Origin of the sequence: Algoriphagus namhaensis, assembly GCF_042649705.1 — a bacterium.
GTDB classification, from domain to species: domain Bacteria; phylum Bacteroidota; class Bacteroidia; order Cytophagales; family Cyclobacteriaceae; genus Algoriphagus; species Algoriphagus namhaensis.
The window spans coordinates 1380403-1438073 of record NZ_JBHRZS010000007.1; the positions used below are offsets into that span (position 1 = coordinate 1380403).

Genomic DNA, 57671 nt, shown 5'->3' on the forward strand with positions numbered 1-57671 from the left:
GCGTGGCTTTGTAAAAGACATGCTAGAGCATATGCCTAATCCAAAACCAGCTTACAACACAGTTTCTACAATTGTGAGGATCCTAGAGCGCAAAGGTTTTGTGAGCCACAAGTCGTACGGAAAGAGCCATGAGTACTTTCCAATCGTGTCCAAGGATGAGTACAGAACTTTCATCATCAAAAAGATGCTTGACGGCTACTTCGACAGTTCATTCAAGAAACTTCACGAATTTTTCAAGAATGATGAGTCTTTAAACACCAAGGAATATCAGTAAGATTAAAAACCCAACACAAAAAAAGGCCCCAATTAATTCGGGCCTTTTTTATTTCTAAGTGCTGCTACTTTTGAGTTTCTTGAAGCAGTATTTCTATCGCCTTATTAAGCTGTTGATCTATTCCTGCGTCAATCTGACCAGGCATATTTTTAATCTGAATCTGTGGCTTGGTTTCATTGTTTTCTAGCCACTCCCCCGCTTTATTCTTTGCCGACACAGGAACGGTACCCCATCTAGATCCGTCAGGTAAGCTTTCCCATCCAGCAAAGGAACATGTGCCTGGTGTTGGCATTCCTAAGGTAATCCCAATTTCTAGATCAGTATATCCACAGGCAAAACAATGTCCATCAGAATAATTGCCTTCGTTAAACATCGCTAGTGTCGGCTTAGTCCAACGTGCAGTAGGTTCTATACCGACTTCTCGCTCTTCAGTCGCATAGGTTAGGAATTTTTCCCCAGTGAAAAACATAGCCAAATCTGCTACCAAGTCTCCACCACCATTAAATCTTGTATCCACGATCACAGCATCTGTATCGAAATACTTACCCATCATTTCTTCGTAAACATTTCTATAAGGGCCATCGCTCATCCCCGGGATATGCACATACCCCAGTTTTCCACCACTTTTCTCGGCAACTTCCTTTTGATTTTGTTTTACCCATCGCTTATACAGCAATTGGCTTTCTGCTCCTAGCGAAATTGGCTTAATCGTCACCTCCTCTTTCTTACCAGTCGATGGATCAAGAATCTCTAACAAAGTGAAATCTCCAGCTTTCCTGTTAAGAAGCTTCGCAAAGTCCATATCCGGACCAATGATCTCTCCATTGATTTTTTCGATTACCATTCCAGCTTTCACATCAAGACCTGCCTTTTCCAAGGGTCCTCCCGAGATCACTTCAGTGATTTTTATTCCATTTCCTTCATGTCCATAATCCCAGAAAATTCCCAAAGAAGCCGTTTGATCAGGCATGGATATACTTCTAGAATATCTGGCTCCTGTGTGTGAAGCATTCAACTCACCGAGAAGCTCAGAGAGCATCTCTGAAAATTCGTAGCTATTACCGATATGAGGAAGATATTTCGCATAATCTGCCTTCAAGGCATCCCAATCTACCCCATGCATCTCAGGAGTATAAAATATTCCATCTGTGCGGAGCCAAACATGCTCAAACATATATTCGAATTCCGCACGCTGATCATAGGCCATCTCTCCTGAGATCTTGACGGTTTCGCGCTTCATAGAACTTGGGTCAACTTTTGAGATGGATCCAGAATTCAAAATGTAGAAGTTTTTCTGCTCCTTATCCCACATCAAACCAGCATAGCCAGCATCTAATCCAATTTCTTGCTTGGTCTCTTTGGTTCGAAGATTAGTGCTCCAGAGATTATATCCTTTTTCAAAGGATGCGAGATAGTACAATTTCTCTCCGTCTTTCGACAAAATAGCATCAGCCAAGTCCGAACTATGAATGGTCAATTTGGCTTTTCTCTCCTCGATTCCCTCTAGATCAAACTTAAGGTCCTCAACCTTTTTTTCCTCCTCTTTTTTATCCTTGTCATCTTCCGGATCTTTCTTGTCTCCCTTTTTGGACTTTTCCAGCTCTTTCATCAAGTCAAATTCTTCTTTGGACAAATTAAACTTGTCCCATTCTTCCTGATCGAAAAACATGCTATATACGTCCATTTGGCTTTGCCCACTTGTAGCATAGCTACGAAGTCCATCTCGATTGGAAAACCAAAGCATTTGTTTGCCGCCATTTACCCAAACCGGTCCTGAGTCACTATAACCACTTTGCGTCAGCTTTTTCATCTTTTCTTTGCCGGAGGCATCTAAAAGAACTACTTCAGAATTGACCATTGTGGGCCTGTAGGTGGCTAGCAGCCACTTGCTATCAGGGCTCCAAGTAAAATACTGATCACCATCTCTCATGTGAAATAGCTCGTCTGAAGAAAGCAATCGCACGGAAGTCTTTGCCGTCAGGTCATAAACGACTAAATTTTTTCGGTCCTGAATGTAGGCCATTTTCTTCCCATCTGGTGAAATTTTCGGCAAATACGATTCTCCTTCTATTTCCAAAACAGGCGATTCCTTAATCAAAGTAGATGCAAAGAAAAACGGTTCTTCCTCTCGCTGAATTTCGGCTTTAAAAATTTGCCATCTGCCTTCTCGCTCACTGGCGTAGTAAATGGACTTTCCATCAGGTGCGAACTCAACAAATCGCTCCTGCTCAGCAGATTTTGAAATTTGCTTTGTCATCGCACCATCTACCGAAGTCACAAAAACCTCTCCCCTCGCCACAAAAGCAATCTCTTTACCATTTGGCGAAATGGACATCTCTCTCACTCCTCCATTGATGGACACAAAGCTATCCGAATTTGAAGCTTCCTGTCTTCTTATTGAGACTTCAATTTGTTTAGGTTCATTTCCTTTTTCCAAAGTGTACAATTGGCCGTCATAGCTAAAACTCATCAAACCAGCCTCTGAAATGGTCAAAAAACGAACAGGAAACCCTTTAAATTGGGTTAATTGTTCTGCTTCAGAATTTGGAGAAAAACCCTTTGCGAAAACATTAAAATCTCCATTTTGCTCACTTAGGTAATACATTTCTGTTTCATCTGGTGAGAAAACTGGGTTTCGATCTTCTCCATAAAAAGTGGTAAGCATGGTATGGGTATTACTCCCTGCGTCGAAAAGCCAAATATCTCTGGCTATGCTCGACTGATGATGCTTTCTCCACTCATTTTCGCCACCCTTCTTGTCATGATAGAGCATCTTTGTACCATCGGCATTCGGCTGAACATACTCTGCCGGAATAGTCCAAACCTGGTCTACACGGCCACCATGTTTTGAAACTTGATATAATTCAGGCATTGATCTGGAGGGAAACTGCCTGTGATCTACAGCATCCATTCGTACCGCGCCAAAAATTACAGATGAATTATCAGCCGAGAAACTAAACGGTTGCTCGTCTGTAGAGTGATAGGTCAATCGAGTGGCCGCTCCACCCAATGCCTCCATCACAAAAACATCGAAATTCCCATATCGATCGGAGGCAAAAGCCAGATGCTTACCATCCTTGCTCCATACGGGCATAAAATCATGTGCTTCGTGGAAAGTTAGCTGCTTGGCTTCTCCACCTTGGCTAGATACCAAATATAGATCTCCCATGTAAGTGAAGGCAATATGTGCTCCATCAGGGGAAATAGCGGGATGCCTAAGCCAAGAAGGCGATTGAGCAACAGTTACTGCCGAATGGGCAAATAGGAAAACAAAGGCAATCTTTGAAAGAAAATTTTTCATTAGTTAATCAGGGTTTTTCTATGAGGCTACGTCATCTAGCCAGTGGTCGAGCCAACTCTAAGGGTAGCCAGCTCCACAAAGCTTGAATTCATGGGTTTAAATTTAAATCCCCCAAAGAAAATCAAAAAAGGCAGAAGATTTACTAAGTCTTTTCATGAAAGGGTCTAATAATTAAATTCCGGTCAGAATCCTTCTTCAAATGATTTCAATTCCCAAAATACCCAAGCTATATTTGCAAGCTCATTACAAAAAGACGCAAAAAGAATGAATTCATTTATCGAAGAACTAAAGTGGAGAGGAATGCTCCAAGACATGACCCCAGGCATTGAAGAGCATCTTTCCAAAGGGATGGCTTCAGCTTATTTGGGTTTTGATCCCACAGCAGATTCTTTGCACATAGGTCATTTGGTAGGTGTGATGACATTACTACATTTTCAAAGAGCGGGTCACAGACCGTTTGCCTTGGTTGGTGGTGCCACAGGAATGATTGGAGATCCTTCTTTTAAATCTGCTGAGCGAAACCTCCTATCCAAAGAAACTCTCGATCACAACATCTCTTGTATAAAGAGCCAATTGGCAAAATTCCTTGATTTTTCAGCCAAAGAAGCCAATCAGGCAGTCCTAGTCAATAATTACGATTGGATGTCCAAATTCAGTTTCTTGGACTTTATCCGTGAGGTAGGCAAGCATATCACCGTCAATTATATGATGGGAAAAGACAGTGTCAAGCGTCGACTTGAGGATGGAAATGGGCTTTCTTTTACAGAGTTTTCATACCAGCTGATCCAAGGCTATGATTTCTATCATTTATGGAAAAATGAAAACTGCTCTGTCCAATTAGGTGGATCTGATCAGTGGGGAAACATCGTTACGGGAACAGAATTGATTCGCAGAATGGGCGGAGGATCAGCATTTGCACTTACAGTTCCCTTGATTACCAAGGCAGATGGAACAAAGTTTGGAAAGACCGAAAGCGGTTCAGTTTGGCTTGATCCTGAGAAAACCTCACCCTACGCGTTTTATCAGTTTTGGCTCAATGTCAGTGACGAGGATGCATCCAAGTATATCCGAATCTTTACCACACTTGATCAGGAAAGCGTTTTGACCTTGGAAGCCCAGCATGCTGAAGCTCCGCATTTAAGAATTCTACAAAAGGAATTGGGTAAGTCTATTACCACTATGGTACATGGCGCTAAAGAATTTGAAATAGCGGAAAAAGCATCACAAATTTTATTTGGTAAATCATCCACCGAAGATCTGGCAGCTTTAGATGAGCGCACCTTTTTACAAGTTTTTGATGGAGTCCCTCAGGTGAAAATCAGTACAGCTGAATTCCAAGAGCTTTCCACTAATCTAGATCTCTTTGGTGAAGTCACTCAAGGTGTTGTTTTCGCTTCCAAGGGAGAAGCCAGAAAGATGATCCAGGGCGGTGGAGTAAGCATCAACAAAGAGAAGCTTCAAGATCCGAATGCGGATTTGAGCGTTTCCCTCCTACAAGACAAGTATTTGCTTGTGCAAAAGGGCAAGAAAAACTATTTCATTATTGAGGTTGCTTAACCTTCGGTCAAATAAGTTTGGAAAACCTCGTTCGGATAGTACTCAATTGAAAAAGTACCTTGAATTTTAAAATCAAGGCTTAGCTATTTTGACCAAGGTTTAATATTTTTAAATCCTTTAATTTATTTCACTTTATGCCATCCGAGAAAAATAAGGAAAAGATCATTCTTGATGCCGCCACTGCGCTATTCACCACAAAGGGCTTCCAAGCAACACGCATGGAGGATGTAGCTAAGCAGGCAGGTATCAGCAAGGGCTTGACTTATTTCTATTTCAAGAATAAAGAGGATCTTTTTCTGGCTTTGACCAAGCGTGCCTTTGATGAATTTAAGGAGGTATTTAAAGAAGTAAAACGCATCAAGGGCAAATCAGGGCTGGACTTAATCTGTGAACTTTTTGTGCAAGTGAATGCATTTGCAGCGAAGAATCAAGTCTATTATGACTCGATCATCAGTTTTATGGATCTGATGAAAAAATATAATGATCCAAATACTCGCGAAGGTATCAGTCCTTTGATTTTGGAAAGTGAACATTTTCAAAAACTGTTGACCATGTATCATGACCCAGCCAAACTAGGTGTGATGATGATCAGTCAAGGTATCAAAGACGGAAGCATTCGTGCCGAACTGCAGCCAGAAATCACCTTCTATACCATCTGGAGTATGATCATCGGCTATGAAAAGATGAGAGGCCCCATCTCACAGGATGACAAAGACATCAAAATCAATCAAGAAAGTTGGGAGCATGGCTACGTAAAGCTAATGCGTGATATGCTCAAAGGAACCGTCCAGGCAAGCAAGCCTATCACTGTCCAAGGAAGTTTATTCTAAAAAAAAGCCCCGAAAAAATCGGGGCTTTTTGAATTAATGGACATTGCCCATCATTTTTCGAATGACTGGTTTGAGTAGGAAAAGCAATACCGCAGATCCAATCACAGTATAAACAATGAGCATATACTGGTCTGGCATTTGTGCCAGAGCCTCTTCTGTTCCACCACTGGCCTCACCAGCAATCAATCCAGCGATCAAGTTTCCAAGTGCAACTGACAAGAACCAAATACCCATCATTTGACCACCATAGGATTTGGGAGCAAGTTTGGTAACCAAAGAAAGCCCGACTGGAGAAAGACTCAATTCACCGAAGGTGTGAAGCATGTAAGTCAGGATCAACCAAGTTGGTGCCGCAAGGTCTCCAGAAGCAGCAATTTTCGCAGCGAAATACATCACAAAAAAGCCGATCCCCAAAAGCAAAAGCCCGAAAGTAAACTTCAAGGGAGAACTTGGCTCTAGGTTTCTTCTACCTAACCAGACCCACATTGCACCAAAAAATGGCGCAAAAATGATGATAAACATGGAATTGATCGACTGGAAATAGCCCGTAGGAATCTCCCATCCGAATACAGTTCGATCAGTAAATCGCTCAGCGAAAAGATTTAAGGTACTTCCTGCTTGTTCAAACCCTGACCAAAACATCGCAGAGAACAGAAACAGAATGGTAATGACACCTACTTTGTTCCGATCTGATTTATCCAAACCACCAAATGCCATTACATAACCCAAGTAGCCGAAAGCTACCACTGCGATCACATAACCCGACACTCCGGCAATAAATGAAGCATCAATAGAGATCCCACCAAAAAAGAGAAACGAAACGATCGCTACCATTATTAGCCCGATCCAAGTGACCATGGATTTTAGTTTTTTGGTGCTAGCTATTTCTTCAGGAGTTTCCACCACAGGTGCTTCTCCATATCCGTCCAAAGATTTGCCTGTGGCTTTGTACTGAATCAAACCCAGGACCATGCCTAATCCTGCCAATCCAAAGCCCAAATGCCAATCATAAGCCGCCAAGGTGCTACAAGCAATGGGTGCAATCAATGCTCCAATGTTAATCCCCATGTAGAAAATGGAAAAACCTGCATCTCTTTTCGAACTTCCAGGCGCATAAAGCTGCCCGACAATTGAGCTAATATTTGGCTTCAAAAGCCCTGTACCCAGAACAATCAGAATAAGGCCTAAATAAAATGAACTGGTATCTAAAGTAGTGAGGGCTGTTTTGGCTTCATGTCCTCCTGCTAATAAATTTTGTAGACCAGGAAGTGCCATGGTAAAATGCCCCAAAGCGATGATTATCCCACCGTACCAGACTGATTGCTTTAATCCAAAAAGTCGATCGGCTAGCCAGCCTCCTGGCAATGCGAGCAAATACACACCCATGGTGTAAAGTCCATAAATGGCTCCGGAGGTCTTATCGTCAAAACCTAAGCCACCATCAATGACCGCCGTGGTCATAAAAAGAATGAGAAGAGCTCGCATCCCGTAGTAGCTAAATCGCTCCCACATCTCGGTAAAGAAAAGGGTCATCAGTCCCTTTGGATGACCAAACATGGTGGGGCCATCAAATTCTACTGTCTGTTGATTTTCCAAGGAAATTAATTTTTGGGTAATGAAAGATTTACAATGATAACCGATTTTGGAGATTTAAGGCAAAAAGTTTTTGAAAGTTGGATGGATTCCATCCAAATTCCAGAAGAATCATTCTAGATTCTGGCAGGACAGAATAAAAATCCTGACCTATGACATATTTTCTACTGATTTTCTTCCGTAATCGATTACGCGCTAAAATAAAGCCTATTTTTTACTAGGAGGATTAGACCTTTTACGTACTTTTGTACTGACTATTTTCAGATCAAAACCCAAATATTTATGCAGAACGACGTTCTGGAATCCCAGATTTCGCCTTTGGACTACCTTAGATTTTCTACGAGCGAAAAACTCCATTACAACCTTTCTCCTGCGGAGCTGATTGAGCAATCCCTGGCAAGAGGAGAAGGTCATCTCACCTCAACTGGCGCCTTAATGGCTGATACCGGAACATTCACCGGCAGATCACCAAAGGACCGCTATATCGTACTGGATCAAAAAACAAAAGATTCCGTATGGTGGGGTGATATCAACATTCCTTTTGATTCAGAGCAGTTTGACAGTCTTTTGGTCAAAATGAAGGATCATTTAAGCGAGCAGGAGCTTTTCGTAAGGGATGCTTATGCTGGTGCAGACCCAGCCCACAGATTAAAGCTTCGAGTGGTTAATACTTGGGCTTGGCATAATTTATTTTGCCATAATATGTTTTTGCGTCCGGATGCAAGCGAATCAGAAGATTTCAACCCGGATTTCACCATTCTTTGCGCACCTGAGTTCAAGGCTGATCCAGCCCTTGACGGTACAAAAAATGAAAACTTCGCCATTCTGGATATGACACGCCGGATGATTATCATTGGGGGAACCGGTTATGCTGGAGAAATGAAAAAGGGGATCTTCTCCGTTTTAAACTTTCTTCTCCCTCATGAGAAGGGAATTCTTTCCATGCATTGCTCCGCAAATGTGGGTAAAAAGGGTGACACCGCAATATTTTTCGGGCTTTCCGGCACTGGCAAAACCACACTTTCTGCAGATCCTGATCGTGCACTGATTGGTGACGATGAGCATGGCTGGACCAAGGAAACCGTCTTTAATTTTGAAGGAGGCTGCTATGCAAAGGCTATCAATCTTTCGAAGGAAAATGAGCCCGAAATCTGGGATGCAATCCGCTTTGGTGCGATCGTGGAAAATACCCGATTTATACCTGGAACACGAATCGTAGATTACACCAATAAAAGTGTAACAGAAAATACACGAACCGCGTACCCAATCCACCATATTGATAATGCCATTGAGCCATCTGTAGCAGGTATTCCTAAGAATATTTTCTTCTTGACGGCAGATGCATTTGGAGTGATCCCTCCTATTTCAAAACTAAGTAAAAGTCAGGCCATGTACCATTTCATCTCTGGATACACTGCAAAAGTAGCTGGAACTGAAATGGGCGTAACAGAACCTAAACTTACTTTCTCTGCTTGTTTTGGAGAGGCTTTCTTGCCCTTACCTCCTACTGAGTATGCCAAGCTTTTTGGTGAAAAAATCGAATCCCAAGACGTAAACGTTTGGCTCATCAATACAGGATGGACGGGCGGCCCATATGGGGTAGGTTCACGAATGAAGTTGAAATACACCCGCGCCATGATCAGCGCAGCTCTAGAAAATCAATTAGATAATGTGGAATATAAAACCCATGCGGTATTTGGCTTTCAGGTACCCCAAACTTGTCCTGATGTGCCAAGTGATGTTTTAAATCCACGCAATACTTGGTCAATTGGAGAAGATTACGACGCACAGGCCAAAAAATTGGCAGAGGCATTTGTAAAGAACTTCCAAAAATTTGAAAGCCAAGCCTCGGATGACATCCTTCAGGGTGCCCCAAGAGTATAAACCCAAATAAAAGGAGCGACAATTCGCTCCTTTTTCTTTTGACGGTAAGGTAATATCCAAATCAAGGTTTATTATTGCACCACAAATTATTTTTAAACACTTTTTTGCGAAACGGCATGAAAACAGCAGAATTTATTACTTCCAAAGGCACGATGAAGGTGGAGTTTTATGAAAAAGACGCTCCAAACACGGTGAAAAACTTTACTGACCTTGCACAAAAGGGCTTTTATGATGGTCTTACCTTTCACCGGGTCATCCCAAATTTTGTCATTCAGGGAGGATGTCCAAATGGTACAGGCACCGGCGGCCCAGGTTACAAAATCGACTGTGAACTCACAGGAGAGAATCAATATCACGACCGTGGTGTACTTTCCATGGCTCATGCCGGTAGAAATACTGGAGGCTCTCAATTCTTCATCTGTCATAGCCGCGACAATACTGCACACCTAGATAGAAACCATACTTGCTTTGGCAAAGTCGTGGAAGGACTGGAAGTCATCGACGCAATACGCGCTGGCGATCTCATCGAAAAAATCACGATTTCTGAAAAATAAATTAAAGCTCCTGAATTGGAGCTTTTTTTATGACTAAAGGCCTGTGAAAATCTCTCTAAGATGAGCTTCAGTGCCTTTAGGCGAGTCGCCCCACTCTAACTATCACTGTGTTCATGTTTTTTACGACTTCAATCACCTTTGACATGAACTGAGTCACCTTTTATACGACTTCAGTCGCCTCTGACACGAGATAAGTCATCTTTTAGCCGAACTGAGCCGCTTTTTATATGAACCGAGTCATGTCTAAGGTACCTTCTACCCACCTCTGAAGTAACCCCTCTCTAGTTTTAAGTACCCTTTTTGGCTTATTGGTAAATGAATTATGAATTCAAGGAAAAGCGGAATCAATGCTTATAATTCTCTCAAAATATCGAGAATTGCTTGATAGATAGTTGGACCGGTTTCAGGCCCCAAGGAATTGATCTCACCATAGGGCCTGTTTTCATTTTGGTAAGTGAAAGGAGCCTCAACGTCCCACTGACTTTTCGGGATGATATACCCTACCATATCATTAGACATTCCCGCAAAAAACTTAACCTGTCCCGGGATTTGGCTTTGCAAAGCGGGAACTTCAATAGGAGCTATTCCAAAATCTGCTCCCTCAGGGGCATCAACACCTCCATGCAAGATTTCTGGATACAATTCTCCGGGAGCATGGACAAAAGTAGCTGGACCTATGGTCCAAGCCGAGACTTCGGAGCGAATATGTTTCCACTTCGTAAATCCACGATCAAAAATTCCCAAAAAAGCAGCGAGATGAAATAGTTGATTATCCATACGTAGCTCGAGGCTTTTGGCGCGCACATTCAGATTAGCATCCTCTACAAAAAGGGCATTACTATCTGCCAGGGTCTCAAGGGTGATTTTAGCCAAAGCCCTCCCTTGAGCCAGAAGTTTATCTTGGTCTTGAGTTTGAAAACCTTCCTTAGTAAGGGGATCTACCACTTCCATACTTGGATGTGTGGTCATCAGCCCGCCAATGGCTCCATTGAGAAAAATCGCTACTCCTCCCACTCCATCAATGACAGTACTATCGCCAAGGGTAAGTCCTTTCTCCACCATATTTCTCCATGGATCTGCAAAATCTGACGTGACGAGCGTATTTTCCAGCCAAAGCGTCTCGGGATGATTTCCCCAATTCATGATGGTTCCTAAGGTCTCCCCACTTTCCCGACTCAGCACCTGCATCAGTTTTAATGCTGGATCAAAAACCTGAGGATCACGAGTATCTCCCACCAAAGGCTTGAGTTTTTCATTTTCCTGTGTAAACTTAAAAACAGCCGATTCTCGCTTTTCAAAAGCCTCATTCACTGCTGATTCTATTCCCTTTTGCACTAGCTCCAAATATGCCGGATCTACTCCGCGCTCATAGTCGGATGCTCCCCACATCCCCATCAAATCCGGGGAAGAATGAACATGGGTACTTGCTACAATCACATAGTCAAGCTCAGAATTACTTTCCTCAATCATTTTTCGGGTCTGAATCACTTCATCATTCCCAAAACCAATCATATCAATCACACAAAGCGCGATCTGATGCTCTCCGTCGTCCAGCACCATTGCTCTAGCCCAAAGCGGGTCTAGAATGCCTTGTGCTGCCCGTCCATTATGAAATCCCGCAAGCCAAACCCCATCAAACTTTCCATTCCCATTGACATCCGTATAGGTATCCCCGTCCTCGGGATTGTATCTTGAATCCTTATTCGCATCCACCCAAGTGTCGGTGAGGGTTGGGCTAATATCCACTTTGGCAAAACCCGCCTTGACAGTAACTGGGGTGGAACTTTCTAACTTTAAATCCACCCAATACCCAGAATGCCGGTCACGAAATTGGTATACACCATAGCTAAAAATGACAGCAATCAGTAGCAAAACAAACACGAGCAAGCCAAGGAAGAATTTTTTCATGGGAGATTTTTGATTCTAAAATAACGGTTTCAGGTGTTAAAATTGGTAGGAAAACCATTGAAATGGTTTGGATCGGTAGATGCTAATGAAATAGCCCACGGTTTAAACCGTGGGCCAGGTTAGCTATGCCTCATGTCCGAGAATGGCTTCAGCCATTTTATACCTTAAACTACATCTATACTGCAAAATCTTTTAAAAATTTGGCTTCGTGAGCTTCTACATTTTTCACAATATCCCGAAACCAACGATAGGTGATCTCCTCCTTTTCCTCTGGAGATAAAAAATAGGATTCCGATCTGGATTCCTTGCTTTCTCGTGTCAGTTCGTACAGGCAAATCGCCGCAGAAACTGAAATATTGAAGCTTTCCGTGAAACCCAACATGGGAATATGAATTAATTCATCACATCGGCTGATAACTTCCTTACTAATCCCCTCATGTTCATTGCCAAATACCAGAGCCAACTTTTGACTTTTGTCCAAATCTTGAATTCGCTTTGAAGTGGCATCTGGTCTGGTACCCACGATGCGATATCCTTCCTTTTTCAACTGGTCAAAACACAAATCCACTGAGGATCCGTTAGGCGAATAATACTTATGCAAATCCACCCACTGCGCTGCACCACGTGTCACATAAGGATTTATCTTGTATTGACTGGTTTTTTCAATCACATGAACATCCTGAATTCCAAAACAATCACAGGTCCGTATTACCGCACTGGCATTATGAGGCTTATAAATATCCTCCAACACCACGGTGAATTGCCGTGTGCGTTGTGCCAATACTTTTTGGATCATCTGCTTTTTGTGATCCGTCACATACTGCGAAAGGTAATTTTTGAAAGCTTCTTTAAAAGCCTTTGAATTTAAAATGCTATGTGATTCTTCTTGGGTCAAAACAAGCCGAGCTGTTCGTCATCATCTTTGCGCTTGGGAGATAAATCAATGGTGGAGCCTATTTCTATGTCTTCATCCTTTGCCCCAGGCGCTGGCTTCTGATCCCCTTTCTCCTCTTTAGCTTCAGGCTTGGGTTCATCTGTTTTCGCCTTATTACTACCCTCGGAAGGGCTTGGCTCTGGTTTCTCCTGCTTTGCTTTAGTCGTAGGTTCTTCTTCCTCAGAATCATCCTCATTTCCTTGAGAACTTGTATTGGATGAAGGTTTTTGCTTGATCAATTCCAGCTTTTTCACTGGATAATTACTCAGCTTATTGCCAATTGCCTTCCAACCTTTCAGATCGATCAGCATATCCAAATCGTACTCCATTTCTACTTTTTCTTTGTTTTTCAACAAAGTGGCTTTCACCTGTGGCTGCTTTTCTGTAGAAGCTATCTCTAGTTTAGAGGACTTATGATCTGAAATAAAATTAAATCGCTTGTTGATCGTACTGGTCTCAATTTGGAAACGCTTAACAAAGTGGGTTTTGCTAGCCCCATCAAAGTAAATCGCAGAGATAACTTTCTCCGGATCAAATTTTTCGATCAGCAGAATATTCGCGGCATCGTAGCGATTAGTGAGTTCAAAAGTGGTAAGCTCATAATCCCCGTTTTTGTAAAGCGTAAGAATACGATCATCACCCAGGTAATTTCCAATCCATTCACCCCTCTCGTCTGTATTTAATCGACCCACTACTGGATCATAATAAATATCTAGCCCACCAAGCGTCGAAACTCCCTCCATCTTGAGGACGATCTTTCGTACTGGATATTTGGTCAAGATATTTCCTCCTGCTCCTCGACCCTTGATATCGATGGTAGCAAAATCAAAATCAAAGACCTTCACTCGCGCTTTGGCGCCTTGAGTTAGGGTAACAGTTACTATTTCGGCTTCCCCATTAGGATTAGCGGTTAAGTAGGTCACTTTAGAACCTTTCGTTCCCTTGGTAAGATTGTATTCTTTGTCTCGAGTCACAGCCAACACTTGGAATCTTTTAACCATGGACCTGCCTGAAGCACCGTCCAAATAGACCAAATTGTAAACCATTCGTTCGTCACCCTTACGGAAAACACCCACGAACAAAATATCCTTACCCATGAAGTTCTTTTCTTGGATTTTGGATACCATACAGACTCCATCACGTCTGATCACGATAATATCATCCAAGTCAGAGCATTCACAGACAAACTCATCCTTTTTCAGCCCAAAGCCTACAAAGCCGTCCTGTCTATTGACATAGAGTTTTGCATTATTTGCCGCCACGACATTGGCATTGATGGTGTCGAAAGCTTGAATTTCAGTCTTTCGCTCTCGGCCTTTGCCATACTTTGAAAGCAGGTTTTGATAGTAAGCGATGGCATATTCAGTCAGGTGATTCAGATCGTGATTGACTTGATCCAGTTCTTCCTGAAGCCGGCGCATCAGTTCGTCAGCTTTGAATGCATCGAATTTAGAGATTCGCTTTATCCGTATTTCGGTCAATCGGACCAAATCATCCTTAGTGATTTCGCGATAAAAATCTGGTTTGTAAGGTTCTAGACCTGCATCTATCGCCTCAAGAACTGCCTCCCAAGTAGTACACTCCTCGATATCTCGATAAATTCTATTTTCGATGAAAATCTTTTCCAGTGAAGAGAAAAGAAGCTTTTCCATCAATTCCGCCCGACGAATTTCCAGCTCTTGCTTCAGCAGATCCTTGGTTTGTTGAGTATTGTAAGCTAGAATTTCATTAACAGATAGAAAAACTGGTTTTTCATCTGCGATCACGCATGCATTGGGAGAAATCGAAACCTCACAATCTGTAAAAGCATACAAGGCATCAATAGTCACATCTGGTGAAACCCCAGGTGCCAATTGGATCATGATCTCTACGTCCTTGGCTGTATTGTCCACCACCTTTTTGATCTTGATTTTACCCTTGTCATTGGCCTTAAGGATTGAATCAATCAAGGAGTCTGTTGTAGTGGCGTAAGGAATTTCTTTGATAGCCAAGGTCTTGGAGTCCACTTCTTCTATCTTCGCTCGGACTTTTACCCGGCCACCTCTTTTGCCCTCATTGTACTCGGAAAAATCAGCTAAGCCACCTGTGGCAAAATCAGGGAATACTTTTGGCTTTCGACCTTTTAAAATCTGGATCGATGCCTCGATCAATTCTATGAAGTTATGGGGTAGGATTTTGGTTGATAAACCTACTGCAATTCCTTCTACACCCTGAGCGAGAAGTAACGGGAATTTTACTGGAAGCGTGATCGGTTCTCTTTTTCGACCGTCATAAGAAAGCTGCCACTTTGTGGTCTGAGGATTGAAAACCACATCTAGAGCAAACTTAGACAATCGAGCCTCAATATATCTCGCCGCCGCAGCGCTATCTCCGGTGCGGATATCTCCCCAGTTACCCTGCGTCTCGATAAGTAGATCTTTCTGTCCGAGGTTTACGATCGCATCGCCAATTGACGCATCACCATGTGGGTGATATTGCATGGACTGGCCGATGATATTAGCGACTTTATTAAATCGCCCATCGTCCATTTCTTTCATGGCATGCAGAATCCTTCGCTGTACAGGCTTGAGACCGTCTTCGATGGCTGGGACTGCACGTTCCAGAATCACATAGGATGCATAATCCAAAAACCAGTCCTTGTACATTCCAGAAACTGGATTGGAAGTTTGTAGGTTTTCGTCTTGATTGCCCAGTGGGCTATTCTCCTCACTCATGTAGTTCTTGTATTTTCAAAAGGCCTAGAGGCCAAGGGTAATTACTAATTATGCGGCTTCGGTCTCTTCTTCCTGCAAGTCCTTATCTGCTGCTCCGCCTAGGTCCAAATCCTTTTCTATTTTCAGATTATCGATGATAAAGTTTTGTCTATCAGGGGTGTTTTTTCCCATGTAAAACTTCAAAAGATCTGCGATTTTGGTCTCCTTATTCAAGATAATTGGCTCCAAACGAATGTCTTCACCGATAAAGCCACCAAACTCCTCTGGAGAAATCTCTCCCAAACCCTTAAAACGCGTGATTTCTGGTTTCGAACCTAACTTGTGAATGGCTCGCTGCCGTTCTTCGTCAGTGTAGCAATAGATAGTTTCCTTTTTATTTCTCACTCTAAACAGTGGAGTGTCCAAAATAAAAAGATGTCCATTACGAACCAAGTCAGGGAAAAACTGCAAGAAATAGGTCATAATCAGGAGTCGAATGTGCATTCCATCCACATCCGCATCGGTAGCGATTACGATCTTTCGGTATCTCAACCCTTCAATGCCATCTTCGATATTCAGTGCATGCTGAAGAAGGTTAAATTCCTCGTTTTCATACACCACCTTTTTGGTCATCCCATAGCAGTTTAAGGGTTTTCCCCGTAGGGAAAAAACTGCTTGCGTTTGCACATTTCTTGACTTGGTAATGGATCCAGAAGCTGAATCACCTTCGGTGATAAATAGCATCGTGCCATTTTTCAAATCATCATCCGCCTTTGGGTCATCGTAATGAATTCGACAATCGCGTAGCTTCTTATTATGCAAATTGGCCTTCTTTGCCCTTTCATTTGCCAATTTTTTGATACCTGAAATTTCCTTTCGCTCTCGTTCAGATTGCAAAATTCGCTTCAAAATGGCATCAGCCACCGCTGGATTTTTATGGAGATAATTATCAAGTTCTACTTTCAGAAAGTCATTGATAAATGTTCGGACCGTCGGACCATCTGGACCAACAGATTGCGAACCGAGTTTGGTTTTGGTCTGAGACTCAAAAACTGGCTCTTGTACTCTAATAGCTACTGCGGCAACAACACTTTGACGGATGTCAGAAGCATCGTAATCCTTCTTGTAAAAATCCCGAAGAGTTCGGACCAAACTTTCTCGGAAAGCCGCCAGATGAGTTCCTCCTTGCGTGGTATATTGACCATTCACAAAGGAGTAGTATTCTTCACCGTACTGATTGGTATGCGTAATGGCTACTTCGATATCATTGCCTTTCAGGTGAATAATAGGATACCTGCAGGCTTCCTCGTCTACCTTGTTTGAAAGCAAATCATATAATCCTCGATCAGAAAAGTACTTTTTGCCATTATAATTGATGGTTAAACCAGCATTCAGATAGGCATAATTCCAAATTTGATTCTCTAGATATTCTGGAATGAAGTGATAATTCTTAAAGACAGATCCGTCAGGAGAAAAGACGATTTTGGTGCCGTTTCTATCCGATGACTTGGTGACGGGCTGATCATTAACAAGCACGCCTTTTTCAAATTCGGCCACCTTGGTCTCTCCATCTCGATAAGATTGGACTTTGAAAAAATCAGAGAGGGCATTTACCGCTTTGGTACCTACCCCATTCAATCCAACAGACTTCTGGAAAGCACCCGAATCGTATTTACCACCCGTATTGATTTTGGAGACGCAATCGATCACCTTTCCAAGCGGAATTCCCCGTCCATAATCTCTCACTTCAACTTTATGCTCAGAAATTTTGACTTCGATCGTACGGCCATAGCCCATCATGTGTTCGTCAATCGAATTATCTAGGACTTCTTTGACCAAAACATAGATTCCATCATCTTGGGCACTTCCATCTCCAAGTTTTCCGATATACATCCCTGGACGAAGACGAATGTGCTCTCGCCAATCCAGAGATTTGATACTATCCTCGTTGTATTGTGTGTTTTCTGCCATAAATCGAGTGAGACTCTTAAGAGCCTAATCTTACTTGTTTGAATTTATTAAACAAAAGGACAAAAAGTGCTACTACCCAAATCGCCAGCAAAACTGGAATCAGGTAAAAGAAAAAGTTGAATTTCGAGGCTTGGATTTCATTTTGATTGTTGATCGCATGCACATAGAATACCATGATAAGCAAGCTTAAATTGATCACCGATCCAAATGAATAAAACCACGCCAAAATATAATCTCGGTAATTATCCCCAACAGGAAAAATGCGGTGAAGACCTTTATGAGTTTTGGTTTCAAGCATTTTAGGTGGAACCAAAACAATCATATTTACCACAGCGAAGAGCCCGATCATCGCATAAAAGAAGGTATCTCGCCCATTGTCCTGAATTCCGTCAGGTTGATATTTCAGCAATTCAGGCATAGCCGAATAGAAATACAAGAGAAAGAGAACAAATCCAAAAACGCTGAAATAAAAGAAAACCTTTCCGAAGCGATAGTACATGATTGTGATGGGGGTTTATGGCTGCTAATATACAGGATTTGAGCAAACAGAAAGGGCATAATCTGTGTTCGATTTATGATTATATTTGACAGTTAGTTTCGCAAATCATCCAAAATAATGAATCTCAGTCCAGTAGTGATCGCCATTCCGATGTATTTTATTCTGATGGCCATAGAAATGATCACGCTTCGATTTCAAAAGCATCCTGGCTATCGCTTAAATGATGCCATCACCAATATCAATTGTGGGGTGATTTCCCAGGTCACTGGTGTTTTCATTAAGGTTCTTTCTATCGGGATTTACACCCTGATTTATGAAAATTTGGCCTTCATGCAGATTCCAAACAACATTTGGACTTTTTTGCTTCTGTTTTTCTTGTATGACCTTTGCTACTACTGGGCGCATCGCAAAAGCCATGAGATCAACCTCTTCTGGGGCGGTCATGTCGTGCATCACTCGAGTGAGGAGTACAATCTCTCAGTGGCCTTGCGGCAAAGTAGTACACAGACCATCTGGACATTTTTCTTTTACTTTCCCTTGGCACTTTTAGGTTTTGACCCTGTGATGCTGGTTTTGGCCTCTGGGATCAATTTGCTGTATCAGTTTTGGATTCATACCGAGGCCATCGGGAAAATGGGCTTTTTAGAAAAATTCATGAATACCCCTTCGCACCATCGCGTGCATCACGGTCGCAATCCAAAATACATTGACAAAAACCACGGTGGGACTTTCATCATTTTCGACAAGTGGTTTGGGACATTTCAGGAGGAAGAAGAGACCCCAACTTACGGAATCACCACCCCAGTCAATAGCTGGAATCCTTTTTGGGTGAATCTATCCCACTATGCCACGATGAAGGAAGAACTCGCCATGATCCCAAACTGGGGAGATAAAATCCGATATCTGTTCAATAAACCAGGTTGGCTTCCCGAATATTTAGGAGGATATCGCGCGCCTCAAGAACCAGGTCCAGACTTCAACAAATTTGATACTGTCGTACCCCCTACCTTCAATTGGTACGTCTTCTTCCAATATGTCATGCTTTTGGTACTGACCGGTTATTTCTTGTTTCAGGTCAATAATTTTGATTGGACCATCAAAATTGGAGTGAGCCTAGCGATCATTTGGACCACTGTTAGTTTTTCTGGGGTTTTCGAAAAGCGCAGCTGGTTTTTTCCGCAAGAAGTCTTACGCCTGATTTCATTTACCGGGGTTTTATTTCTACTCTTTGAGACCTTGATTTCAGTGCCACTTTTGCTCAGTGTATTGGGCGTCTATTTGCTTATTTCATTTGCCTGGTTGATTAAGAATCAACAGTCCAAATCCAAAATTTCTACCGCTTCACTCTAATATGAGATTATTATTCCTAGTTGCCCTAGTTTCCATTTTGGGACTATCTGCCTGTAGTTCAAAACTGGATTCAGGATCTATCAATATTGAAAATTGGAAAGCCGATCGTTATGGATGTAAAGGGTTGCGAATGCAGGATCTGGATGAAATCCAGCGAATCAAAAACAGCTTTCTAGGCGCTACCAATCAATCCATTATCAAAACTTTGGGTCGCCCTGATCGTGTCGAGCTGGTGGACAAAAGCCAAAGCTTTTTCTTTTATTTCCTAGAACCTAGCAGCAGTTGTGATGGGGTAGAAATAGAAAAAGAACCTCTGAAGGTTCTTTTTCGAATGAATGCAATAAGTAAAGTTTCGGAGGTAACGATTACAGACCTGAACCCATAAAACAAAGTGCAGCAGCTCCAAGAGTTCCTGCATTGTTTTCCAAAGTGGCCTTCTTCAAATGTAAATCTTTGATGTAATACGGAGTCAGGTATTGAGCCAACGTCTCCTGCATGCTAGGCATCATAAACTCCAAACCTGCTGATATTCCACCTCCGAAGTAAACTTCAGTTACGTCGAGAACTCGAATAGTAGAAACTAGCGACTCACCCAAAATCTTACCGACTTCCTCAAATACTTTAAGCGAAACTTGATTTCCTTCTTGGGCCGATTGCACCAAAAGATGGGTTCCCAAAGTTTCTTTTGCCAGGCTTCCTGCCAAATCTGGATAATCTGAAATGAATTTGGCCATAATGTTCAAAATTCCTTGTCTTCCGACCAAGGTCTCCAAGCGAGCGCTGTTTCTAGAAAGCATATGTCCCATTTCCAGCGCATTTCCTCTGGAGCCTTTGAATACCTGACCGTCTAGCACCAAAGCACTTCCGATTCCAGTTCCCATGGTGATAAACAAGAAGTTTTCAGCAGGATTGTCTTTACCAAAGTAAAACTCACCAATCGCAGCAGCTGCGGCATCGTTTTCTAGATAAAAATCATAGTTAGGATAAGCTTCGAGGAGCCCCTGCTTAAGATTAAACCCATTCAACCCTGGTATCGCAGGAATTTCAAGTGTGGTACTTCTATCCTTGGAAATCAATCCTGGTAAGCCAATACCCACATGAGAAACACTTGGGTATTTATCAAAATATTTCCCTAATTCAGCTATGAATTTTGGGCCAAAACCCTCAGGATTCTCTCTATAAATAGTGGTATCTTCCTTTTGAAAATCGAGAATTTGACCTTCTTTGTCTACCAATCCAATTTTAAGATGGGTACCGCCAACGTCAACTCCCAAAAAATGTGAATTCTGATTCTGCATAGTTCTACTTTGGGTTTTAGGATTTCAAAAAAGCAAAAGAATTAAATCACTTCCTATAATCTACCCCAATCTGCTCGAAAATTTTAGAAACAGCAGGACAAATGAGGGTATTTTGTAGGGTTAAATTTAGAATTCCATGCATATTCTTTCGATTGGTATGAGGATACTCTCGGCAAGCTTTCGGCCGATCTTCATAAACCAAACACGTATTGTCCTCCTTAAGAAAAGGACATGGAGCCGAATTTAATACATAATCTCCATCTTCATCCCGATGTAGGTAAGTTTCAATAAAGACACTAGACTTCATCCTAAAAACCTTAGCCAGACGATCTATATCCGTCTGGATGAAAATCGGGCTTGTGGTTTTGCAGCAATTTGCGCAGGCCAAACAATCTAACTCTGCAAAAGTCTCATTGTGCAGGGATTCAAATTTGGCGTCCAGAACCTTTGGCTTTACTTTTCTCAGGCGCTCCTTCAGTTTTTTATTCGCTGGGTAGTTTGATTTACTTTCTTCAACAAAAAGATTCAAATCCATTCCAATGGTTTTTAATTCGAGCTATTTAAGGCGATTCCATCTGGGAGAAGAACAATTTTACGAGCCTTATAAAGCTGTCCGATGCTTTGCTTAAAATGCTTTTTGCTCATTCCGAGTTTTTCCTTGATTTCCTCTGGGGAAGATTTATCATGCAGTTTCAAAACACTTTCAGTGGCCAAGACATCCAAAATCTTCTGGGCACCTTCTTCATATTTTTCTCTACCGGTTGGCAATAGCTGCAAATCCAGCTTTCCATCATCTCTCCTTTTTTTCAGATAAACGGTCCTTTTTTCACCAATTTCTATGGGCTCAAATACCTCATTGGCATAAAGCAAACCCTCAAATTGGCTTTCTACCAAAACCTTATAGCCCAGATCTGTTAGATCAAAAATCAATCCGGTGAGCGGAAGTCCTGTCATAAACTCTACCGGCGCAGGACCGATAAATCCGGCATATTTGCTCACGCCAATCAATCGCGTAGTTTTATGATCCACGCATACTCTGATCAGGTGCTTCTGCCCCACTTCCATGGGTTTTCCCATTTCAGAATTGGGAACAAAAAGGTCTTTTGGAAGACCCCAATCTAAAAATGCCCCAAAACTCGTCGTCTCCTTAACTTCCAAAACGGCGAACTCATCTAGTAAAACCTTGGGGTGCTGGGTCACTGCGACTGGTCGATCTTCGCTATCTGTGTACACAAAGACCTCAACCATATCGCCTTCCACTTCATTTCCAGTGAGATACCCCTGGGGTAAAAGAACTTCTTCACCAGAGTGCAGTCCTAAGTAAGCTCCAAAATCCGTGAATCTGCGGATTGGCAAGGCGGTAATCAGACCTAATTCTTCCATAAGTCAAAGTTAGACAATAATCTTCGCACCAAAGAAAATCGGTGAAACATTGCCCGTTTTAAGGGTGTTAAAAATTGGAATAGGAAGCATGGCGACTTAGCTTTGTTCCATCATTTGATTTAATAAACCCAAAAAATTAACGAATCTCTGATTCCCATCTACTTATGAAAAACATCTCTGTAATCGGCTCTGGAACCATGGGCAATGGCATCGCACACGTGTTCGCTCAGTTTGGATATGAAGTATCTTTAATCGACATCAAACAAGATTACTTGGACAAAGCTCTGGCGAAAATCTCCAAGAATATGGATCGACAAGTTGCTAAAGAAGTACTCACCCAAGCCGATAAAGATGCAGCTCTGAGTAGAATCATTCCATTTACTTCCCTTGCAGAAGGTGTCAAAAATGCTGATTTGGTCGTAGAAGCCGCCACAGAAAACATGGAGATCAAATTGGATCTTTTCAGGCAAATCGATGAGTTGGCTCCATCCACCGCTATTCTAGCTTCCAACACATCTTCAATATCGATTACCAAAATTGCCTCTGCTACGAAGCGAGAGGAAAAAGTAATCGGGATGCATTTTATGAATCCTGTTCCTGTGATGAAATTGATCGAAGTGATTCGTGGATTCTCCACTTCGGATGAAACCACAGACATCATCATGGATCTTTCAAAAAAGCTTCAGAAAGTACCGGTAGAAGTCAATGATTATCCAGGGTTTGTTGCCAATAGAATTCTGATGCCAATGATCAATGAGGCGATTTATACCCTTTACGAAGGTGTGGCAGGAGTTCATGAAATTGATACTGTGATGAAATTAGGAATGGCGCACCCTATGGGTCCGCTTCAATTGGCGGATTTTATTGGACTGGATGTTTGTTTGTCCATCCTTCGTGTACTTCACGATGGCTTTGGTAATCCAAAATATGCTCCATGCCCTTTACTCGTAAATATGGTGGAAGCAGGTCACAGGGGTGTTAAGACAGGAAAAGGTTTCTACGAATACACTCCGGGAAGCAAGGACCTTGTCGTATCCTCACGATTTACCAAATAAACATATGCACATCGCAGTAGCTGGGAATATTGGGTCGGGTAAAACCACCCTCGCAGAAAAACTAGGAAAGCATTACGGCTGGGATATTGAATTTGAGTCAGTTGAAAATAACCCCTATCTGGCCGATTTCTATGCAGACATGCCTAGATGGGCTTTCCATTTGCAAGTCTATTTCCTGAATTCTCGGTTTAATCAGCTGAAGACCATTCAGGCCAAAACGTCTCCCACTATCCAGGATCGTACAATCTACGAGGATGCGTACATTTTCGCTGCCAACCTCTATAAAAGCGGGTATCTCAGTCAGCGTGATTACGAAAGCTATCTCAGCCTTTTTCATTCCATGCTACCACATGTAAAGGCTCCTGATCTTTTAATTTATCTAAAAGCAGATATTCCAAAGCTAGTCGGTCAAATCGAAAAGCGAGGCAGGAGCTATGAAACCACCATGCGGATCGATTACCTGAAGCACTTGAACGAACACTACGAAGAGTGGATAGGAGGCTATAGGGAAGGCAAATTATTAATCATTGATGTGAATCAGATTGATTTTGTGGCCAACCCAGACGATTTTGCTGCGATTGTGAGTAAAATTGAGCGTGAGATGTTTGGGCTTTTTGCTTAATCCAACTTTCATAAAAAAACGAGTAGCTAAAATTTAGCTACTCGTTTTTTTTTGCTTTTAATCTTTAAGCCAGTTTTCTCATTAGCCACTTCAGAATCATTCCGCGAGTCTCCTCGTTAGGATTAATCAGCAATTGATCAATCCTTCGAAGGCTACCTCCAGTCATCAAAGTCTCATAAGGAGAAATTCGCAAAAGCTTGAATCCATGTAATCTGGATTGCAAGTCCATTTGCAAATCGTTGAAGGCAGTTAATCTCCAACCTGATGCACCTACCCCGTAGAAATCACCAGGTTCACTTCCTTCACCAAAAAGTGATTGAGCGAGAGTTGGTCCAAACCAGATCCTTTGCTGCATCCCTACCTTGAGACAGTCTTTTTCATATGTTCTGCAAAGTCGTTTATATCCTTGCAAAAATTCAAAATTAAATTGATCATAGACCTCTGATCTTAAGGAAATTAATCTATATCGATTAAAGTGAGACTCATCGTCATATTTAATCAAAAAACGATTGATCTTAAAATCAAATTTGAGCTTATTGAGCAGAGGAAAGTCTTCTTTTCCTCCAAGCTCTTCAAAGGATTCCCCTAGCCATTCTTTGGATTTAGAATCAAGAAATTGATGATTGACCTCAAGATGAAAATCTTTTTCATACTCCAGCTCCCCCTCTTTCAAAATCGAATCAAGCTGCCGAATGATTAAATTATCCATGGCTCTTATTAGGACTCACGAAGAATCTCCCAGGTATGATCTGCGAGTAACTTCACTTCTGCGATAAAGTCTGAAAAATTCTTTTTTCGTCCCCATTCCTCTGGAGAAATCATACTCATGAAGTCTGTCCCGTCCTCTTTTTGATACAAAAAATAAGTATGGTTAATCAAGGGTTCAAAAGAAATAGAAGCTTGATAAATCCGCTCCGAAATCTCCACTCTTGCCTGTATTTTCTTAGCCTGATCGGCCAATAGCTGCATTTGCTGGTAAATCTGAGACATTTGCATGTCTGTCTGCGAATGCATGGCTGCCACCGCCCTCCCGGTAATTTTACCCTTATCCTCTGGCTTAATCAGAGCACTTCCCGAATGATGCGCAAAAGGTAAAGTCCCCGGATTTTCGGTGGTTTTTTCCTTCATCTTTTCCAGATCAAGTCGGTCTACGTCTATTCGATTCTTTTCCATCACTATTCTTGATCTGTGGTTATTCTTTCCTTAAGCTGGGGTTTCGAACCAGGAAAGGTGGTTCGTTTAGAAATATCATATCCTATCCAAAACATGATCAACATGAAGATGATGAAGAATATCAAGAATATTTTCTTTTTCGTTTGCATGAATTTAATAACCTCTAGAGGGGTAAAATTAAGAAATGCTTTTCAATGAGTAGGAACTTACATGGGTTTTCCTGCTGAGGTAAAATGCTAACACTATCCCAACTCCGGCTCCGAGTAGATGGCTTTCCCAAGAAACCCTGCCAACAGATGGCACCACACCAAACACTAAACTCCCATAAATTGTCACTATAATCGCTGAAACGAGTAGGTCTATTTTCTTCCAACGGAAAAAGCCAAATCCCATCAGAAAAAAGGCCAACATATAAACGAGACCACTACTTCCAATGTGTAAATATGGGCGCCCTGCAAGCCATACGAGGATATTTGTCCAGAGCATCCCATATACCAAAACCCACCCCGCAATCCGATCATAGAAATAGTAAAGTACGATACTTAATACCAAGAATGGAGAGAGATTGGATAGTAAATGCATCCAATTGCCATGAATAAATGGCGTGAGAATAATGCCAAAGACACCGTAGATTTTTCGAGGAAGAATTCCTAGGATCCCAAAGTCTAAATTGAAGCTTTCCTGAACCAGAAAAATCAAAAGCATAAGGATAGCTATCCTCACCGGCACAGATAAACTCATCTTAAGACGACACCAATCGAACAATCTCATACCATAGAAATTATCGGATATGAAAAATGTTTATAATTTTAGATTCAAATCCAAAAAAAACGCTGATATCACCTCATTTTATATGTATAAATACATCGATGAAGCCACGATTTACAATTATCTCGGTAAGGACAACCCCGAATTGATCAGAGAGCTTCTAGGCCTAGTCCTAAGCATTAACTTGGTGGAACTTGAAGAGCTGCCCGAATTTTATAAAAAAGAAGATTTCGCGACTGTAAAAAAGCGAGTTCATAAAGCCAAGCCTTCCTTGAGCTACATAGGCGCAGAAAAAACACTGGAATTAATTCATAAAATAGAAGAGAATCTGCAGGCTTCAGCCCCGACGAATGAGCTACTTCAGGACCATGTAAAAACCATTCGTCAAGAATTGAATACTTTCATCGAGAGCCTCTAATCTTCAAAAAATCCACTTCATGAGAAAAATTTTACTAGCAGTCCTAGCACTGGCAGTCACTAGCATTTCTTTTGCCCAGCAAAGCACGCTCAGCGTTGAATACATTATGCGTGATCCATCCTGGATGGGTACTTTCCCCTCCTCTCCCTATTGGTCTGAGGATGGTAAAAGCATATATTTTCGATATAACCTTGCTGGAGACCCTGCTGACTCACTTTACAAAATTGAGCTGAACCAAATCGATCAAATCCAGAAGGTGCAATGGAATGAGGCCAAGGACTCACGTGGTAAAAGCGGAGAATATTCTCAGGACAAAAAGAGTCGAATTTATCGAGAACAAAATAAGTTGATGCTCGAAACAGTCAAAACAGGAGATGTAGAAATACTTTTGGAATGGCCAGATGCCATGAGTAACCCTTATTTTCTTTTTGATGAAAGTAAAATCGCCTTTAGCTCTTCAGATAATATTTATGTCTTTGACCGAAATACTGGAAAGGCTAGCAAAGTCACCAACATCAAATCGGGGTCGAAACAATCCGAATCTTCTTCCAGCTCATCCAGCGGTACAACTAAAGGATTTGTGGAAAGCGAAAATTTAGCCCTTATCCAAATACTACAAGAAAGAGCTAAAAAAGACAGTCTCAGCAAGGTATATCGAGAATCCATCAAAGAGATGCATGAAGAAGAGGAATATGCCTTTTATACTGCCGGAAAAAACCTTTCCAACTTAACCTTATCGCCTGATGCTAGATTTGCTACGTTTAGTGTGTTCAAACGTACTAGCAATCCTCCAACAGCAGTCCCTGACTATTTGGATGCATCAGGGTATACCAAAGATCTTCGAGCTAGGTCTAAAGTAGGTACGGAGCCTTCGGAGATAGAAATAGGCTTTTATGATTTAGCTAACGATACGGTTTTTTACCTCAACACCTCTACCCTTGAAGGGATCCAAGATTTGCCAGATTATGTGAAAGATTACCCTGACAAAGAATGGGAAGTAAAAGATCGTGATGTTTATCTTTCTGGTCCCTACTTTTCGCCTGACGGCAAAAGTGCTGTGGTGGTGGTTCGCTCGCTTGACAATAAGGATCGCTGGATCGCACAGGTGAATTTCGAAAATGGAGATTTAAAAACGCTAGATCGGCAGCGTGATGAAGCTTGGATCTCAGGCCCTGGGATTGGCTGGACATTTTCCGCAGGTGAATTTGGTTGGCTTCCCGACAGCGAGCACATCTACTTTCAATCAGAAGAAAGCGGCTATTCACATCTCTATTTGCTGAATGTAAACAACGGCAAAAAGACTGCACTAACTAGCGGTGAATTCGAGGTCTTTGATCCATTCCTATCCAAGGATAAAAAGAGCTGGTATCTGACTACTTCTGAAGTAGATCCCGGAGAGAGACATTTTTACCGAATGCCAGTGATGGGCGGGAAAATGGAAAAATTAACCAACATGACTGGTGAAAACCAAGCGTATTTGTCCCCAGACGAATCCAAAATGGTCATTCTTCATTCTTACAGCAATACACCTCCAGAGCTGTATTTGAAGGACCTAAACAAGAAAAATAGCGAAGTTATAAAGCTGACCAGCGGTCAAAGTGAGGAATTTAAGTCCTACAATTGGCGAGACCCAGAGATTGTAAGATTTGAAGCTCGAGATGGTGCCATGGTACCTGCGAGACTCTACACACCTGATCCAGCCAAGAAAAATGGGGCCGCCGTAATCTTCGTCCATGGGGCCGGATATCTTCAAAATGCACACAAATGGTGGAGTAGCTACTTCCGAGAATATATGTTTCATAATCTTCTAACCGATTTGGGATACACTGTTCTAGATATCGATTACCGAGCAAGTGCCGGGTATGGAAGAGATTGGCGAACAGGAATATATCGACACATGGGCGGCAAGGACCTTTCGGATCAGATTGATGGAGCAAAATTCTTGGTGGAGCAGCAGGGTATCGATAAAGACAGACTGGGAATTTATGGTGGAAGCTATGGAGGGTTTATCACCTTAATGGCACTATTTACTGAGCCTGATGTATTTAAAGCAGGCGCTGCTCTTCGTTCGGTTACGGATTGGGCACATTACAATCACGGTTACACTGCCAATATTTTGAATACACCCGAAGAGGACCCAATTGCCTATCGTCGTTCCTCTCCTATTTATTTTGCCGAAGGCTTGAAAAATCATCTTTTGATCGCACATGGTATGGTTGACGTTAATGTTCATTTTCAGGATGTAGTGAGACTTTCCCAGCGATTGATCGAACTAGAAAAAGATAACTGGGAAATGGCAGTTTATCCTGGGGAAGATCACGGTTTTGTAGAGCCTTCTTCTTGGACTGATGAGTATAAGCGAATCTTAAAGCTATTCAATAACACCCTTCTCGACTAAGACTATGCCTCCTTTCACTCTTAAACGGCTCCTTCTATTTTTCTTTTTATGCGTCTTATTTGTGGCCTGCGGCCCAAAGGAGACACCTCAACAGGAAATTAAACGTGGTCTTGTCACCGAAAAGGCGATGGTGGTTTCCGCCAAAGAAGAAGCCTCAGCAATAGGCGTAGAAATCATGCGAAAAGGTGGAAACGCCTTTGATGCAATGATGGCCACTGAAATGGCCCTAGCTGTCACTTACCCATTTGCAGGGAATCTTGGAGGCGGAGGCTTTATGGTGTACAGGATGGCAGATGGAAGCACTGGAGGTCTAGATTATCGAGAAAAAGCTCCTGGTGCTGCAGATCGCGACATGTACCTAGACGAAAATGGAAATATCATTCCTGGATTGAGTACTCAAGGGGCATTGGCTTCTGGAGTTCCTGGGACCATTGCAGGGATTTTTGAAGCGCAAAAACGATTTGGCAAATTAACTCCAAAAGAAATTCTTGAGCCAGTGATTGAGTTGGCGAAAAAAGGCTTTTTGGTAAGTGAATATCAGGCTGCAAGCTTTGATGGACTTCGAGAAACCTTTATTAAGATGAATGGAGAAGATACTTTTTACGCCAAACCTTACGCCGCTGGAGATACATTGAAGATACCTATTTTGGCAGAAACCCTACAGCGAATTGCAGAAAATGGTCGAGAGGAATTTTACTCAGGACAAACTGCCGATATGCTCGTGGATCATATGACCGAAATCGGCGGAATCATTACTAAGGAGGATTTAGCTGATTATCAAGCTGTTTGGAGAGATCCTATTGTTTTCGATTACCGTGGAGTAAAAGTGATTTCCATGTCTCCTCCTAGCTCAGGAGGCGTGACTATAGCCCAGATTCTGCGAATGATTGAACCTTATCAATTATCGGATTATGGGCATCATTCAGAAAATCATATTCAACTCCTGGTAGAAGCTGAAAGAAGAGCTTATGCCGACCGGAATTATTATTTAGGAGATCCCGATTTTGTAGAAATCCCCATTGACGACTTACTTAATCAAGACTATCTCAATGATCGAATGAGTTCATTCAACTGGGAAGAAGCGACCAAGTCTGAGGACATCGCTGAGGGCGCAATCGTGTTTTCTGAAAGTATGGAAACGACCCACTACTCTATCGTAGATGCTGAAGGAAACGCCGTTTCAGTGACCACGACCTTAAATGGCGCTTACGGATCGAAGGTATTCATTGACGATTTGGGCTTTTTCATGAATAATGAAATGGATGATTTCAGCTCAAAGGCTGGCGAGCCAAATATGTTCGGTTTGATAGGTGCAGAGGCCAATAGCATTCAGCCTGGAAAGCGCATGCTAAGCTCCATGACTCCTACTATCATAGAAAAAGACGGTGAACTTTTAATGGTTGTTGGCACTCCAGGAGGTTCGACTATTATAACATCGGTGGCGCAGGTCATTTGTAACGTGGTGGATTTTGGAATGGGAATGCAACAAGCCGTGAATGCTCCGAGATTCCATCATCAATGGCTTCCTGATTTGGTGACATTTGAGCCAAATTCCTTCGATAGCACCTTGATTCAAGGGTTGAAAAAGAAAGGATACATCATTCGTGAAGATATTAGTCGAATCATTGGTAAGGTGGATGCTATTTTGGTTTTACCGGATGGAAAACTGGAAGGTGGAGCTGATCCTCGAGGAGATGATACGGCCGTTGGTTTCTAATCAAATTCTAATGAAGAAGGCTACCTTTGCTGACGGAACCAAACGACCTGTCGTGGATGTTTCCCACTTGATTAACCTAATGGACCTTTAATCCATTACCAATACATCAGCATGCAAAAGAAAAAAAGAGTCGTTGTCGGCCTTTCAGGCGGCGTCGACAGTTCAGTGGCTGCCCACTTGCTTATCGAGCAGGGATATGAAGTCATTGGGATGTTTATGAAAAACTGGCATGACGAATCCGTTACCATTTCCAATGAATGTCCTTGGATGGAAGATTCTACAGATGCCATGCTCGTAGCAGAAAAGCTAGGAATTCCCTTTCAGGCCATTGACCTGAGTGTAGAATACAAAGACAGAATCGTTGATTATATGTTTTCAGAATACAAGGCTGGGAGAACACCAAATCCTGATATTCTTTGCAATCGCGAGATTAAATTTGACATTTTCTTAAAAGCAGCAGAAAAGCTTAAAGCGGACTTTGTGGCTACTGGACATTACTGTCAGCGTGGGGAAATCAGTAAAGTGGGCAAAACGGTTTATCAACTACTTGCGGGAGCCGATCCAAATAAAGATCAAAGCTACTTCCTCTGTCAGCTCGATCAGAATCAATTGAGCAAAGCTCTTTTCCCAATTGGGCATTTGCAAAAATCAGAGGTTCGAGAAATTGCCAAATCTCTTGATCTTATCACTGCAGACAAAAAAGATAGTCAAGGACTTTGCTTTATTGGAAAAGTGAGGCTTCCAGACTTTCTTCAGCAGCAGTTGAAGCCGAAAAAGGGGAAAATTATCGATATCCCTGCTGATCTTCCCATGCTTCAAAAGTATGCAGTTCCGGCAGGAATAGACTTAGAGGATTTAAGTTCGGAGGAATTGGATAACATCGCATTGCCCTTATCCTTCAATGAAAATCAAGGCAAAGTCCTGGGAGAACACAATGGGGCTCACTTCTTTACTGTTGGGCAGAGAAAAGGGCTAAAAGTGGGTGGAACAGGCCTTCCACTTTTCGTAATCGCCACAGATACGAAGCAGAATGTGATTTACACTGGTCTTGGTGAAACGCATCCCGGCTTGCTACGCCATGCTCTTTTTGTGAAAAATGAAGAGGTTCATTGGATCCGTGAAGATTTGAAGCTTTCTAATGGTGAAGTCGCCACCTATCAAGCTAGAATTCGTTACAGACAGCCACTGGTTGAAGCCAAGCTGATTCAAAAAGAAAATGGACTTTATGTTTTTTTCAGCACTCCCCAAAAAGGAATTGCCGCAGGACAGTTTGTAGCTTGGTATGATGGAGAAGAGTGCATCGGATCAGGAACCATCGCCTAATCCGGCTAGCATGAGACCACTTCACATTATTTATGAGGATGAAAGCCTAGTGGCTATCAATAAGCCATCTGGGCTTTTGGTCCATCGAACCAAAATCGCAGCCGAGGAAACTGAATTCGCCTTACAAATTCTTCGAGATCAAATTGGCAGTTGGGTCTCCCCTATCCATAGATTGGACCGGCCGACTAGTGGAGTTTTACTTTTTTCAAAAAACCCTGAGCTCATGCCTTCTTTAAAGCAGCAGTTCGAAGAAAGAAAGGCTGAAAAAGTATATTGGGCGATCTGTCGCGGAATTCCTGCACAAAAATATGGCAAAATCGATTACGCATTAACGAGTGAGTATTCGAATAATCGTCAGGAAGCCTTATCGAATTACAAAGTCATCTCCGAATGTGAAATACCTTTTGATACTACAGGAAGATACCCTACGAGTCGGTATTCCTTGATCGAAGTCAAGCCTGAAACTGGCCGCACTCATCAAATCAGAAAACATTTGGCCCATTTGCGTCACTACATTATCGGAGATAAAAAGCATGGGGACAACAAACAAAATCATTTTTTCGAGCAACAATTTGGCTTAAAGCATTTGCTGCTTCATTCAAAAAGCTTGAGCATTACGCATCCTATTTCTGGTAATCAAATTCTTTTCACAGCTGATCCACCTGTTCATTTTGTAAAAATTACGACTGACTTATCACTTTCCTTACCAAAAGATGCGAGTCAAAAACTGGCATAATTGTCAAAATGAGCTATTTTAGCCAACCCTTAAAAACAAACAGATGAAATCGAGCATGACCCAAAATGACGCACAGAGGCATGATTATAATGCTTGCGAAGATTCCCTATGTCCTTTAGAAAACAAATTATAATCATATGAAAAAAACACTACTTGGCCTAGCTATTTTACTAGGCTCTGTCTCCGTCACTCTGGGACAAAAGAAAAAAATTGAAAAGAGATTTGATCGGGCTGAAGCAGAAGCTCATATTACCTATTTGGCATCAGATGAGCTCAAAGGTCGGGATCCTGCAAGGCCAGAAATGAAATTAGCGATAGATTACATCGCTGGTGAATTTGAGAAATATGGTATTAAAACCGTTCCAGGGGCTGATGGATATTTCCAGAATATCCCTTTTGTACTTTCTTCTCCCCCTAAATCAGGATCTCTGAAACTGGGTGAATCCACTTTCAACCAAAAAGAATCCATGCTGGTTTTGGATGGAACTTCCGTCACTGGCGACTTCGAATTGGTTGATCTTGGCTATGGTTTGGCTGAGGATTACAAAGGAAAAGACGTTAAAGGCAAAATCGTGGTCACCAATCTCGGTGCTCCAGATCGAATGAGCCCAGCACAGCTTTTTGCTGTAGGTCGTGAAAAAGTGGCTCTAGCTTCTGAAAATGGTGCAGCAGGCATCATTGAGATGTACAATATTCCTTCCATCCCTTGGCAATTAATCGCTAATTACTTGAGTTCTGATCAAATGAGCCTTGATCAAGGCGCTGCAAGTAAACTACCTTATATCTGGGTGAAAGATTTACAAAATGACACCAAAAATGCAGTTGCAAAAGGAGAAATTAAATCAGTAAGCCTCAACATCCAAGGCAAAACACAAAAGCCTATTGATGGCAAAAATATTCTAGGCTGGGTGGAAGGAACAGATAAAAACTTGAAATCTGAGTTTGTGATGCTTTCTGCTCACTATGATCACGTGGGTGTGGGTACTCCAGATGCCTCTGGCGACAGTATCTACAATGGAGCAAGAGACAATGCCATCGGCACGGTATCAGTCATCAATGCCGCTAAATACTTCGCCAAAAACCCACCGAAACGTTCTATTCTATTTGCACTATGGACTGCTGAGGAAAAAGGCTTATTGGGAAGTGCATACTATGCCGAAAACCCACTTTTGCCTCTTGAGCAAATGGTTTATAACCTGAATATCGATGGAGCTGGATATAATGATACATCTGTGATCACTGTGATTGGTTTGACTCGAACTACTGAAATGGCTACCCTTGAAAAGGCCACTGAAGCTTTTGGACTCAAGGCTATCGAAGATCCAGCGCCTGAGCAAGGTCTTTTTGATCGTTCAGATAATGTAAGCTTCGCGAAAAAGGGAATCCCTGCACCTACTTTCAGTTTGGGCTTTACTTCGTTCGATGATGAAATCAACAAGTATTATCACAAAGCCGCAGACGAAGTGGATAGTATCGACATGGATTATGCAGTGAAATATTGGAAAGCTTACATCTACGCTGCTGAAATGATTGCTGACAACAAGAGCAAGCCTTTCTGGCTTCCAAATGATAAATACGAAGCTGTTGGTAAAAGTCTTTATGGCTTAGAGTAGACGTTCCCTTACTACAAAAAAAGTCAGCATTTTCCGATGCTGACTTTTTTTGTTCTTTGGAAGTAGTCAATTAACCATTAAAGAGCATGCCTGCTAGAGTAGCAGTCATCAAGCAGGCCAGAGAGGCTGCTAGCAAAGCTTTTAAACCCAACCTACTTAAATTCCCTTGTTGGTTTGGTGCGATGATACTAATACCGCCCAATTGAATGGCAATGGACGAAAAGTTGGAAAAGCCACAAAGGGCATACGTAGCAATTACGATGGATTTTGGACTTAAAGTCCCAGCTGCTTGCATCTCAGAAAGGCTCAAATAGGCCACAAATTCGTTGATTACAGTTTTTTGCCCTAGCAAACTCCCTACCTGAAGTGTGTCAACCCACTCCACTCCTATCACCCAAGCGAACAATCGGAATACCTGACCAAAAATATACTCTAAAGAAAAGCCGGCAAACTGTCCACCCGTGGTTCTTGATACCCAAGCATTTAACCCCGTGTAATCCCCAATTAAGCCAGTTAGCACGAAATTAACCGCGGCGATTACAGCAATAAATGCCAAAAGCATAGCACCTACATTAAGGGCAAGTTTCAAGCCTTCTGACGCTCCTATAGACATGGCGTCAATCAAGTTGACTCCCATGCTTTCCTCGTTCACTTGAAGTTTTTCATCGATCACTTCTTTTTCCACTTCAGGAATAAAAATCTTAGACATCACAATGGCTGCAGGAGCATTCATTATACTTGCCCCTAATAAATAAGCCGCAAATTTGGTTTGTTCCTCCAAGCTATCCCCTCCAAGAAAGGCCACGTATCCAGCCAAAACACCTCCTGCGATGGTGGCCATCCCCCCTGTCATCAGGCACATGAGTTCAGATTTACTCATGGTAGGAATAAAAGGCCGAACTAATAAAGGAGCTTCGGTTTGACCTAGAAATATATTTCCTGCTGCTGAAAGGGATTCAGGGCCAGAAAGTCTCATGGTTCTAGACATCACCCAGGCAATACCAAAAACCACCTTTTGCAATACACCTAAGTAGTAGAGCCCAGCAGATACCGTAGAAAAGAAGATGATGGTTGGGAGCACTTGAAAGGCGAAGATAAAGCCAAAGCTATCGGTGGCTAGATCACCAAAAATAAACGTTGCACCATCCTGACTAAAGCTCAGAAACTTCACAAAACCTTGACTAAGAAGGGCAAATCCTTTGGCTACAAAGGGAACTTGCGTAATCAAAAAACCAAATACCAGCTGTAAGCCTACGCCTATAGCTACGAGCCTCCAGTCAATCTTCTTTTTGTTACTTGAAAAAATAAAAGCCACCAAAATGATGACTACAATTCCAAATCCACCTCTAATAAAATCCATAGCTTAATTTCCAGCGAGCTCCAAAAATAAGTAACCTACCCCTAACAAAAAAGCTCGGCTTTCGCCGAGCTTTAAATTAGTTACGCTTATTTATTTCATCTCGAATTCTCGCTGCTTTCTCGTAGTCTTCATCGCTGATGGCTTTATCCAGCATCTGATTGAGACGATCTAGGCTATAATCTTTGAGACCAGGATCCTTTTTGGGAGTACTTTGACGCTCTGACTTACTCTGAGCCACCTTTTCCTCTGCTTTATCTTCCTCGGTAAATTCCAGAGCAGCTTCACTCATCACCTTCTCAGCGCAGAAAATAGGGCTTTCAAATCGGACCGCAATGGCGATCGCATCCGAGGGCCTAGAGTCTATCACTACATCTCCCAAATCGGTGTGTCCATGAATTTTGGCGTAAAAAACACCTTCCTTCATATCTGAAATCACAATCCGGTCCAGATGGAAATTGAAACTTGTTGCGAAAGATTTAAAGAGATCATGAGTCATGGGACGATTGGGAACGATCTTTTCGATCTCAATCGCAATCGCCTGAGCTTCAAACATACCAATCACAATAGGCAATCGTCTTGCTCCTTCGGTTTCACCAAGTACAAGGGTAAATGACCCTGATTGTGAGTGATTTGATGATAATCCTAAAATCTCTAGTTCAACGAGTTTTTCCACAAAAATTAAAGTTCAGCTTTGAGTGCCTCGGTAAGTTTTGGAACTACATCAAATGCATCTCCAACAATACCGTAATCGGCTGCTTTGAAAAATGGCGCTTCCGGATCTTTATTGATCACCACTATACATTTGGAAGAGTTCACGCCTGCAAGGTGCTGAATTGCTCCGGAAATTCCGATCGCAATATATAAAGTTGGCGCAACTTTTACGCCTGTTTGTCCAACGTGTTCGTGGTGAGGTCTCCATCCAATATCAGAAACTGGCTTTGAACAACCTGTCGCTGCACCGAGAGTTTTAGCCATTTCTTCTATCATTCCCCAGTTTTCTGGTCCTTTCATACCTCTTCCGCCAGAAACAACAATATCTGCTTCAGGAAGCAAAACTTCACCCGTAGCACGTTCTGTTGCGGTTATTTTCGAGGCAAAATCACTTTCATCTATAGTGACCGCAAACTCCTCAACACTCGCAGCTCCGCCGTCTGTTTTAAGATCGATTGCATTCTTCTTTACTGCCAATATTTTATTTTCAGTGGTAAGCGCGGTCTCTGCGAAGGCTTTTCCGGTATAAATACTTCTTTTCACCAAATACTCCCCTGAAGTCTGAGGAAGCTCTACCACGTTTGAAACTAATCCAGCATTAAGCTTGATGGCCAATCGAGCTGCAACAGCATCGCCCAAAGAAGACTTGGCCAATACCAATGTCTTAGCGCCAATATTTTGGAAAGCCTGAGCCACCGCTGAGGCATGAGCTTGGATCACTCCTGCACTTAGTCTGTCGTCCGATACATGAAGCACTTTATCTGCTCCAGCCGTACCCGCATGGGCCAAAGCATCATTATCTATTGCACCTAAAGCCACGGCTACAACGTCGCCTTCACCAGTTTGATCAGCAAGAGCCTTGGCAAATGAAACAGCCTCAAGGCTAGTCTTTTTTACTTGTCCTTCCGAGTGTTCTATATATACTAAAATTGACATAATATCTTGATTTTTAATTTTTTAAAACTTTTGAATTAAAGTACTTTTGCCTCATTCTTGAGCAATTGTACCAGCTCTCCCACATTATCCTTGTCCACTAGTTTTACACTTCCTTTAGCTGGTGGTAACGCGAAGGACTTGGTCTCAGCTTGAGTCGAATCACTCACGGGCCCCACTACATTCATTGGCTTTGATCTGGCAGACATGATTCCTCTCATATTTGGAATTTTCCATTCTGCAATTGGCTCTTGGCAACCTGCTATCAAAGGCAAATTAGCCTCAAGATTTTCTTTACCACCTTCGATTTCTCTGGACATTTTTACTGATGTTCCTTCCACATCTAGTTTCATCACTGGAGAAAAACTTGGCATTCCAAGAAGTTCACCAACCATTCCGTGAACCATACCCCCATTGAAATCAATAGATTCTCGTCCCATCAGAATCAAATCGTAACCTCCCTCTTTGGCATAGTGCGCAATCTGTTGAGCTACATAAAAAGAATCCTTGGGATCTGTATTCACTCGGATCGCGTCATCAGCTCCAATGGCTAATGCTTTTCTCAAGGTTGGTTCGGTTTCCGCTCCACCTACATTCAAAACGGTTAATTTTCCACCCGTTTGATCTCTCAATTCCACCGCTCGAGCTAAGGCATAATCATCGTATGGTCCGATGATAAATTGCACTCCTGTAGTGTCAAACTTGGTGTTATTATCAGTAAACTGAATCTTTGAGGTCGTGTCTGGTACGTGGGTGATACAAACAAGAATCTTCATTGGTTTAGATTTAAATAATTTTAGATTTATTTCACGTGAAATTAACAGTCACTAAGTAATTAAAAAAACTATTCGATGAGCAATTTAAATCGTTTGCAGGCCTTGAAGCAATTTTGTGAAGAAGAACCCCAAAATCCTTTCAATTGGTATGCATTAGCATTGGAATATGAATCCATCGATCCCTCTCAAACAGAAAATCTATTTAATCAACTCTTAAAGGATCACGAAAGTTATCTACCTACTTACTTTCCTGCTGCTCATTTTTTTGCTTCTCAGAATAATTTGGATAAAGCCCTGCAAATATTTGAGGATGGAATCAAACTTGCCCATAGTCAAAATGAAAGTAAAACTGCCAAAGAACTTTCGAGTGCTTTGGAAATTTTCAAATTCGAAAACGATCTGGATTAAGTGATTTTAAATGATTCGGGAAAATGCTTTTGATCCAACTCCTGTGCACCAGCAGCTAAACCTAGATCATACAAAGCCTGGCAGTTTTTCGCATTATCCATAGCTGCTAGACTATCAATATCCTTTTGGGTATATGGCTTTGAAGGCTTAAAGCGCTTATTCATCTCGTCCACATCCAAGGTTACATTATACCTTAAATAATGGAGCAGAGGCTCTCTTTTGCCTTTCCCGAAGCCCAAAAGATCACCATCCAGATCTCCTGACTCCCCATCAATATGCTGAGCCGTGGGTGAATTAGAAAGCCACTGGAGCACTTTCTGGTTTTGCCAACTGGCATCCTGCATAAGCATTTCTGGAAGTTCTGCCGCCCAATTTAAAAGATGGTTTTTTTGAATCTTTTTTGGCAATCGTTTCCATTTGGTCATTCCCGTTCCCACAGAAGCCAGTAGGATTTTATCCTCTCCCATTTCCCATTTGAAGGGAAAACCTGAAAGTGTAGCCACCATTAGCAGTTTCAACGCCGGATTATTTGCCATACTCACACCCCCATCCACAAACGCAGCCTGTCCCATATCTCCGCCCACATCGATGGATTGAGGAAGAAAATAGGTTGGAGCGGCTGCACTAGCTCGGACAGCCTTCCAGATAGGGATACTCCCATTTTTTCCATGTTCTGAATCGAAATATTTTCCATCGGGATGGTTCAGCAGCGGCCAGACACTATTGGTATCTGCCCTTTTGGCCACGATACAAAGACCAGTTTTTAGCGCATGGCTGTCTCCCAAGGTCAAATCACCAAAAACACCCTGAAGCTCCTCATCTAGAGCCTTATGGTCATATCGTGCCTTCATTAGGTCATCGATTTCAAAAATTCTATACCACTTATATTTTCTTCCAAAAATCTTAGTACCAAGCTCAAAATACTTTTGCTTAATCTCATCTACACTCATCCCTATCGCCAAAGCAGAAGCAATGATGGAGCCGGTACTCGTCCCTCCGATCAGGTCAAAATAATCGGATAGCAACAATTCATTATTTTTATGCTGCTTGCGCAAAAGATCTTCCAAGTGTTTTAGGTAACCCAAAGAAAGTGCACCCCGAATTCCTCCACCATCCAAGGCTAAAATACGTTTGGGACCTGAGCTTTTTAATTTTTCTTTAAAAGTTTTCATGGTATAAAAATCAAAGTGAAAATTAGTAAACAGATTGATTATCAATTTAGTAAATTCCAGCATCAGTTGAAACTCACCTTAGCAACTCATGAAAAGCCAACAAGAAGTACTTGCCCAACTTTTACCCATCATGGAAAAAAATGGGAGCTGCTTTCAGAAATTTTTAAAGATCAAAGCGAAGCCAGCTGACGTCGGGAGTTGGGTAATTACCAAAACAAATGATGGTATTGAGACAAAAAATCAAGCAAAGCCAGGTGATTGGCTGGTGGAAAATCAGACTGAAGCAAAAGAACGGTATTTAGTTAACGAGAAATTTTTTGAGGAGAAGTATAGCTTTCTCGAGAAAAGAGGCGAATGGGGGATCTATTCCCCAAAGGGCAAAATCTTAGCAGTTGAATTCAATGAAAAATTAGGGAATAAAAATCTTCCAAAGCAATTGGTTTTCGAAGCCCCCTGGGGAGAAAAAATGCGACTTCGAATTGGAGACTATCTCGTTTGCCCCTTGGATAAAAGCGAAATCTACAGGATCGCTCAGAAAGAATTCCTAGAGACTTATCAGCCTTGTTAGGGTTTTAAGACAATTTTTCCCAATTGCTTTCCATCTCTCATCCGATCAAAAGCCGTTACAGCCTCTTCAAAGGAAAAAACCTGATCAACAAGTGGCTTGATTCTATGTTTGCTCACGAACTCGAGCATTTCAAGGAAATCCTGATCACTTCCCATTGTTGAACCCTTGATATTCAACTGATTCCAAAAAATCCTTCTGGCGTCGAGTTGACTTGGATTTCCTCCCGTGGCACCATAAAAAACCACCGTGCCTCCAGTATTACATACTTTCAATAAATCTGAAAAGGAATCGCCTGCTGCTCCATCTATAATCACATCAAAGCCCCCTGCAATACTTTTAGCTTCATTCACCCAGTTTGCATCTCGGTAATCAAATCCAGCCTTCGCCCCTAAAGATCTCGCTTTTTCAATCTTAGCTGGACTGCTACTACTCACATAAACCTCACCTTCCGCTGCAATAGCAAACTGCGTAGCAAACTGAGCAACTCCTCCACCAAATCCTGTAACCAAAACTTTTTGCCCTTTTATAAGCCCTGCCCGATAAAAAAGAGCACGAAATGCCGTAAGTCCTGCGAGTGGTAAGGCGGCAGCTTCCTCCCAATTGAGGTGGGCTGGCTTTTCATGAAGTCGATCAGCGGGTACAAGCACATTTTCCGCCAAGGTTCCATCTCTTGGAATTCCTAGAATTTCAAAGTCTGCAGATTGAGCTTTTTGGTCATTTCCCCAGTTGATACTTGGGTTAATGATGACTTCCTTTCCGATCCAATCCTTGGAAACCTGATCACCGGCCTCTTTTACAATTCCAGCACCATCTGACCCTAGAATCACACCATCCCTAAGATTAGGATACAGGCCTTTCCTAGCCCATTCATCACGGTGATTGAGTGCAGCAGCTTTGATCTTCACCAAGACTTCTTTGGCTCCTACGGCTTTGGATGAAACTGACTTAAGTTCAATCTTGTCTGGAAGTGCTCTATTGAGCGTAATAGCTCTCATTTATTAAAAATTTGAAGGTCCGTTGGAATCAAAGTCGATTTCGTCCTCATCATCATTGTTCACCTTACTTTGATAGCTCACAGTAGTGCCCTTGTCAAAGTTGCTGTAACCTGAAGACTCTCTTGGAAGTGAATTACCATATGGCTTGGCCGCCCCAAAGTCCGACATGTTGACGGTTTCGTAGTCCACAAATTTGGTATACTGACCAATGAATTTCAGGTGAACGCTTCCAAGCGAACCATTTCTATGCTTAGCAATAATCACTTCCCCAAGTCCAGCTGAATTGATGGTCTGTCCATCCATGTCCACTTCATGAAGCCCGTAATATTCTGGTCGGTAGAGGAACATAACCATATCAGCATCTTGCTCTATGGAACCTGATTCTCTCAAGTCAGAAAGCTGTGGCTTCTTATCTCCTCCTCTGGTTTCCACCGCTCTAGATAGCTGTGAAAGCGCAATAACGGGCACATTCAATTCTTTAGCGAGCTTTTTCAACGCTCGAGAAATACTGGCAATTTCCTGCTCACGGTTTCCTCCACCTCCTTTAGAATCTCCAGACATCAACTGCAAATAATCAATTACGATCATCTGGATATCGTGCTGTGCCTTCAGTTTTCTACACTTGGCTCGAAGTTCTAGGATGGACAAAGCAGGTGTGTCATCCACGAAAAGTGGTGCCTTGGATAATTTTGCGGTCTTGTGAACCAATTGCTCCCACTCGTGATTTTCGAGGGAGCCTTTCTTAATTTTTTCAGAACTCAATTCTGCTTCTGCACTGATCAATCGATTCACCAATTGGACAGAAGACATTTCCAGTGAAAAAATAACTACTGGCTTATCATGATCCACAGCGGCATTTCTAAGGACAGAAAGTACGAAAGCCGTTTTACCCATCGCAGGTCTAGCAGCGATAATCACCAAATCGGACTTTTGCCAACCCGAAGTCACTCGGTCAAGCGCCGTGAAACCTGATGGAACTCCAGTGAGACCATCCTTTTGAGTTTTTCGGATCTCCATCTCCATGATAGCTTCTCGCATGATGGACTTCATATCCGAGTAATTCTTTCGGATATTCTTTTCTGAGATTTGAAAGAGCGATTGTTCCATTTTATCCAAAAGCTCAAAAACGTCCGTAGTTTCCTCAAAAGCATCCTTTTGAATTTCAGACGCAATTTGGATCAACTCTCGCTTGATTGCCTGCTCGGTGATGATTCTGGCGTGGTACTCAATATTAGCAGCAGAAGCCACCTTCGAAGTGAGCTCTGTAATGTAAAAAGCACCTCCTGCTATTTCCAAAGCCCCATTTCTTCGCAACTGGGCAGTAACAGTAAGTAAATCAATCGGCTGTGAATCAGTAAAAAGATCCAGAATAGCCTGAAAAATGACCTGATGAGAATCTTTATAAAAACTCTCCACTTTAAGAATATCGATCACATTGGTAAGTGCATCTTTCTCGAGCATCAAAGCTCCGAGTACTGCTTCCTCAAGGTCTGTGGCTTGTGGTGGAATCTTTCCGATGGTATTTGGAAACTCTAAACCTGGTTTTTTTCGGGTGGTTCTTACTGATTTTTGGTTTTCTGCCATGTTACAAATGTATCTTCTTTTACACCAAACTTTTGAACAAGTTGTACACCATTTTTCCACAGCCCGAGGAAAACGGTTTCAAATCGTCTGGGTAATATTTTAAACGCTTTTGGCTGGTGTTTCCTTGTAATAAACGCCATTTCTATAGCCTCTGAACATACTGCAGAGCATTGCCCAGGTAAAATGCCAAAGCATTTCGGAAAGTGGAATATTAGCAATACGAATCCCGAGCAAGGGTTTATCGTCTAGCATTCCATACTCATCCCAGAAATGCGGGAAAAGTAAATTGAAATTAATATAGTAAATCAAAAAGGAAATCGCTCCCGTGGCTATCGCCGAAATCCAGCTGAGTTTGATCAGATCTGGACGTTGGAACCAAATGTAAACCGAAAGCAAAAAGAAAGTAATGAAGGTGACGTAGCCAGAGTGAATCCCAAAGCCCATACTGAAGACCGTCAAGCTTCCTATCCCTGTGATGAAAATCCAGAAGAAGTCTCGGTACTTTGGTTTGGTTTGCTTTTCGTAGTCGATCTCGCGCTTGGTGAAAGAGGAATAAATGTATCCACCCACTCCAAACATGGCAAAACCTATGATATAATCTTCGATGCCGGGGATACCTTGTCCAAAAAGTGTAGGTGGACGCCAGTAGTCCCGAAAATACCAAACTTCGGCCACCACTCCCATTAAGCCACCCACAGCTCCGACCTTGATCATTCCTCGCTTAAATGGGCTCTTAATAAACACCACCGTCCAAGCGATCATATATAGTAAAGAAAGTATAAGGTAAGCGTACTTATCGGGGAGCATAGTTGAATTTTGGCTCGAAATTAAGACAAAAACTAGAGCACCAAAAAAAATGATCATTAAAGCTTTATTTGATCTTTGCTCCCAACATTTATTTTTATGTTTGAACCTCTTAAACTAAACCAACCCGCAAAATGAAAAAGTATCACTTTATCGCTGTAGGAGGTGCTGTCATGCACAACTTGGCTCTGGCTCTAGTCAAAAAAGGCTACCAAGTCACAGGCTCTGACGATGAAATATATGAACCCTCCAAGTCACGACTCGCAAAAGCTGGAATTCTCCCAGAAAAATATGGATGGTTTGAAGAAAAAATTCACTCGGGTCTCGATGGGATTATCCTTGGGATGCATGCTCGCATCGATAATCCCGAATTGATTAAGGCTCAAGAATTGGGGATTCCTGTCTATTCCTTTCCAGAATTCATCTATAATCAAAGCCAGAACAAAACACGAGTGGTCATAGCTGGATCACACGGAAAAACCTCCATTACTTCCATCATTTTGCATGTCTTGAAGGATCAAAATGTGGATTTTGATTATTTGGTTGGAGCGCAAATCGAAGGTTTCGACCTAATGGTGAGGCTCTCGAATGCTCCAATTATCATCATCGAAGGAGATGAGTATCTCACTTCACCACTCGATCGGACTCCTAAATTTTTTCATTACAAACACGATATCGCACTTGTGAGTGGAATAGCTTGGGATCACTTCAACGTCTTCCCAGATTTTGATGAATATAAAGATCAGTTTCGGAAGTTTGTTGACCTTACCCCAGCAGACGGCACTTTGATTTACTGTGAAACTGATCCTTTGGTCAAGGAAATTAGTTTGGTCTCTCCTACTGCAGGCAAAAAAATTCCATACCACGCTCATCCTTCAGAAATTAAGCAAGGCAAGACTACCTTGATCACTGACAATGGACCGGTTTCCATACAAATTTTCGGAGAACACAATCTGCAAAATCTTCAGGGAGCACTACATGTTTGTGATGCTCTAGGGATTTCCTCCGAGCGTTTTTATGAAAGTCTACAAACCTTCAAAGGTGCTGCGAAGCGCATGGAATTGATTAAAAAGAAAGGAAACTCGCATCTCTTCAGAGACTTTGCACATGCCCCATCAAAATTGCAGGCTACTACCAATGCGGTTAAGAATCAATTTCCCCAAACCAAATTAATAGCAGTACAGGAACTCCACACTTATTCGTCTCTAAACAAAGATTTCTTACCAAACTATAAGGGCACCATGGATCTCGCAGATGTGGCGATTGTCTATCTCAATCCGCATGCTGCTGCAATGAAGAGACTCGAATTGATGGATGAAAATACGCTTCGGGAGGGCTTTGGGAGAAAAGACCTTATCTTGTTCACCGATAGCGCAAAGCTGAAAGAATTTTTGCTTGCCAAAGACTACCAGAATACCAATTTATTACTAATGAGTTCTGGAAATTACGATAACATGGATCTGGAAGAGATCAAAACCAAATTTGACTGAAATGAAGCTTAATTTAAAAAACCCCATTGCATTTTTTGACCTTGAAGCCACTGGCACAAACATTTCTACCGATCGAATCGTGGAGATTTCTATTGTCAAGCTTCATCCTGACGGAAGTACCGAAACCATGACTCGAAGAGTTAATCCAGGAATCCCCATTCCATTGGAAGCTTCACTTATTCATGGCATCTATGATGCTGACTTAGTCGGTGAACCCACGTTTAAAGAAATTGCGAGAGAACTTTTGCAGTTCTTTGGGTCCGCGGATTTAGCAGGATTTAATGTATTGAAATATGACATTCCTCTGCTTTCTGAGGAGTTTCACCGTGCAGGATTAGAGCTTCCTCTAGAAAAAAGAAACCTGCTAGATGCCCAGAAGATTTTTCATCTCATGGAAAAACGTAATCTCACCTCGGCCTATAAGTTCTATTGTGGAAAAACTTTAGAAGATGCCCACAGTGCTGAAGCTGACACTAAGGCCACTATGGATGTTTTCATTGCACAGGTCGAACGGTATTTGGGTGAAGAAGCTGAAGATTTGCAGGGCAATAAGCTGGGGGCTTTTGAAAACGACATGAAAAAGATTCATGAACTAGTGAATAGCAATATGGTGGACTTGGCAGGCCGTTTTGTTTACAATAGCGATGGACAAGAGATCTTCAACTTTGGGAAGCATAAAGGAAAAACCATCAGCCAAGTGCTAAAGGAAGAACCTGGCTACTATGACTGGATGATGCGTGGGGATTTCCCTATTGATACCAAGCGAAAACTTACTCAAGTCAAACTTCGCGGATTTCAGAACTAGCGACTAAATAAAAAAAGGCTCCAAAACATATGATTTTGGAGCCTTTTTTGGGTCAAGACTTTTCTAAAACTCACCTCTATAATATTTCATTGCTCGCTCCATCTGTTGGTTTAGCTTGGCTTGACGATTTTCAGGTCCAGGGTGTGTGGAAAGGAATTCTGGTGGAGCCTCTCCTCCTTGCGCAGCCATTCTTTCCCAAAAAATCGGAGCCTGTCTTGGATCGTAGCCAGCCAAAGCCATAAAGATCAAACCCAGCTCGTCTGCCTCAAGCTCGTGCTTACGGGAGAAACTCAGCATGCCCAGCTCACTTCCCATACCCACAGATTGTAAAAAAATAGCTTCGGTAAGGCTAGGATTCTGACCAATAGCAGTCGAGAGAACCCCCATGCCAAAGTTTGCAAGCAATCCATTTGACATTCGCTCTCTTGAATGTGAAGCAACGGCATGTGCTATTTCATGCCCCATTACAACAGCAATTCCGGTTTCGTCCTGCGTGATAGGAAGAATCCCAGTATAAAAAGCCACCTTTCCTCCTGGCATACACCAAGCATTTACCGCGTCGCTTTGGAGCAGATTAAACTCCCATTCGAAAGTTTGAGCAAGGTCATTATATCCCTCCCGAATCAAAAAACCTTCGACTACCGCGGCCATTTTATTTCCCACTTTTAAAACTTCTTTGCCTTGTGGGGTATTTGTCAAAACCTTTTCCTGACTCAATACCTTTTTATATTCCTCGTTCACTAAAGGCTGAATCTCCGAGCTTTCCACTAAGGCTAGCTGACTGCGACCCGTAAGGGGTACTTTTGCGCAAGCATAAACCAGAAGAGAAAGAAATAGTATGGATAGGATCTTTTTCATAGAAGTATTTTTAATCTATTCACTCAAATTGAGTACCAGAGTTGCTGGACTAATTTTTTTTGTATTTTGCCTTAAAGTTAACCACTATGGCTCCGAAAACACAGACTCAAGGACTTAATAAAGCCCAGAAAGAATACATTGGTAAAATGACCAACTCATCCACTTTTTGGTTTGGGATGCTAGCCAAATTACCTTCAGCAGTTTTTTGGGGCTTTCGGATGAAAAGCTTATCACTGGAAAAGTGTGAAATCACTATTCCTTACATGTGGCGAACCCAGAATCCCTTCAAGTCGATCTACTTTGCAGCTCTTGCCGGTGCAGCTGAATTGAGCACGGGAGCACTTTGTTTACTTTCTCAAGCTGGGAAAGGTAAGTATAGTATGTTGGTAGTGGACTTTCGAGCTGAGTATTTCAAAAAAGCCAATCAGAAAATCACATTTACCTGTGAGCAAGGCTTGGAACTCAACGAAGTAATCGATGCCCTGGAGCCGAAAGATAGTAATAAACTTACCATGATTTCTACAGGAATGAACCCAAATGGCGAGGTAGTGGCGCGATTTCATGTGACTTGGTCTTTCAAGCGAAAGTCTTAACGAATCCACCTTTTTTCGCGATCAATAAATTGGTCAAGGGAAGCATACACCCGATCTTTAGACCAGTCTAGGAATTCATGGCTTTGATTCCTTTGATTGTAATTGATGATAATTTGATCCCACTCTGTTCTTTCAAGCTGATGCTTGATCATCAAATTACGACGGATAGAATCTGACTCCACTACTTCGTAATATCCCTCCCTCCTCGCATGCCAAGCCTGTTTTTTTGCATATTCACGCCCATTTCTAGCTTTTTTGCTGAAATAGGAAATCGGTCCATAAATCGCAAATCCTCCCGTTGGTGAACCCGTAGGCCCTGCAGTTATCTGACCTTTTCTCGAAAGGCTTTCGGGTTCGTTCGGGTCTATGGGCACAAGCTTCCCATTAAGAAATCGAAAAGCATAAGGCTCAGACCTTATTTCAAAGGTGGGGAGCAAGCGGGCTTTGTCCTGAAGCTCTATAAATAAAAACCGCTCCTGTGTAAGTGGTATTCTTTGCTCAAGGAACCCTAAATAGGAAATCACTAAGGTATCTCCCCTAGTTGCCTGAACATTGAAATAACCTCTGGAATTGGTAAGGACCGGCTCGGAAGAAGTTGAAATCTGAACGCTCACTCCTTCGAGATACTTCTTGTCAAGTGCGTCCACAACATTACCGGAATAGGAAATTTGCGCCCTCACATCTAGGACAAGGAAAAAAAGTAGCAGAAAGAGCAAGAAATACTTCACTTCCCGAAGATACAGGCTCGCATTAAATCGAGCCTTCATACCTCGTTAATAAACCTAAAAGACAGGTTAAGAGATGCAAAAAATCAATTCGAAACGAGATCCAATAGCATATCTGTGGCCAAAAATTCTGGTTTTTCTGTTCTATACCACGTTCGATTCGAAGGAATTTTCATGCCTTCGAATTCTGTTTCTCCTTCCAAATAGATAATCTCCCCTTTTTGATTGGGTTCGTCCTGATAAAACTTATAGGCCGCCATTCTATACGTTTCTGGCTCTAAATAAAAATACCAGATGTCCTTTTCATAAGGCACTCTCACCACATGATACCTAACTCCATCCAGCGTTTCCTCCAGCACTTTCTCATCAATCAAGGTACCTGGATCATTAAGTTTCATGGGAAGCCCCCAAAGGTAGGTATAGTAATTCCGTAGCATCTTAGCACGTTCTTCGGTGACCTCCCCTTCAAAAACCTGAACAGAGTCACCCCAAACAATAAAGTGTAAGTCGTCCTTGCGGTAAATCACCTTAGATAGTGTATTGTCAAAGGAAACGTCATAACGTCTAGACACTCGACCTTCTGGCAGACTATCTTGGATTCTCAATGTGCCTTTGAATTCCGGCCAAATTCCATTCGGGTCATGATAGGCAATCGACTTTTTGATCAAATCTGGCCCTGTCAAAGCTTCATTTTGGTCTGCGGTACAGGAAATCAAGAAAGCAAAGAGCAGGATGTAAACTGGACGCATCATTTTTTATTTCAATGTATGTATTTTCGGTCAATGAAATCAACTCTTACCCGCATCGCTCCCACCCCAAGCGGATTTTTACATCTAGGTAATGCCTTTTCATTTTTACTGACCAAAGCCATTGCGATGCAAAATCAAAGTAAGATTTTGCTTCGAATCGATGATTTGGATCGGGATCGATTTCGGATGGAATATCTTCAAGATATTTTTGACACGCTAGACTTTTTAGAGATTTCCTATGATTTAGGACCAAAAAGCCCCGAGGATTTTCTGGTCAATTGGACCCAATTGAACCGTTTAGATTTATATAAAAATGCCCTCGAGCGACTTTGGGAATCTAAATCGCTCTTTGCCTGCACCTGCTCCCGAAGGAAAATCTCCCAGCTCAATTCCTCAGGACACTACCTCGGACACTGTCTAGATCGAAATATTCCAAAAACCCGAAAAGACACAGCTTGGAGAATCAATACCTCAGAAGCTGACTTGATTTCCAAGCTCGATTTGAATAGTAAAAGAAATGAATTTATCCTACCTGAGGATGTAGCTTTTTTTGTGGTTAGGAAAAAGGACGAACTCCCCGCTTATCAGCTCACCTCTCTTGTGGATGATATCCATTTTGGGATAGATTTGATTGTCCGAGGAAAGGATCTACATAGCTCGAGCTTAGCCCAATTATTTCTGGCAAAAGAACTTGGCGAATCTAGCTTTGAGAAAACCCTCTTCCATCATCATCCTCTCTTGAAAAGTCCCAATGGACAAAAACTCTCCAAATCGGACGGAGCAACATCCATCCAATTTTTGCGGAAATCCGGAAAAAGCTTGAGCGATATATTTCTCATCCTCTCGAAAGCTTTGAACTGGGAGGTCCCCGTGAATAATTTTGAAGACTTCCAATCTAAAATTCTAAAAAAATAGCCGCTCCAAAACTGAAGCGGCTAGAGGTTGGTGCTTAATACTTAGCAGGCTGGTCCGGCATGACTTTGGACTTTTCGATGAAGTCTCGAATGTCTTGATTGGATTTTTCCAAATCCTCCGCTCTCAAATACATCATATGTCCACTTCTATAGCCTTTAAAAGAAGTTCTATCGCTCATTCTTCCAGTTGGATCAATATGGCGCAGACTGTATTTGGCATTGAAATAATCTGTACCTCCATCATAGTATCCTGACTGGATCATTACGTGCAAATACGGATTTTGCCTCATTGCTGTACCTAGGTCGTATCCAGTTGTCTCATTTGATCGATCCCAAGGTCTCACTGGGCCGAATAGATTATAGGTCAAATCAGTTTCAAATTTCAGCGTATTTCGAGCATAGATATTAAATGCTGGCGCAAAAGCATGATTCCAAGACGTCAATGCAGGATCAAAGTCATAGGCAGTCCCTGCATTCTGTCTGTCAATGCCACGATATCGGCTATCCAATCTTCCTACAGTCAATCCTTCATCACGAAGCAATTCTTTCCAGAAAAAACTGGTAGGCACCATCAAATTATGTCCTAAAATTGATTCCTTGCTTATGCCTGAATAGTAGGCCATTTTCTCAGCAATCGCATCCCGCTCAGCTTCAGAAAGACTTCCTCCTTTTACCATGGCCGGAAGTAATTCATCAATGGCAAAAGCTTCAGCCTCAGGAAGAATATCATCCAAATCTCGATTCTGTAAAGCTGGTGGCAGCTGCTTATGATACCAAGCAGTAGCGGTGTAGTATGGCAGGTAATTAGCCATCTTCACTGGGCCGCCCCTTTCTATCCCCATGTCTGTTGGTGATACCAAAATAACCCCATTGAAATACATCCAATGCGAATTTTGAAGCTGAGCCACCAAGCCAGCGACTCTCGTAGTACCGTAACTTTCACCGATCAAATACTTTGGCGAAGCCCAACGATTCTGGCGTGTTACAAATGTGTTTACCCAATCCGCTAGATAGGCGATGTCAGAATTGATCCCAAAAAAAGTAGAACGATCTACCTCAGGATTCAGAATCCGCGAATACCCAGTGTTCACTGGATCTACATAGACGATATCGGCCACGTCTAGAATAGAGTGTGGATTATCCTTAGTACCGTATGGCTGGATTGGATATCCTTCGTCATCGATTTTGAGAAGCTCTGGACCCGTGTAGGCCAAATGCATCCAGATAGAAGCAGAACCTGGCCCTCCATTGAAGGAAATCACCAAAGGCCGAGTGGTTTTGTCTGAAATATCAGTACGCTCGTAGTATGTGTAAAACAAAGCGGCCATTGGCTTTCCATCTTTGTCCCATACAGGCTGTGTACCTGCAGTGGCTCGATAAGGCACATTTTTGCCCTTGATTGTGACTGAGTGCGTCGTTTCGACTTTAGACTCAGGCTCTAGAGATCTTTCCACCTGGGCATGCGCTCCAAAAAGCACCAAAAAGGCTGTGAGAAATAGTATGTTTTTTTTCATAGTTGTGATTTTTCATTTCAATCTACTTCACATCCGAAACATGAAATAGCACAATTACACAAATGGAGCTTTGATTCTTACTTACTGGATGAAACTAGCTTGGCAATCACCACCGCTGGGTAGAGTATTCCTATCGTAGACAGGAAAACAGCAAGCATTTTTGCAATAATCTGCACAGGGTAAATATCCCCATATCCCACCGTGGTCAAGGAAACCAAACTGAAGTAAATAAATGTGGCAAAATCTAATTCTGCCCCTGTAAGTCCTTCTGCACCCTGAATGGATGATCCGGTGTAAATATGGATCAAATCCAGACTAAAAGCTCCCAAAACGGCAACCAAAAGGTAAACATTGACTGCTCCAAAAACCCGATACAGATTGACTTCATTATCTCTAAATAAAAGTCTGATATTCAGAAATATAAAAACAATCATATTGAGTAACCCAACGAACAACTCAAGCTCATAAAAGGTAGCCTCTAAATCGCTGAAACGGATAATTCTTAAAATCAATTGACTAAGAAAAAGGGTTGTGGTTAAGATCACCAGCCCTCTTTCTCTGGTAGACCAAATCCCTGTAAAAAAAAGAAACAAAAAAGATGCACTGACAAAAATATTCCCCACATATCCATAGTCTATCAGAATTGGCATCACAAAAACCAAGAATAGCAAGATGAAAAATAAGAGCACAAAACTGGTGTCGGCCAACCAATAGTTTGTGAATCTATGAAAAGCCTTCTTCACGTGGGGTCTGCGATAGCGCATCGCTTTAGATATCTCGGGCATAAGCTAAAATTCTAAAATTCCTTCCATAACCCCAACAGCTTCACCACGAATTAAAACCCGATCCCCTTTTTTTTCTATCTCCATTTCACCACCTCGTTTACTAGCCTGGTACGCACGAAGTATAGATTCACCTGTTTTTTGATGCCAATAATCCATGAGGGCGCAATGCGCAAAGCCAGTGACTGGATCCTCAGGAACACCCACATTTGGACCAAAAAAGCGCGAATAGATATCAAATCCTTTTTTGCCTCTTGCAGTAATAATGATCCCTTCCTCACTATTCGCAGCGATGTCAGCAAAATCGGGAATGCAGGACTCAACTTCATCAGCACTCTCGAGCTCAAGAATCCAATTCTTTTTCAATTCCGCAGAAGCGATCACTTTTTTATTCATAAAATGATCTGAATACTTAAAATGAGTCTTTTGGACTGTGGGAAGAAGCGGAAAGTTCATTTCCAATTTATTACCCATACTTTTCACCCGAAGTTCTCCACTTAATGTGGAAAAAACCATTTCTTCACCTTCTTTCGCCCATCCTTTTCTGAGCATCCAATAGGCACTCGCTAGCGTTGCATGGCCACAAAGGTCAATTTCCAAGGTCGGCGTAAACCATCTCAGATTAAACCTGCTTGGGACTTCAGTTTTCTCGACAAAAGCAGTTTCACTAAGATTCATTTCCAAGGCGATCTGCTGCATTTGAAGAGCAGACAGTTTTTCTTCCAAAAGCACCACAGCGGCTGGATTTCCTGAAAAAGCTCTGTTTGTAAATGAATCTACAGTAGCAATATTGATTTTCATCTTAATATCGTTCTTTCAAAATCATAAAATGATGAGCAAAGTGCGCCGGAATGATCCAAAAAAGTGAATTCACTTTGATATCGCTTTCATTGGCATTTCCCTGAAATTCGAAAGAAGCTTCAGGAATCAATCGGATCAAAGACAAAGTAGCAATCCTATGAATCTTAAAATCACTGAGCAAGTCTTTGATAGATAATTGATTAAAGCCACCTTGATCCACATACAAATCCTGATCCATACCTGGAAGCTTGCTTTGGTCGCCTCGAGCTATACACAACGCACGATAGGCCATAACTCGTTCCGTATCGGAGATATGACCGAGAACTTGCTTTGGTGTCCATTTTCCTGGAGCATAGGCCTTTTCAGCCCAACCTTCACCCTTGCCCTCAAAAAGGGCCTCAATTTCCTTCACTTGCTCATTCATCAAAGAAAGAAACTCCTTGCTTTCGACTAGTTTCAAATACGTATCGAAGTAAGCTGGGTGATTACCTTTACTCGGAAATTTGGGTACTTTCATATTTCTATTGGGGTTTGAAGAACACAAGTATAAAATAAATTTGGCCTACCTCATTTCAAATGTGATAAGCTAGCGCAAAAATATTTCAGCAGAGGATTATTCGATTTTTGCAAAGGCTTAAGAACTAGATTTTAATTAAATCAATTCTAAATTCAGTAATTCTGAGCCGAATTAGAACCACCACCATACATGATTGGTTATGTTCGTGTAAACATTGAAAATTATGAGAGAAAAAGAAATAGTTACCCTACAGAGATCATTACTTCAGGATACTGAAGCAATGCTGAATAAGCAGGTGGAAATGGAAGGTAAGTCCTCTGCTTACTACCTTTCTATGGCGTCGTGGTGTGACATGATGGGTTATGCGAATGCAGCCAAATACCTATACACACACGCAGACGAGGAGAGAATGCACATGATGAAGATTTTTCATTATGTAAACGAAGCGGGCGGTCACGCAATCCAACCAGAAATCACAGGAATCAGACATCATTTCAATTCTCTGAGAGAGGTATTTGAATTGATTTTGGAGCATGAGATCAAGGTGACCAAGTCGATCAATACCATCGTAGATCACGCATTTACCAAAAAGGATTTTGCGACTTTCAGTTTTATGCAGTGGTTTGTGACCGAGCAAAGAGAAGAAGAGACAATGTCTAGACGTGCTCTTGAACTATTTGACATTATTGGAGAAGAGGGTGTTGGCCTTTGGACCATTGATCAAGAGCTTGGCAAATTGCATAGCCAATCCATCGGAACTGCATCAGCTGAGTAAGCTGCCATTTGAACTAATTAAAAGCGGCTAAAGCCGCTTTTTTCGTTTAAAAACAAAGGTAAATAGTGATGTGGAAAAGGGCCGAAAAGCTCAGGTGAGCATTCACTTCATCCATAATACCACTCAAACCCTGCGAATATCTACGATTCTTTTTACTTTTAGCATGACGAAATACGATGGAGATATTTATGAATAAGTTAACAAGAGGCATTTTTTATGTGGCATTACTTGGCTTGATTGAAGCTTGCGAAAGCAAAACTGAAGAAAGCAGCTCTGAAGAAAAAATGACCATTTCCAGCACTCCAAAACCCGGGGATGCTCCAGAGGGCATGGTATGGATTCCTGGTGGTGAATTTGTCATGGGAACAAACGAGGCTGATGCTTATTCTGTAGAAAAGCCAGCGGTCGACCTTACCGTAGACGGCTTTTGGATGGATACGCATGAAGTTACCAATGCGGAATACCGAGAGTTTGTGGAGGCCACTGGTTATATCACGCTTGCGGAGCAAAAACCAGATTGGGAAGATCTTAAACAACAATTACCTCCAGGTACCCCAAAACCAGATGACTCCGTATTAGTACCCGGCTCGATGGTTTTCACACCGCCTTCCAGTGCTGTTCCCTTGCAGGATATTTCACTTTGGTGGACTTGGGTGGAAGGTGCGAATTGGCAACATCCAGAAGGTCCAGGCAGTAATTTAGAAGGACGAGAAAATCATCCAGTGGTGCACATTGCCCATGAAGATGCCATGGCTTATGCCACTTGGGCAGGCAAACGTCTGCCGACTGAAATCGAATGGGAATTTGCCGCGCGAGGCGGAGTTGATGGAAAGCGATTCGCATGGGGTGATGAATTGACACCAAATGGCCAATATCTCGCCAATACCTTCACAGGAACTTTTCCACATGCTAATTCAGGTGCGGATGGATATATGGGGACAGCACCAGTGAAATCCTATGCCCCTAATACTTTTGGACTATACGATATGATCGGAAACGTTTGGGAATTGACCGATGATTGGTTTGATGCATTGAAATTTGCTCGATTAGCAGGTGAAGCCCCAAAGCTTGATGCGGGTATGAATCCATGTTACGTACCCGGAAACCCATATGCCCGAGAGCGAGTAATCAAGGGTGGATCGTACTTGTGTGCAGACAATTATTGCATCAATTATCGACCCAGTGCAAGGCAAGGCCATGCTTTCGATAGCGGCACGTCAAATGTTGGATTCAGATGTGTAAAATCCCCTGATAGCAAGACGCTTAGTCTGAAGTAAATAAATTAATCTAGCACTAGGCCTAATTGTAGAATTAGGTCTTTTTTTGTTTCTATATGAAAAAATTCCTCCTTCTCTTTTTTATCCTTATACAGGCAACTGCCTATGGACAAACCCCACTCAAACCAGGTTTTGAATCGGAAGAATACTTGCAAGTCCTTTCTATTTTCACAGGGAACAGTCATGATCCAAAAGTACGAGGAGACATCCCTTACCCCACTGATTTTAAGCTGGCCTACGAGTCCGAAGTTGTGGGCTTGGAAAATAAGTGGTTTCTCTGGACACATCGAACCGCCAAGCTTGCCATCATCAATTTTCGTGGAACAGTTCCAAATCCAGTATCGTGGCTTGCAAACTTCTATTCGGGGATGATCCCCGCCAAGGGAAATCTTGTGATATCTGATTCACAAAACTTTGAATACAATTTCTCCGCACATCCAAAAGCTACCGTGCATGTAGGTTGGACCTTAAGTTTGGGGGCCTTATCTCCTAGCCTCCTGGAGCAAATGGATCAACTGGTCAAAGAAGGCTATCAGGATTTTATCATCACAGGTCATAGTCAAGGTGGTGCGATTGCTTATCTCGCCACAGCCTATTTGAGAAAATTAAAGGACGGGGGACGCTGGGACTCCCCACTCCGACTGAAAACCTATGCCAGTGCTGCCCCAAAACCTGGCAACCTTTTCTTTGCCTATGAATACGAGTCTATGACGGCAAATGGATGGGCTTATAATGTGGTCAATTCGGAGGATTGGGTTCCTCAATCTCCTTTTTCCATCCAAAATACGTATGATTTTAGCGAACTAAATCCCTTTTCTGATATCTCAGGGTTTTTGGAGGATCAAAAGTTTATGCAGCGGATCGTATTCAAAAAAGTTTACAATCAATTGGATAATCCTACCCAAAAGTCCCAAAAGCGCTTTGAAAAATATCTAGGTGACAAAGTGGGAAAACAGGTACAAAAGCAATTGCCAGGACACATCATCCCAGATTTTTCACCTAGCAATCATTATGTTCGAACAGGTAATCAGATCGTCCTTCAAGCGGATGAAAGCTACTTTGAAAAATACCCCACTGATCCTGAACAGATTTTCTTACACCACATGCTTATCCCTTATTATGAGCTTTTTGAACGGCAGTATTTAAAAGAGAAATAAATATAGCGGTTGTCGGTTGTCAGTTGTCCGCTTCCCTGTTGTCAAGTTGTCTGCGACTGAAGACTGCGACTGATAGCGGTCGTCCGTGGTCTGTGGACTGTTGACAAAAAACTGCCACTAAATACTCTTGCCCGTTGTCCGCTTCGCTGTTGTCGGTTGTCCGTTGTCGGTTGTCGGTTGACACACTGCGAACTGAAAACTGCGACTTCTACTGAATACTGTTGTCAGTTGTCGGTTCACACACTGCGACTGAAACTGCGACTGCCACTATCCTGAGTTGTCTGCTTCGCTGTTGTCGGTTCTAGCTCCAATCCCTATTCCCTATTCCCCATCACTAATCAAGAAGAATAACCCTTTGTGATTCGCTGAATATATTTCCCTACTATATCAAATTCCAAATTTACTGAATCACCGACTTTCAACTGGTGAAAATTAGTGTGCTCATACGTATATGGGATGATCGCCACGGTAAATTCCCCGGGCTTGGAATTGAAGCAAGTCAAGCTAGTTCCATTGATGGTAATCGAGCCTTTTTCCACAGTGACATTACCCTGATGATCAGAGTAGGCAATCACAAATACCCAGCTTCCGTCTTGATCTGTGATCGATTTCACTACACCCACCTGATCGACATGCCCCTGTACAATATGTCCATCAAATCGTCCATTGGCTGGCATGCATCGCTCTAGATTTACTTTTTTACCCACAGCCCAGTGGGCTAAATTGGTTTTGGATAAGGTCTCATCAATAGCCGTGACTCTGTACTGGGATCCGTTGACGTCCACCACAGTCAAACACACGCCGTCATGTGCGAGGGATTGATCGACTTTCAATTCACTCCCAATGGAGGACTGTAGATCAAAATGTACATTACTTCCCTCTCGGGTGATTTTTTCTAATGTGCCAAAGGCTTCAATAATTCCAGTAAACATTTTTTTTAAGTTTCAGAGTCTCAGAAGTAAAGCTTAAAATGCTCATTCTAGTTTCAAAATAAGCGAAATAATCGATTATCTTCGATCAAAATAAGGTCATAGTAAATGCTCAAACTGGAAGATACGTACCTGCACAAAGGCAAAAGAAAAGCTTTGGTCAGACTTTTAAGGGAAAAAGGCATCCAAAGTGAGCGTGTGCTGGATGCCATTTACCAACTTCCCAGACATTTCTTCTTCGATTCGGCCCTGGTTTCGCATGCTTACGAAGACAAGGCATTTCCGATTGGGGAAGGCCAAACCATCTCACAGCCCTACACGGTCGCTTTTCAAACTGAGCTCCTAGAGATCAAACCGGGTGACAAAGTGCTTGAAATCGGTACAGGTTCAGGATATCAAGGAACCATTCTGCATATTTTGGGTGCTGAAGTTTACACCATCGAGTACCAAAAGAAATTATACGAAGGAACCAAGCGCTTTTTGAAAAGACTGGGAATAGAAATGAATCTCTTTTATGGAGATGGGTCTCAAGGACTTCAAGAGTATGCCCCTTATGACAAAATCCTCGTCACTGCCGGTGCACCTGTGGTACCCAATGCCTTGATTAAGCAATTGAAACCCG

54 protein-coding genes (2 of these 54 only partly in view) are annotated in these 57671 nt (G+C 42.2%); 25 read left to right on the forward strand and 29 right to left on the reverse strand.

From position 1 onward, the window contains the following. A protein-coding gene (locus tag ACFOSV_RS14375; protein ID WP_377906719.1) for a BlaI/MecI/CopY family transcriptional regulator crosses the window boundary here: on the forward strand, positions 1–274 show its 3' portion. It extends 56 nt beyond the left edge of the window; 274 of the gene's 330 nt are visible here — the last part of the coding sequence; its start codon lies off the left edge, out of view; its stop codon occupies positions 272–274. Positions 275–338: 64 nt separating this feature from the next. On the opposite strand, the gene ACFOSV_RS14380 is transcribed toward ACFOSV_RS14375, so the two are convergent. After that, on the reverse strand, positions 339–3575 hold the full coding sequence (locus ACFOSV_RS14380) for a S41 family peptidase (protein ID WP_377906721.1): 3237 nt from the start codon (positions 3573–3575) through the stop codon (positions 339–341). A gap of 264 nt (positions 3576–3839) precedes the next feature. On the opposite strand from ACFOSV_RS14380, the gene tyrS reads away from it, so the two are divergent. Both tyrS and ACFOSV_RS14390 read left to right on the forward strand, forming a co-directional pair. Next, a complete protein-coding gene (tyrS, locus tag ACFOSV_RS14385; RefSeq protein WP_377906722.1) occupies positions 3840–5132 on the forward strand; it encodes a tyrosine--tRNA ligase in 1293 nt (430 codons plus the stop codon). Positions 5133–5266: 134 nt separating this feature from the next. Next, positions 5267–5962 (forward strand): TetR/AcrR family transcriptional regulator, encoded by a 696-nt coding sequence (locus ACFOSV_RS14390; protein WP_377906723.1) that lies wholly within the window; start codon positions 5267–5269, stop codon positions 5960–5962. Between the two features lie 33 nt (positions 5963–5995). On the opposite strand, the gene ACFOSV_RS14395 is transcribed toward ACFOSV_RS14390, so the two are convergent. Beyond that, positions 5996–7519: a peptide MFS transporter gene (locus tag ACFOSV_RS14395; protein ID WP_377907314.1), complete on the reverse strand. Its 1524-nt coding sequence runs from the start codon at positions 7517–7519 to the stop codon at positions 5996–5998. 318 nt (positions 7520–7837) lie between these two features. Here ACFOSV_RS14395 and pckA point away from each other — a divergent pair, with 318 nt between their 5' ends. Both pckA and ACFOSV_RS14405 read left to right on the forward strand, forming a co-directional pair. Further along, complete coding sequence (gene pckA / locus ACFOSV_RS14400; protein WP_377906724.1) at positions 7838–9439, forward strand: phosphoenolpyruvate carboxykinase (ATP); 1602 nt, start codon at positions 7838–7840, stop codon at positions 9437–9439. A gap of 116 nt (positions 9440–9555) precedes the next feature. Continuing rightward, a complete protein-coding gene (locus tag ACFOSV_RS14405; RefSeq protein ID WP_377906725.1) occupies positions 9556–9993 on the forward strand; it encodes a peptidylprolyl isomerase in 438 nt (145 codons plus the stop codon). A gap of 351 nt (positions 9994–10344) precedes the next feature. On the opposite strand, the gene ACFOSV_RS14410 is transcribed toward ACFOSV_RS14405, so the two are convergent. The 5 genes from ACFOSV_RS14410 to ACFOSV_RS14430 form a co-directional block, all read right to left on the reverse strand. Further along, entirely contained in the window at positions 10345–11901 is a 1557-nt protein-coding gene (locus tag ACFOSV_RS14410; protein WP_377906726.1) for a hypothetical protein, read from the reverse strand. 175 nt (positions 11902–12076) lie between these two features. After that, positions 12077–12697: a TrmH family RNA methyltransferase gene (locus tag ACFOSV_RS14415; protein WP_377906727.1), complete on the reverse strand. Its 621-nt coding sequence runs from the start codon at positions 12695–12697 to the stop codon at positions 12077–12079. Positions 12698–12792: 95 nt separating this feature from the next. Then, entirely contained in the window at positions 12793–15549 is a 2757-nt protein-coding gene (locus ACFOSV_RS14420) for a DNA gyrase/topoisomerase IV subunit A (protein WP_377906728.1), read from the reverse strand. Between the two features lie 48 nt (positions 15550–15597). Beyond that, positions 15598–17499, reverse strand: a complete 1902-nt coding sequence (locus ACFOSV_RS14425) for a DNA topoisomerase IV subunit B (RefSeq protein ID WP_377906729.1) — start codon at positions 17497–17499, stop codon at positions 15598–15600. 16 nt (positions 17500–17515) lie between these two features. Then, positions 17516–17998, reverse strand: a complete 483-nt coding sequence (locus ACFOSV_RS14430; protein ID WP_377906730.1) for a DNA topoisomerase IV — start codon at positions 17996–17998, stop codon at positions 17516–17518. Positions 17999–18115: 117 nt separating this feature from the next. On the opposite strand from ACFOSV_RS14430, the gene ACFOSV_RS14435 reads away from it, so the two are divergent. After that, positions 18116–19348 (forward strand): sterol desaturase family protein, encoded by a 1233-nt coding sequence (locus ACFOSV_RS14435; protein ID WP_377906731.1) that lies wholly within the window; start codon positions 18116–18118, stop codon positions 19346–19348. 1 nt (position 19349) lies between these two features. After that, positions 19350–19733: a hypothetical protein gene (locus ACFOSV_RS14440; protein WP_377906732.1), complete on the forward strand. Its 384-nt coding sequence runs from the start codon at positions 19350–19352 to the stop codon at positions 19731–19733. On the opposite strand, the gene ACFOSV_RS14445 is transcribed toward ACFOSV_RS14440, so the two are convergent. The 3 genes from ACFOSV_RS14445 to ACFOSV_RS14455 are packed head-to-tail and all read right to left on the reverse strand — an operon-like array spanning position 19714 to position 22029. Next, positions 19714–20646 carry an ROK family protein gene (locus ACFOSV_RS14445; RefSeq protein ID WP_377906733.1) on the reverse strand — a complete coding sequence of 311 codons (933 nt, stop codon included), beginning with the start codon at positions 20644–20646 and terminating at the stop codon, positions 19714–19716. The two genes, ACFOSV_RS14440 and ACFOSV_RS14445, sit on opposite strands and share 20 nt — an antisense overlap. A gap of 46 nt (positions 20647–20692) precedes the next feature. Continuing rightward, a complete protein-coding gene (locus ACFOSV_RS14450) occupies positions 20693–21181 on the reverse strand; it encodes a YkgJ family cysteine cluster protein (RefSeq protein ID WP_377906735.1) in 489 nt (162 codons plus the stop codon). Between the two features lie 11 nt (positions 21182–21192). Then, the gene (locus tag ACFOSV_RS14455) at positions 21193–22029 is read right to left on the reverse strand and encodes a CvfB family protein (protein WP_377906736.1); all 837 of its coding nucleotides are present in this window, start codon (positions 22027–22029) and stop codon (positions 21193–21195) included. Positions 22030–22193: 164 nt separating this feature from the next. On the opposite strand from ACFOSV_RS14455, the gene ACFOSV_RS14460 reads away from it, so the two are divergent. Continuing rightward, entirely contained in the window at positions 22194–23084 is an 891-nt protein-coding gene (locus ACFOSV_RS14460) for a 3-hydroxyacyl-CoA dehydrogenase family protein (protein ID WP_377906737.1), read from the forward strand. A gap of 4 nt (positions 23085–23088) precedes the next feature. Next, entirely contained in the window at positions 23089–23706 is a 618-nt protein-coding gene (locus tag ACFOSV_RS14465) for a deoxynucleoside kinase (RefSeq protein ID WP_377906738.1), read from the forward strand. Between the two features lie 64 nt (positions 23707–23770). Here ACFOSV_RS14465 and ACFOSV_RS14470 read toward each other — a convergent pair whose 3' ends face one another. The 3 genes from ACFOSV_RS14470 to ACFOSV_RS14480 all read right to left on the reverse strand — a co-directional run bounded on the left by ACFOSV_RS14470 (position 23771) and on the right by ACFOSV_RS14480 (position 25650). Then, a complete protein-coding gene (locus ACFOSV_RS14470; protein ID WP_377906739.1) occupies positions 23771–24415 on the reverse strand; it encodes a DUF7255 family protein in 645 nt (214 codons plus the stop codon). 8 nt (positions 24416–24423) lie between these two features. Then, on the reverse strand, positions 24424–24879 hold the full coding sequence (locus ACFOSV_RS14475; RefSeq protein WP_377906740.1) for a DUF2452 domain-containing protein: 456 nt from the start codon (positions 24877–24879) through the stop codon (positions 24424–24426). Positions 24880–25056: 177 nt separating this feature from the next. Beyond that, on the reverse strand, positions 25057–25650 hold the full coding sequence (locus ACFOSV_RS14480) for a rhomboid family intramembrane serine protease (RefSeq protein ID WP_377906741.1): 594 nt from the start codon (positions 25648–25650) through the stop codon (positions 25057–25059). A 19-nt stretch (positions 25651–25669) separates the two neighbouring features. Between ACFOSV_RS14480 and ACFOSV_RS14485 the strand changes: the two genes are divergently transcribed. From ACFOSV_RS14485 to ACFOSV_RS14510, 6 genes are all read left to right on the forward strand, one after another. Continuing rightward, a complete protein-coding gene (locus tag ACFOSV_RS14485; protein WP_377906742.1) occupies positions 25670–26065 on the forward strand; it encodes an Hpt domain-containing protein in 396 nt (131 codons plus the stop codon). A 19-nt stretch (positions 26066–26084) separates the two neighbouring features. Continuing rightward, positions 26085–28463: a S9 family peptidase gene (locus ACFOSV_RS14490; RefSeq protein ID WP_377906743.1), complete on the forward strand. Its 2379-nt coding sequence runs from the start codon at positions 26085–26087 to the stop codon at positions 28461–28463. Between the two features lie 4 nt (positions 28464–28467). After that, positions 28468–30180: a gamma-glutamyltransferase gene (gene ggt, locus ACFOSV_RS14495; RefSeq protein ID WP_377906744.1), complete on the forward strand. Its 1713-nt coding sequence runs from the start codon at positions 28468–28470 to the stop codon at positions 30178–30180. Between the two features lie 111 nt (positions 30181–30291). Next, positions 30292–31503, forward strand: coding sequence for a tRNA 2-thiouridine(34) synthase MnmA (mnmA, locus tag ACFOSV_RS14500; RefSeq protein ID WP_377906745.1), 1212 nt, complete (start codon positions 30292–30294; stop codon positions 31501–31503). A 10-nt stretch (positions 31504–31513) separates the two neighbouring features. Further along, positions 31514–32239: a pseudouridine synthase gene (locus tag ACFOSV_RS14505; RefSeq protein WP_377906746.1), complete on the forward strand. Its 726-nt coding sequence runs from the start codon at positions 31514–31516 to the stop codon at positions 32237–32239. 137 nt (positions 32240–32376) lie between these two features. Continuing rightward, the gene (locus tag ACFOSV_RS14510) at positions 32377–33852 is read left to right on the forward strand and encodes a M28 family peptidase (RefSeq protein ID WP_377906747.1); all 1476 of its coding nucleotides are present in this window, start codon (positions 32377–32379) and stop codon (positions 33850–33852) included. A gap of 70 nt (positions 33853–33922) precedes the next feature. Here ACFOSV_RS14510 and ACFOSV_RS14515 read toward each other — a convergent pair whose 3' ends face one another. From ACFOSV_RS14515 to ACFOSV_RS14530, 4 genes are all read right to left on the reverse strand, one after another. Beyond that, positions 33923–35212: a NupC/NupG family nucleoside CNT transporter gene (locus tag ACFOSV_RS14515; protein ID WP_377906748.1), complete on the reverse strand. Its 1290-nt coding sequence runs from the start codon at positions 35210–35212 to the stop codon at positions 33923–33925. Positions 35213–35288: 76 nt separating this feature from the next. After that, positions 35289–35885: a bifunctional nuclease domain-containing protein gene (locus ACFOSV_RS14520; protein ID WP_377906749.1), complete on the reverse strand. Its 597-nt coding sequence runs from the start codon at positions 35883–35885 to the stop codon at positions 35289–35291. A 5-nt stretch (positions 35886–35890) separates the two neighbouring features. Next, positions 35891–36859, reverse strand: coding sequence for an electron transfer flavoprotein subunit alpha/FixB family protein (locus ACFOSV_RS14525; RefSeq protein WP_377906750.1), 969 nt, complete (start codon positions 36857–36859; stop codon positions 35891–35893). 35 nt (positions 36860–36894) lie between these two features. Further along, positions 36895–37632 (reverse strand): electron transfer flavoprotein subunit beta/FixA family protein, encoded by a 738-nt coding sequence (locus tag ACFOSV_RS14530; RefSeq protein ID WP_377906751.1) that lies wholly within the window; start codon positions 37630–37632, stop codon positions 36895–36897. Between the two features lie 75 nt (positions 37633–37707). Between ACFOSV_RS14530 and ACFOSV_RS14535 the strand changes: the two genes are divergently transcribed. Continuing rightward, positions 37708–38040 carry a tetratricopeptide repeat protein gene (locus ACFOSV_RS14535; RefSeq protein ID WP_377906752.1) on the forward strand — a complete coding sequence of 111 codons (333 nt, stop codon included), beginning with the start codon at positions 37708–37710 and terminating at the stop codon, positions 38038–38040. On the opposite strand, the gene ACFOSV_RS14540 is transcribed toward ACFOSV_RS14535, so the two are convergent. Further along, the gene (locus tag ACFOSV_RS14540; protein WP_377906753.1) at positions 38037–39212 is read right to left on the reverse strand and encodes a patatin-like phospholipase family protein; all 1176 of its coding nucleotides are present in this window, start codon (positions 39210–39212) and stop codon (positions 38037–38039) included. The genes ACFOSV_RS14535 and ACFOSV_RS14540 overlap by 4 nt on opposite strands. 88 nt (positions 39213–39300) lie before the next feature. On the opposite strand from ACFOSV_RS14540, the gene ACFOSV_RS14545 reads away from it, so the two are divergent. Then, on the forward strand, positions 39301–39780 hold the full coding sequence (locus tag ACFOSV_RS14545) for a hypothetical protein (protein WP_377906754.1): 480 nt from the start codon (positions 39301–39303) through the stop codon (positions 39778–39780). On the opposite strand, the gene ACFOSV_RS14550 is transcribed toward ACFOSV_RS14545, so the two are convergent. The 3 genes from ACFOSV_RS14550 to ACFOSV_RS14560 all read right to left on the reverse strand — a co-directional run bounded on the left by ACFOSV_RS14550 (position 39777) and on the right by ACFOSV_RS14560 (position 43166). Further along, positions 39777–40775 carry a zinc-binding dehydrogenase gene (locus ACFOSV_RS14550; protein ID WP_377906755.1) on the reverse strand — a complete coding sequence of 333 codons (999 nt, stop codon included), beginning with the start codon at positions 40773–40775 and terminating at the stop codon, positions 39777–39779. The two genes, ACFOSV_RS14545 and ACFOSV_RS14550, sit on opposite strands and share 4 nt — an antisense overlap. Before the next feature lie 3 nt (positions 40776–40778). Further along, on the reverse strand, positions 40779–42359 hold the full coding sequence (gene dnaB / locus ACFOSV_RS14555) for a replicative DNA helicase (protein ID WP_377906756.1): 1581 nt from the start codon (positions 42357–42359) through the stop codon (positions 40779–40781). A gap of 99 nt (positions 42360–42458) precedes the next feature. Beyond that, a complete protein-coding gene (locus tag ACFOSV_RS14560; protein ID WP_377906757.1) occupies positions 42459–43166 on the reverse strand; it encodes a lycopene cyclase domain-containing protein in 708 nt (235 codons plus the stop codon). 131 nt (positions 43167–43297) lie between these two features. Between ACFOSV_RS14560 and ACFOSV_RS14565 the strand changes: the two genes are divergently transcribed. Beyond that, positions 43298–44653 (forward strand): UDP-N-acetylmuramate--L-alanine ligase, encoded by a 1356-nt coding sequence (locus ACFOSV_RS14565; RefSeq protein ID WP_377906758.1) that lies wholly within the window; start codon positions 43298–43300, stop codon positions 44651–44653. A 1-nt stretch (position 44654) separates the two neighbouring features. Beyond that, complete coding sequence (locus tag ACFOSV_RS14570; RefSeq protein ID WP_377906759.1) at positions 44655–45458, forward strand: exonuclease domain-containing protein; 804 nt, start codon at positions 44655–44657, stop codon at positions 45456–45458. A 63-nt stretch (positions 45459–45521) separates the two neighbouring features. Here ACFOSV_RS14570 and ACFOSV_RS14575 read toward each other — a convergent pair whose 3' ends face one another. Further along, positions 45522–46316, reverse strand: coding sequence for a M48 family metallopeptidase (locus ACFOSV_RS14575; RefSeq protein ID WP_377906760.1), 795 nt, complete (start codon positions 46314–46316; stop codon positions 45522–45524). Positions 46317–46402: 86 nt separating this feature from the next. Between ACFOSV_RS14575 and ACFOSV_RS14580 the strand changes: the two genes are divergently transcribed. Then, the gene (locus ACFOSV_RS14580; RefSeq protein ID WP_377906761.1) at positions 46403–46909 is read left to right on the forward strand and encodes a PaaI family thioesterase; all 507 of its coding nucleotides are present in this window, start codon (positions 46403–46405) and stop codon (positions 46907–46909) included. Here the strand turns inward: ACFOSV_RS14580 and ACFOSV_RS14585 are convergent. Beyond that, positions 46906–47676: a carboxypeptidase-like regulatory domain-containing protein gene (locus ACFOSV_RS14585; protein WP_377906762.1), complete on the reverse strand. Its 771-nt coding sequence runs from the start codon at positions 47674–47676 to the stop codon at positions 46906–46908. The two genes, ACFOSV_RS14580 and ACFOSV_RS14585, sit on opposite strands and share 4 nt — an antisense overlap. 44 nt (positions 47677–47720) lie before the next feature. Next, positions 47721–48386 (reverse strand): DUF6503 family protein, encoded by a 666-nt coding sequence (locus tag ACFOSV_RS14590; protein ID WP_377906763.1) that lies wholly within the window; start codon positions 48384–48386, stop codon positions 47721–47723. 30 nt (positions 48387–48416) lie between these two features. Between ACFOSV_RS14590 and ACFOSV_RS14595 the strand changes: the two genes are divergently transcribed. Then, a complete protein-coding gene (locus ACFOSV_RS14595; protein WP_377906764.1) occupies positions 48417–49298 on the forward strand; it encodes a glutamate--tRNA ligase family protein in 882 nt (293 codons plus the stop codon). A gap of 34 nt (positions 49299–49332) precedes the next feature. Here the strand turns inward: ACFOSV_RS14595 and ACFOSV_RS14600 are convergent, their stop codons facing one another. The 4 genes from ACFOSV_RS14600 to ACFOSV_RS14615 form a co-directional block, all read right to left on the reverse strand. Further along, positions 49333–50811 carry a S10 family peptidase gene (locus tag ACFOSV_RS14600; RefSeq protein ID WP_377906765.1) on the reverse strand — a complete coding sequence of 493 codons (1479 nt, stop codon included), beginning with the start codon at positions 50809–50811 and terminating at the stop codon, positions 49333–49335. Between the two features lie 77 nt (positions 50812–50888). Next, positions 50889–51596: a potassium channel family protein gene (locus tag ACFOSV_RS14605; RefSeq protein WP_377906766.1), complete on the reverse strand. Its 708-nt coding sequence runs from the start codon at positions 51594–51596 to the stop codon at positions 50889–50891. Positions 51597–51599: 3 nt separating this feature from the next. Beyond that, positions 51600–52394, reverse strand: a complete 795-nt coding sequence (locus tag ACFOSV_RS14610) for a PhzF family phenazine biosynthesis protein (protein WP_377906767.1) — start codon at positions 52392–52394, stop codon at positions 51600–51602. A gap of 1 nt (position 52395) precedes the next feature. Next, entirely contained in the window at positions 52396–52911 is a 516-nt protein-coding gene (locus ACFOSV_RS14615; protein ID WP_377906768.1) for a DinB family protein, read from the reverse strand. A 223-nt stretch (positions 52912–53134) separates the two neighbouring features. Here ACFOSV_RS14615 and ACFOSV_RS14620 point away from each other — a divergent pair, with 223 nt between their 5' ends. The 3 genes from ACFOSV_RS14620 (at position 53135) to ACFOSV_RS14630 (ending at position 56120) form a co-directional block, all read left to right on the forward strand. Further along, positions 53135–53686: a ferritin gene (locus tag ACFOSV_RS14620; RefSeq protein WP_377906769.1), complete on the forward strand. Its 552-nt coding sequence runs from the start codon at positions 53135–53137 to the stop codon at positions 53684–53686. A 188-nt stretch (positions 53687–53874) separates the two neighbouring features. Beyond that, positions 53875–54963: a formylglycine-generating enzyme family protein gene (locus ACFOSV_RS14625; RefSeq protein ID WP_377906770.1), complete on the forward strand. Its 1089-nt coding sequence runs from the start codon at positions 53875–53877 to the stop codon at positions 54961–54963. Between the two features lie 56 nt (positions 54964–55019). Beyond that, a complete protein-coding gene (locus tag ACFOSV_RS14630; protein ID WP_377906771.1) occupies positions 55020–56120 on the forward strand; it encodes a lipase family protein in 1101 nt (366 codons plus the stop codon). A 338-nt stretch (positions 56121–56458) separates the two neighbouring features. Here the strand turns inward: ACFOSV_RS14630 and ACFOSV_RS14635 are convergent, their stop codons facing one another. Beyond that, positions 56459–57052 carry a riboflavin synthase gene (locus ACFOSV_RS14635; protein WP_377906772.1) on the reverse strand — a complete coding sequence of 198 codons (594 nt, stop codon included), beginning with the start codon at positions 57050–57052 and terminating at the stop codon, positions 56459–56461. A 105-nt stretch (positions 57053–57157) separates the two neighbouring features. Between ACFOSV_RS14635 and ACFOSV_RS14640 the strand changes: the two genes are divergently transcribed. Next, positions 57158–57671 carry the 5' portion of a protein-L-isoaspartate(D-aspartate) O-methyltransferase gene (locus ACFOSV_RS14640; protein ID WP_377906773.1) on the forward strand. The gene runs 143 nt beyond the window's last position, so only the first 514 of its 657 coding nucleotides appear in the window; the start codon lies at positions 57158–57160; its stop codon lies beyond the right edge, outside the window.

What these genes read in the sequence shown, in the direction of transcription:
- ACFOSV_RS14395 (WP_377907314.1), bottom strand. Translation starts at nt 7,519, where the DNA reads ATGTTTGGTCATCCAAAGGGACTGATGACCCTTTTCTTTACCGAGATG.
- ACFOSV_RS14425 (WP_377906729.1), bottom strand. Translation starts at nt 17,499, where the DNA reads ATGGCAGAAAACACACAATACAACGAGGATAGTATCAAATCTCTGGAT.
- ACFOSV_RS14570 (WP_377906759.1), top strand. Translation starts at nt 44,655, where the DNA reads ATGAAGCTTAATTTAAAAAACCCCATTGCATTTTTTGACCTTGAAGCC.
- ACFOSV_RS14475 (WP_377906740.1), bottom strand. Translation starts at nt 24,879, where the DNA reads ATGGAAAAGAATCGAATAGACGTAGACCGACTTGATCTGGAAAAGATG.
- ACFOSV_RS14415 (WP_377906727.1), bottom strand. Translation starts at nt 12,697, where the DNA reads ATGATCCAAAAAGTATTGGCACAACGCACACGGCAATTCACCGTGGTG.
- ACFOSV_RS14380 (WP_377906721.1), bottom strand. Translation starts at nt 3,575, where the DNA reads ATGAAAAATTTTCTTTCAAAGATTGCCTTTGTTTTCCTATTTGCCCAT.
- ACFOSV_RS14505 (WP_377906746.1), top strand. Translation starts at nt 31,514, where the DNA reads ATGAGACCACTTCACATTATTTATGAGGATGAAAGCCTAGTGGCTATC.
- ACFOSV_RS14465 (WP_377906738.1), top strand. Translation starts at nt 23,089, where the DNA reads ATGCACATCGCAGTAGCTGGGAATATTGGGTCGGGTAAAACCACCCTC.
- ACFOSV_RS14410 (WP_377906726.1), bottom strand. Translation starts at nt 11,901, where the DNA reads ATGAAAAAATTCTTCCTTGGCTTGCTCGTGTTTGTTTTGCTACTGATT.
- ACFOSV_RS14600 (WP_377906765.1), bottom strand. Translation starts at nt 50,811, where the DNA reads ATGAAAAAAAACATACTATTTCTCACAGCCTTTTTGGTGCTTTTTGGA.
- ACFOSV_RS14595 (WP_377906764.1), top strand. Translation starts at nt 48,417, where the DNA reads ATGAAATCAACTCTTACCCGCATCGCTCCCACCCCAAGCGGATTTTTA.
- ACFOSV_RS14480 (WP_377906741.1), bottom strand. Translation starts at nt 25,650, where the DNA reads ATGAGATTGTTCGATTGGTGTCGTCTTAAGATGAGTTTATCTGTGCCG.
- ACFOSV_RS14625 (WP_377906770.1), top strand. Translation starts at nt 53,875, where the DNA reads ATGAATAAGTTAACAAGAGGCATTTTTTATGTGGCATTACTTGGCTTG.
- ACFOSV_RS14510 (WP_377906747.1), top strand. Translation starts at nt 32,377, where the DNA reads ATGAAAAAAACACTACTTGGCCTAGCTATTTTACTAGGCTCTGTCTCC.
- ACFOSV_RS14515 (WP_377906748.1), bottom strand. Translation starts at nt 35,212, where the DNA reads ATGGATTTTATTAGAGGTGGATTTGGAATTGTAGTCATCATTTTGGTG.
- ACFOSV_RS14560 (WP_377906757.1), bottom strand. Translation starts at nt 43,166, where the DNA reads ATGCTCCCCGATAAGTACGCTTACCTTATACTTTCTTTACTATATATG.
- ACFOSV_RS14455 (WP_377906736.1), bottom strand. Translation starts at nt 22,029, where the DNA reads ATGGAAGAATTAGGTCTGATTACCGCCTTGCCAATCCGCAGATTCACG.
- ACFOSV_RS14585 (WP_377906762.1), bottom strand. Translation starts at nt 47,676, where the DNA reads ATGAAGGCTCGATTTAATGCGAGCCTGTATCTTCGGGAAGTGAAGTAT.
- tyrS (WP_377906722.1), top strand. Translation starts at nt 3,840, where the DNA reads ATGAATTCATTTATCGAAGAACTAAAGTGGAGAGGAATGCTCCAAGAC.
- pckA (WP_377906724.1), top strand. Translation starts at nt 7,838, where the DNA reads ATGCAGAACGACGTTCTGGAATCCCAGATTTCGCCTTTGGACTACCTT.
- ACFOSV_RS14545 (WP_377906754.1), top strand. Translation starts at nt 39,301, where the DNA reads ATGAAAAGCCAACAAGAAGTACTTGCCCAACTTTTACCCATCATGGAA.
- ACFOSV_RS14525 (WP_377906750.1), bottom strand. Translation starts at nt 36,859, where the DNA reads ATGTCAATTTTAGTATATATAGAACACTCGGAAGGACAAGTAAAAAAG.
- ACFOSV_RS14635 (WP_377906772.1), bottom strand. Translation starts at nt 57,052, where the DNA reads ATGTTTACTGGAATTATTGAAGCCTTTGGCACATTAGAAAAAATCACC.
- ACFOSV_RS14460 (WP_377906737.1), top strand. Translation starts at nt 22,194, where the DNA reads ATGAAAAACATCTCTGTAATCGGCTCTGGAACCATGGGCAATGGCATC.
- ACFOSV_RS14430 (WP_377906730.1), bottom strand. Translation starts at nt 17,998, where the DNA reads ATGTACTATCGCTTCGGAAAGGTTTTCTTTTATTTCAGCGTTTTTGGA.
- ACFOSV_RS14535 (WP_377906752.1), top strand. Translation starts at nt 37,708, where the DNA reads ATGAGCAATTTAAATCGTTTGCAGGCCTTGAAGCAATTTTGTGAAGAA.
- ACFOSV_RS14470 (WP_377906739.1), bottom strand. Translation starts at nt 24,415, where the DNA reads ATGGATAATTTAATCATTCGGCAGCTTGATTCGATTTTGAAAGAGGGG.
- ACFOSV_RS14435 (WP_377906731.1), top strand. Translation starts at nt 18,116, where the DNA reads ATGAATCTCAGTCCAGTAGTGATCGCCATTCCGATGTATTTTATTCTG.
- ACFOSV_RS14575 (WP_377906760.1), bottom strand. Translation starts at nt 46,316, where the DNA reads ATGAAAAAGATCCTATCCATACTATTTCTTTCTCTTCTGGTTTATGCT.
- ACFOSV_RS14405 (WP_377906725.1), top strand. Translation starts at nt 9,556, where the DNA reads ATGAAAACAGCAGAATTTATTACTTCCAAAGGCACGATGAAGGTGGAG.
- ACFOSV_RS14605 (WP_377906766.1), bottom strand. Translation starts at nt 51,596, where the DNA reads ATGCCCGAGATATCTAAAGCGATGCGCTATCGCAGACCCCACGTGAAG.
- ACFOSV_RS14420 (WP_377906728.1), bottom strand. Translation starts at nt 15,549, where the DNA reads ATGAGTGAGGAGAATAGCCCACTGGGCAATCAAGACGAAAACCTACAA.
- ACFOSV_RS14550 (WP_377906755.1), bottom strand. Translation starts at nt 40,775, where the DNA reads ATGAGAGCTATTACGCTCAATAGAGCACTTCCAGACAAGATTGAACTT.
- ACFOSV_RS14450 (WP_377906735.1), bottom strand. Translation starts at nt 21,181, where the DNA reads ATGGATTTGAATCTTTTTGTTGAAGAAAGTAAATCAAACTACCCAGCG.
- ACFOSV_RS14615 (WP_377906768.1), bottom strand. Translation starts at nt 52,911, where the DNA reads ATGAAAGTACCCAAATTTCCGAGTAAAGGTAATCACCCAGCTTACTTC.
- ACFOSV_RS14490 (WP_377906743.1), top strand. Translation starts at nt 26,085, where the DNA reads ATGAGAAAAATTTTACTAGCAGTCCTAGCACTGGCAGTCACTAGCATT.
- ACFOSV_RS14620 (WP_377906769.1), top strand. Translation starts at nt 53,135, where the DNA reads ATGAGAGAAAAAGAAATAGTTACCCTACAGAGATCATTACTTCAGGAT.
- mnmA (WP_377906745.1), top strand. Translation starts at nt 30,292, where the DNA reads ATGCAAAAGAAAAAAAGAGTCGTTGTCGGCCTTTCAGGCGGCGTCGAC.
- ACFOSV_RS14580 (WP_377906761.1), top strand. Translation starts at nt 46,403, where the DNA reads ATGGCTCCGAAAACACAGACTCAAGGACTTAATAAAGCCCAGAAAGAA.
- ACFOSV_RS14440 (WP_377906732.1), top strand. Translation starts at nt 19,350, where the DNA reads ATGAGATTATTATTCCTAGTTGCCCTAGTTTCCATTTTGGGACTATCT.
- ACFOSV_RS14390 (WP_377906723.1), top strand. Translation starts at nt 5,267, where the DNA reads ATGCCATCCGAGAAAAATAAGGAAAAGATCATTCTTGATGCCGCCACT.
- ggt (WP_377906744.1), top strand. Translation starts at nt 28,468, where the DNA reads ATGCCTCCTTTCACTCTTAAACGGCTCCTTCTATTTTTCTTTTTATGC.
- ACFOSV_RS14445 (WP_377906733.1), bottom strand. Translation starts at nt 20,646, where the DNA reads ATGCAGAATCAGAATTCACATTTTTTGGGAGTTGACGTTGGCGGTACC.
- ACFOSV_RS14540 (WP_377906753.1), bottom strand. Translation starts at nt 39,212, where the DNA reads ATGAAAACTTTTAAAGAAAAATTAAAAAGCTCAGGTCCCAAACGTATT.
- dnaB (WP_377906756.1), bottom strand. Translation starts at nt 42,359, where the DNA reads ATGGCAGAAAACCAAAAATCAGTAAGAACCACCCGAAAAAAACCAGGT.
- ACFOSV_RS14485 (WP_377906742.1), top strand. Translation starts at nt 25,670, where the DNA reads ATGAAAAATGTTTATAATTTTAGATTCAAATCCAAAAAAAACGCTGAT.
- ACFOSV_RS14565 (WP_377906758.1), top strand. Translation starts at nt 43,298, where the DNA reads ATGAAAAAGTATCACTTTATCGCTGTAGGAGGTGCTGTCATGCACAAC.
- ACFOSV_RS14630 (WP_377906771.1), top strand. Translation starts at nt 55,020, where the DNA reads ATGAAAAAATTCCTCCTTCTCTTTTTTATCCTTATACAGGCAACTGCC.
- ACFOSV_RS14590 (WP_377906763.1), bottom strand. Translation starts at nt 48,386, where the DNA reads ATGATGCGTCCAGTTTACATCCTGCTCTTTGCTTTCTTGATTTCCTGT.
- ACFOSV_RS14530 (WP_377906751.1), bottom strand. Translation starts at nt 37,632, where the DNA reads ATGAAGATTCTTGTTTGTATCACCCACGTACCAGACACGACCTCAAAG.
- ACFOSV_RS14610 (WP_377906767.1), bottom strand. Translation starts at nt 52,394, where the DNA reads ATGAAAATCAATATTGCTACTGTAGATTCATTTACAAACAGAGCTTTT.